Raw genomic sequence first — 57,671 nt, 5'->3', positions numbered from 1 at the left:
TATCGCTGACGGACGATGGCTATAAATTGGTCTTTTCGCGCCTGGGTGAGCGCCTGCGCGTGGCGGGCACGTGCGAGCTGAACGGCTACACGCGCGAACTCAATCCCGTGCGCTGCGCCGCCATCACGCGCCGGGTACAAGCGCTGTTTCCCCATGCCTGCGATTACGGCGCCCCCGTCTACTGGGCCGGCCTGCGCCCCCTCACGCCGTCGAACGTGCCCTACATCGGCGCCACGCGCTACCGCCAGCTGTTCCTCAACACGGGCCACGGCACCCTGGGCTGGACCATGGGCTGCGGCGCGGGCAGGGCGATCGCCGACCTGGTGTCGGGACGGCGGCCCGACGTCGATTTTGCATTTTGCGGCGAAGCCCCCCGGCATGAGGCCGCTTTGGTTCAACTAAGGAGAGCACCACGATGAGAGATGACGCCACCCCCAGCCAATCACCCGGCGGCCTGACCCTGGCCGGCACCACCTATCAGTCGCGCCTGCTGGTGGGCACCGGGAAATACAAGGATTTCGAGGAAACGCGCCTGGCCATCGAGGAGAGCGGCGCCGAGATCGTCACCGTCACGATCCGCAGGGTCAACATCGGCCAGGAGAAGGGCGAGCCCAACCTGCTCGACTTCATTCCACCGTCGAAATACACGATTCTGCCCAACACGGGCGGCTGCTACAACGCGCGCGACGCCGTCTACACCTTGCAACTGGCGCGCGAACTGCTGGGCGGGCACCCGCTGTGCAAGCTGGAAGTGCTCGGTGATGAAAAGACCCTGTTTCCGAACATGCCGGAAACCCTGAAAGCGGCAGGGGAGCTGGTGCGCGACGGCTTCCAGGTGATGGTGTATTGCAGTGACGACCCCATCCAGGCGCGCATGCTGGAAGACCTTGGTTGCATCGCCGTCATGCCGCTGGCGTCCCTGATCGGCTCGGGCATGGGCATTCTGAATCCGTGGAATCTATCCTTGATCATCGAGCAAGCCCGCGTGCCCGTGCTGGTCGACGCCGGCGTGGGCACGGCGTCGGACGCGGCCATCGCCATGGAACTCGGCTGTGACGGCATCCTGATGAATACCGCCATCGCGGCGGCGCGCGAGCCGATCCGCATGGCGCGCGCCATGAAATTGGCAGTGCAGGGCGGACGCGAGGCTTACCTGGCCGGACGCATGCCTCGGAGAGCAGGCGCCATGAGCGCTGCGCCCTCGTCGCCGATGGCCGGGCTGATCGCCTGAGCCAGATTTGTAGCAAGGTAGTTGATTATCGTTTCAAGCGTTTATAAAAACCACAATACCTGGAGATGACATGAAACACACACTCGTAGCGGCGGCCGTCCTGGCCGCACTCTTTGCCGGCGGCGCCAGCGCCCAATCGTCCGTCACCGTGTACGGCTTGCTCGACGCGGGCCTGACGTCCGAACACGGCGGCGCGGAAGGCTCCGTCACCAAGCTGGCCACCGGCGTGCAGTCGGGCAGCCGCATCGGCTTCAAGGGCACGGAAGACCTGGGCAACAATCTGAAGGCTAATTTCTTGCTGGAAAATGGCCTCGACCTCGATACTGGTGCGTACCGTCAGGGCGCCTTGTTCGGGCGCAAGGCCTACGTGGGCTTGTCCGGCAGCTTCGGCGCCGTGAATATCGGCTTGCAGCACAACCCGCTGTTCACCGCACTGGACAATATCGATCCCTTCGAGACGGGTCTGACGGGCGCCTCGCTCAACCTGATGAGTGTGGCCAGCCTGCGCACGAAAAACTCCATCATGTACGAAACGCCGAAGGTGAACGGCTTGTCGGCCGCCATCATGGTTGGCCTCGGCGAAAAGCCGGACAGCGCCAGCCTGGGCCGCACCATCGACTTTTCCATCGACTACGCCAACGGTCCGGTGGTGCTGACCCTGGCGCACGACAACCGCAAGGATAGTGAGCTGAACACAGCCAAGGTGACTTTGCTGGGCGGTACCTACGACTTCGGCCCCGCCAAACTGCACGCCGCGTATGAAACGGACAAGGACGATGCGGGCGCGGATTTCCGCAACGTCATGCTGGGCGTGTCCGCGCCGGTCAGCGCGGCGGGCAGCGTGATGGCGTCGTACATCAAGAAGGATGACCGCACCAGCGCGCGCCGCGGCGGACGCCAGCTGGCCATCGGCTACACGTATGCCTTGTCCAAGCGCACCAATCTGTACACGTCGTACGGGCGCATCAGCAACGATGGCGCGGGCACCAACTTCGTTGGCGACGCTTCCAGTGGCGGCAGCGTGCCCTTGCCTGGGCATAACTCCAGCGCCTTCACGGCGGGCATGCGCCTGAAGTTCTAAGGCACAGCGCAGCAGGTATCGATGGCGGGCTATCTGTTGCGGATAGCCCGCCATTGTTGTTTCAGGAGTGGGGCAAAGTCACGGATTCCGGATTCAGGAATGAAACAGTCCAATTTTTCATGAATTTTCATTGACAGCGCATTTCGCAACCGTTAAATTGAATACGTATTTCAAATATCGGAACAAAATATACCGATTTTTCATAAAACTGTAAGGAGACTGAGCCATGACTGATTTGTCCGACCAAAAAGCCGCCGCCGCAGTGGCCACCCCCACCGGGCCGCAAAAGATGACGCCTTCCGAAGCGTTCGTGGAAACCCTGGCCGCCAATGGCGTGACCGACATGTTCGGCATCATGGGCTCGGCCTTCATGGACCCGATGGATATCTTTGCCCCGGCCGGCATCCGGCTGATTCCCGTCGTGCACGAGCAGGGCGCCGGCCACATGGCCGACGGCTATGCCCGCGTTTCGGGCCGCCATGGCGTGGTCATCGGCCAGAACGGCCCCGGCATCAGCAATTGCGTCACGGCCATCGCCGCCGCCTACTGGGCGCACACCCCGGTCGTCATCATCACGCCGGAAACGGGCACCATGAGCATGGGCCTGGGCGGCTTCCAGGAAGCGAACCAGCTGCCGATGTTCGAGGAATTTACCAAGTACCAGGGCCATGTGACCAATCCGGCCCGCATGGCGGAATTTACGGGCCGCTGCTTTGACCGCGCCATGTCGGAAATGGGCCCGACGCAATTGAACATCCCGCGCGACTATTTTTATGGCGAAATCAAGGCGGAAATCCCGAAGCCGAACCGCCTGGACCGTGGCGCCGGCGGCGAGCACAGCCTCAATGAGGCAGCCGAACTGCTGGCCAAGGCCAAGTTCCCCGTCATCATCTCGGGCGGCGGCGTCGTCATGGGCGAAGCGATCGAAGAGTGCAAGGCGCTGGCCGAACGCCTCGGTGCGCCCGTCGTGAACAGCTATCTGCACAACGACTCGTTTCCCGCCAGCCACCCGCTGTGGTGCGGTCCGCTCGGTTATCAAGGCTCGAAAGCGGCGATGAAACTGATCGCCCAGGCCGACGTCGTCGTGGCCCTCGGTTCGCGCCTGGGACCGTTCGGCACCTTGCCGCAGCACGGCATGGATTACTGGCCGAAAAACGCCAGGATCATCCAGATCGACGCGGACAACAAGATGCTCGGTTTGGTGAAAAAGATTTCGGTGGGCATCTGCGGCGACGCCAAGGCGGCCGCCAAGGCGATTCTTGCCCGTCTGGACGGCAAGACGCTCGATTGCGACGCCACGCGCGACGCGCGCAAGGCCACCATCGAGGCGGAAAAAGCCGCGTGGGAAGACGAACTGGACAACTGGACGCACGAAAAAGATGCGTACAGCCTGGACATGATCGAAGAGCAAAAGAAAGAGCCGGGCAATTATCTGCACCCGCGCCAGGTCTTGCGCGAGCTGGAAAAAGCCATGCCGGAAGACGTGATGGTATCGACCGACATCGGCAACATCAACTCGGTGGCGAACAGCTATCTGCGCTTTGAAAAGCCGCGCAGCTTCTTTGCGGCGATGAGCTTTGGCAACTGCGGCTACGCCTTCCCGACCATCATCGGCGCCAAGGTGGCCGCGCCGCACCGTCCGGCCGTGTCGTATGCGGGCGACGGCGCCTGGGGCATGAGCCTGATGGAAACCATGACCTGCGTGCGCCACAACATTCCCGTGACGGCCGTGGTGTTCCACAACCGCCAGTGGGGCGCGGAAAAGAAAAACCAGGTCGATTTCTACAACCGCCGCTTCGTCGCCGGTGAGCTCGACAACCAGAGTTTTGCCGAGATCGCGCGGGCCATGGGCGCCGAAGGCATCACGGTCGACAAGCTGGAAGACGTGGGGCCGGCCCTGAAGAAAGCGATAGCCATGCAGATGAATGAAGGCAAGACGACCATCATCGAAATCATGTGCACGCGCGAACTGGGCGACCCGTTCCGCCGCGATGCGCTGAGTAAACCAATCCGTCATCTGGATAAATATAAAGATTACGTTTGATGTAGCGGGTGTTGTTGGATTACGCCCTCTGGGCTAATCCAACCTACCCAACCTACGCGTGGCGCTGGCGTAATCCGACACCACCCTGACCGATCCTTGTATGACCCCGGCTTGCCGGGTTTTATGTGCCGGAACTATCTGCATGCTTCCATGGTTCCGGCACTTTTTTTACCGAATTGGAGTACCCATGAAAGCCCTGCACCGCATCATCGCCCAAGCCCGCGTCGTGCCGAAAAACATCGTGTTGTGCGAGGGCGACGATGCGCGCGTGCTGCAGGCGGCGGCGCGCGCAGCCGCCGAAGGCCTGGCGCATATCACCCTCGTCGGCCAGCCGGCCGCCATCCTGGCGCTGGCGCGCGAACACGCGCTGGATCTCGATGCCGTGCGCCTGGTCGACCCGGCCACGTCCGAGGAGTCGGAGCACTATGCCCAGCAATTGTTTGTGCTGCGCCAGGCCAAGGGCATGACGGTGGAGCAGGCGCGCATCGCCGTGCAAGACCCGCTGTGCTACGCCAACCTGATGGTGCGCCTGGGCGACGCGGACGGCTGCGTGGCGGGGGCCGTGCACACGACGGCCGACGTGGTGCGCAGCGCCATCCAGATCATCGGCGTCGATCCGGCCTTCAAGCTCGTGTCGAGCTTTTTCCTGATGATGCTGTGCGAACCGTTCCACAGCCTGAAGGGCGGTTTTATCTTTTCCGACTGCGCCCTCGTCGTTGACCCTAAGGCCGAGGAACTGGCCGACATCGCCATGGCCGCCGCCGACAGCGCGCAAGCCTTGCTGATGGAAGAGCCGAGGGTCGCCATGCTGTCGTTTTCCACCAGCGGCAGCGCCCATCACGCGGCCGTCGACAAGGTGCATGCGGCCACGGACCGGGTCAAGGCCCAGCGTCCGCTGCTGGCCATCGATGGCGACGTGCAGCTCGACGCGGCCATCGTGGCCGAGATTTCCCAAAGAAAAGTCAAGGATTCCGTGGTGAATGGTCGCGCGAATGTGCTGGTATTTCCGAACCTCGATGCGGGCAACATCGGCTATAAGCTGGCCGAGCGCATGGGCGGCGCCGTCGCCATCGGCCCGCTGCTGCAAGGCTTGAACAAGCCGGCCAACGATTTGTCGCGCGGCTGCAGCGCCGACGATGTCTACAACGTGATTGCGGTCACGGCCGTGCAGGCCCAGGGTGGACGCTGAGTTGTTCAGCTTGCCCGTGCTGGCGCTGCTGGGCGTGGTGGCGGCGGGCACGTATTTCCAGACCGTCACGGGCTTTGGCCTGGGCATGATCGTCATGGGCGTGGCCAGCGGCCTCGGCCTGGCGCCGGTGCCCGTGCTGGCGGCCCTCGTCAGCTTGTTGTCACTGGCCAATTGCCTGGTGGCCTTGCCGGGCGCCTTGCACCACCTGGACTGGCGTGCCATCCGCGCGGCCAGCATCGGCTTGCTGCCGGCCATGGCGGCCGGCGTATTGCTATTGGGATATTTGGATCAGGCGTATGCGCCCGTCCTGAAACTGTTATTGGGCGCGGCCATCGTGTATGGCGGCGTCAGCATTCTGCTGCAGGCGCCGCCGGGACCGGGCGCGGCCGACAAACGCAGTTTCTTCATCAGCGGCGTGTGCGGTGGCCTGTTCTCGGGCCTGTTTTCGCTGGCTGGCCCGCCCCTCGTGTACCAGTTTTACCGCCAGGAAATGAGTTTAACCACCATCCGCTACAGCCTGATCTTTTTGTTCGCCATCAGCGCGGGCGGACGTTCGCTGATGGCGGGCAGCCAGGGCCAGCTGGACGCGAAAGTGTTACTTTTGTGCATGCTGGCCTTGCCTGTCGGCGTGCTGGCCACCATGGCCGGCAAGCGCTACCCGCCGCCGATCGCCCAGCGCGGCATGCGCCGCATAGCGTTCGCCGTGCTGACCTTGATTGGCATCTCGCTGATGGTAGCCGCCGCGCCGCAACTGTTCGCGTAGCCGGCGCCTTGCTTCAGGGCCGTACCGCGGCGTTGGCGAAAAAGCGGTAGCCGGCGTTGCGCGCCGTATTGATGGGCAGGGACAGCCCGGTGGCTTGCTCGGTCTTGCGGCGCAGGCGGCGGATCTGCGTGTCGAGGCGGCGCTGGTCGTAGTCGAGGAAGTCCTCTCCCAGCGACTGGACGATCTGCTGGCGGCTGACGATGCGTTCCGGTTCAGTCATCAGCACCTGCAGCACGATCGCATCCTGCTGCGACAGGGCGATGGCGTCGCAACCGGGCGGCAACAGCCGGCGCGGTCCCAGTTCGAGTACCCAGCCTGGCGTGGCGGCCGGTTCGCCCAGGCGGCGACGCAAGCTGACCAGGGTCGCCGCCAGTTCATCGAGATCGGTATGTTTTGGCAGGTAATAGTCTGCGCCGCAATTGAGCCCGCTGACCTTGTCCTGCGTGGCGCCGCGCGCGGTAAAAACGACAATGCCGATCTGCTGGTTCTGAACGCGTAGCGAGCGCACCAGTTCCATGCCATCGCCATCGGGCAGGCCCAGGTCGACGACGGCAATGTGGTGTCGCGCAGGCGCGTAGCAGGCATGAAAACCGGCCAGGTCAGCGACGGCGCTGACGCGATAGCCGCAATCGCCGAGAAATTCAGTCAGTTCTTGCCGCAGGACGGCTTCATCTTCAAGCAGGATAAGGTTCAGCATGGCGCAAGGATAACCGATCAGCCATGTGGCGTGAAGGCGGCTAGTCAATGCCTTGATCTGCCTGTGATAAGCTGCGCCGCCATGACTATCCTGCTTGCCATTTTCCTCGTCTTTTCCAGTATCTGCCCGCTGGCCGCATGGGCCGCGTCGCCACCGGCCCCGCTGGTGCTGCCTGAAAGCGCGCAAACGGTGTCTGCCAGCGGTCACATGCTGATGTTGCGCGACCCGGGCGGTGTGTTGGGACCGGGCTCGGTACTGACGGCGCCCGGCTGGCGTGTGTTGCCTGGCGCCGTCAGTGCTGGCTACACGGACGACGCGGTCTGGCTGCGGCTGGACGTGGCGCGTGCCGCGCATGCACCCGACGAGTGGGTGTTGCGTTTCAGCAATGCCGTACTCGACGATGTGCGCCTGTACCGGCAGGATCTTGCGGGGCACTGGACCCTGCAGGCGGCCGGGGCGGACGTGGCACGCGGTGCCTGGCCTGTCGATGCGCGCCAGGTGGTGTTTCCATTTCGTCTGCAGGATGACGCGACCGAACGCTGGCTGGTGCGCCTGCACAGCAAGAAAGCCATGTCGACCGAGCTGACGATGTGGCCGCGCGCGAGGTTTGATGAATCGTCGCGCCGCGAGTATCTGTATTACGGCTTGCAATTCGGCAGCTACCTGCTGCTGATCCTGTTTCACGTATTCTTCTGGCGCATGACGCGCGAAGTCCACAGTGGCTGGTACTTGCTGTACGTGTTGACGAATGCGACTACCGAAGCATTGACGATCGCCATTCCGCAGCAAATCTTCAGCATGCCGAACTGGCTGTCGGACCCGATGCTGGGCGTGTCGATGGCCATGTCCATCGCCATCGGTGCCCGTTTTTCCACCTTGCAGCTGGAGTTGCCAACCTTGTTCCCCCGCTTCAGCCGTGGTGTTGTCGGCGTCACCGTCGCCGCCGCCTTGGCGGGGGCGGTACTGGTATTGCTCGGTGATTACGCGGCCGGCGTGCTCGTGGTGCAGGGGGCTGCCTTGCCGCTGATCGCCGTGTTCGTCACTCTGGCCACATGGCTGGCATTGCGCGGCCACCGCCCGGCGCGCGCCTTCTTGTTGATCTTCGGCATCTTTTACGCGGGCGTCCTGGTCAGCTTCTTGCGCAACATGGCCGTGCTGCCGCCGAATTTCTGGACCAACCATGCGGCCTCCCTGGGCGCGTTTGTCCACATGATGCTGATGAGTTTGCGGCTGAACCGGCGCTATGCGGAACTGCGCCGCGCCAAGGACTGGGCGCAGGCCGAAGCCGTGCGGGCCGTGCGTGCACTCAACGAAAGGTTGGAAGGGCTGGTGGCGCTGCGCACGGACGCGCTGCAACAGGAAATCGGACGGCGCACGGTGCTGGAAGCGGACCTGCGCGGGGCGCTGGCGGTGGAAACGCGCACGCGCGAAGAACAGCAGGATTTCGTCGCCATGGTTTCGCACGAATTCCATACGCCGCTGGCCATCATCAATACGACGGCCCAGCAGATTGCCCGCAATCCCGACGCGGCATGGGACAAGACCTTGCAGCGCTGCCAGAACTTGCGCGAGGCCAGCGGCCGCATGACGGCGCTTGTCGACGAGTACCTGAGCGCTGACCGCATGGAAACGAGCGCCGCCACCTTCCGCGCCCAGTCTTGCGATCCACGCTTGCTGCTCGAGGCGGTGCTGGCCGAATGGCCGGAGGGCAGGGTGGCCGCGACCTTGTCTGACTTGCCGGAGCGCCTGCAATGCGACCCGGGTCTGCTGCGCGTGGCCTTGCGCAATCTGCTCAGCAACGCGGACCGGCATGCGCCGCAGGTGCTGGCCATACGCGTGCACGCTGCGCTGCACGGCGACGGCGGCTTGCAGATCACCGTCAGCAATCCCGGCGATCCCTTGCCCGCCGACGAGATTCCACGCCTGTTCCAGAAGTATTTCCGTGGTCGCATTGCCCAGCACAAGCCTGGCGCGGGGCTGGGCCTGTATCTGGTGCAGCGCATTGTGTCCCTGCATGGCGGCAAGGTCACGCTCGACAGCGCTGGACTGGATGGCGTTATCAGTTTCTCATTGCACATCCCTGCCTAGCGGGTCCTGCATTCCCGACTGAATCAGTCGGGAATCGCTCAGATTTGCTCACTTATAAATCCTGAATCTTTGTTACATTCCCCTTAGGAAATTTCTGTAGCTTTTTGCCACATATATGTAGCGGAAGGCAACAGAGACGGGAGCGTGGCATGCGCTGCCTGCGCGTCACGCGCAGGCATGGACGACATCGCCTGTGCGCTCCCTGTACAACTTCGACAAGGATAGATAGCATGCATCGCCACGGATCACTGAATCACATTTACAGGCTCGTCTGGAGCCATGTCCTGAACGCCTGGGTTGCCGTTGCCGAGACCTCGCGCGGGCGTGGCAAGGGCGGGCGCCGCAAGCTGGCCGCCGCTGCTGCTGCCATGGCGGCGCTGGCGCTGGGCGGACCCGCCTGCGCCGGGCCTGCAGGTGGCCAGGTGGTGGCCGGCACGGCAACCATCACCCAGTCCGGCGCCACGACGACGATTCACCAAACGAGCCAGCAGGCGTCGCTGAACTGGGCCAGCTTCAATGTGGGCAGCAAGGAAACCGTCAATTTCGTCCAGCCGTCGTCGAATGCACTGGCGGTCAACCGCATTCTCGACAGCAATGGCTCGCAGATACTCGGGAGACTGAACGCCAATGGCCAGGTTTATTTGATCAACCCGAACGGCATCCTGTTCGGCCGCACGGCCCAGGTCAATGTGGGCGGCCTCGTCGCCTCGACCCTGGATGTGGACAATGCCAGCCTGGGCGGCAACAAGCATGTCTTCAACGGCAAGGGGCCGGGTAGCGTCGTCAATGAAGGCGCGATCCGCGCGGCCGACGGCGGTTATGTGGCCCTGATTTCCGCCCGTATCAGTAACAGCGGCAGCATCGCTGCGCATGCTGGCAGCGTACTGATGGGCGCTGGCAGCCAGGTCACGCTGGACCTGGGCGGTCCCGTCAAGCTGCAGGTGACGCAGGGCGCGCTCGATACCCTGATCGAGAATGGTGGCGCCATCCGCGCCGACGGCGGCCAGGTCTACCTGACGGCCAAGGCGGCCGGCCAGCTGGCTTCCAGCGTCATCAACAATACGGGCGTGATCGAGGCGCATACCCTGACCACGGGCGAAAAAGGCCAGATCGTGCTGCTCGGTGACGTGCAGCAGGGTAGCGTCCACGTGGCCGGCGTGCTCGATGCCAGCGCCCCTCGGAGTGGTGACGGTGGCTTCATCGAAACGAGCGCAAACCATGTCGCCATCGGCGCTGCGCAAGTCACCACGGCCGCGCCGCGCGGCAAAACCGGCACCTGGCTAATCGATCCGAACGACTTTACAGTGGCGGCCAGCGGCGGCAACATGACGGGGGCGGCGGTGTCCAGCGCCCTGGCCAGCAACAATTTCTCCATCATGACGACCAGCATGGGGACGACGGGCGGCAACGGCGACATCTACGTGAATGACGCGATCAACTGGTCGGCCAACAAGCTGACCTTGACTGCCGAGCGCAACATTAACATCAATGCGAACCTGAACGCGACGGGCACGGGCCAGCTCGCATACCAGTACGGGCAAGCCACGGCCGATGGCGCTGGCAGCGCCTATAGTGTTTCGCTTGGCGTCGCCGTGAACATTCCGCATGCGGACACATTTACTTGGCAAAAGGGTAGCGGCGGACGCGTGAACAATCTGGTGCTGGACAATGGCAAGGTGCGTTATGGCAATGGCGTGGAAAATTCGTTCACGGATGATGGCCTGCTGAAAGGCCCGGCCTATTTCGATAACTCCACCGAGGGCCGTAACGGCTGGTACCAGCTTACCTATAACGCGAGGCCATTCGAGTTTGCCATCGCCGCAGGCGGGGATGGCAGCAACTCCTGGAATGGCAATGGGGAAGTGCTGGCCTCCAATTTGAATGGGGGCGCGGCGGGGATGGGCTCGGCCGGCAGCTATTTGAATGCGCTCAGTAATCGTTCCCTCAATATCGCCGGCTATCAAGAGGGAGTGGGCACCGTGGTGACGACGGGCACGCTGACCTTCCAGACCTTGCGGCAATCTGCCGGCGTGGCGCACAGCTACACGCTCAAGGCTGGCGAGGCTTTCATTAACATGGATAGCCGGGTCACCAATCAGAGCGCTGCGCCGCTGAACAATGTGCGCATGTGGCTGGGTACCGGCGACGATTTCATCGGTACGTCGGACCGCAATTTCAAGACCAAGGGCGCTATCAGCGGCGGCGCGTTCGTGCCCTTGACTGACGCGAATGCGCCATCGAATGCCATTATGGTCAGTGAAATCAGCGGCGGCAGCAATGGCTCGGCCGTGCTGTTTTATTCGACGACAGCTGGCGTGAACACCGTCCATAGCGACTGCTGCCAGTTTTCCAACGTGGTGTTCAAGGATCCGAAAAGCTCGCTGATCGCCTCAGGGCAGACCGATGGCAGCTATGCCATGTTCATGCGCGTGCCCGACCTGGCTCCCGGGCAGTCAGGCGGCCTGTCGGTTTATTATGCGGCGGCACCCATTTCCCAATTATCGTCGGCCATCGTCTCGGTCGGCGACGCCGCCGGCAACACTCCGAAGCCGGTGTATTTGCGCCTGACGCCCGGCAGCAGCGTATATGGCAACATGCCGATCTTTAATTATGCGCTGTATGACGCACTGGTGGACGGGCGACTGGTCACGGATGCCGGCGTTAGCGGCACCATTTCCTGGCTGGGTGCACCTTCAGCCACCTCCTCGACCGGCCTCTACACAATCACCTATGGCACCGGCCTGAGCTTGGGCAAGGCTGGCTATACCTTGACGCCGGGTGGTCCTGTCTACTGGACGGTGACGCCCCGTCCGTTGAACGTGGCCGTGACGAAGACCTACGATGGCAGCGCCACGTTCAATGCCGGCTTCGTGCTGTCGGGACTGGTCAATGGCGACAGCGCGCCTACGGTCGCCGGTTCGGCCAGTGTCGGCAGCCGTAACGTCGGCCGTTACAGCAGCTTTGACTCCAGCACCTTGAGCCTGTCTAACAGTAATTATGTGCTGAACGCCAGCGGCGTCAGTGCCAGCATCGACCCTCGCCCCATCATGGTGGCCGCCGACGCGAAGAGCAAGGTCTACGGCAATGTCGACCCTGGCCTGACATACCAGGTGACGCAAGGTGTGCTGGTCGCTGGCGACAGCCTGAACGGCGTCCTGCGCCGTACTGCCGGTGAAAACGTGGGCAGCTACACGATCGATGCCTCGGCCCTGGCCAACGGCAACTATGTGGTGACGGCGCAAAACGGCGCATTGAGCATAGCCGCGCGCCCGATCACGGTGACGGCCGATGCGAAAAGCAAGGTCTACGGCAATGTCGACCCGGGCCTGACTTACCAGGTGACGCAAGGTGTGCTGGTCGCTGGCGACAGCCTGAACGGCGTCCTGCGCCGTACTGCCGGTGAAAACGTGGGCAGCTACACGATCGATGCCTCGGCCCTGGCCAACGGCAACTATGTGGTGACGGCGCAAAACGGCGCCTTGAGCATAGCCGCGCGCCCGATCACGGTGACGGCCGATGCGAAAAGCAAGGTCTACGGCAATGTCGATCCGGGCCTGACTTACCAGGTGACGCAAGGTGTGCTGGTCGCTGGCGACAGCCTGAACGGCGTCCTGCGCCGTACTGCCGGTGAAAACGTGGGCAGCTACACGATCGATGCCTCGGCCCTGGCCAACGGCAACTATGTGGTGACGGCGCAAAACGGCGCCTTGAGCATAGCCGCGCGCCCGATCACGGTGACGGCCGATGCGAAAAGCAAGGTCTACGGCAATGTCGATCCGGGCCTGACTTACCAGGTGACGCAAGGTGTGCTGGTCGCTGGCGACAGCCTGAACGGCGTCCTGCGCCGTACTGCCGGTGAAAACGTGGGCAGCTACACGATCGATGCCTCGGCCCTGGCCAACGGCAACTATGTGGTGACGGCGCAAAACGGCGCCTTGAGCATAGCCGCGCGCCCGATCACGGTGACGGCCGATGCGAAAAGCAAGGTCTACGGCAATGTCGATCCGGGCCTGACTTACCAGGTGACGCAAGGTGTGCTGGTCGCTGGCGACAGCCTGAACGGCGTCCTGCGCCGTACTGCCGGTGAAAACGTGGGCAGCTACACGATCGATGCCTCGGCCCTGGCCAACGGCAACTATGTGGTGACGGCGCAAAACGGCGCCTTGAGCATAGCCGCGCGCCCGATCACGGTGACGGCCGATGCGAAAAGCAAGGTCTACGGCAATGTCGATCCGGGCCTGACTTACCAGGTGACGCAAGGTGTGCTGGTCGCTGGCGACAGCCTGAACGGCGTCCTGCGCCGTACTGCCGGTGAAAACGTGGGCAGCTACACGATCGATGCCTCGGCCCTGGCCAACGGCAACTATGTGGTGACGGCGCAAAACGGCGCCTTGAGCATAGCCGCGCGCCCGATCACGGTGACGGCCGATGCGAAAAGCAAGGTCTACGGTAATGTCGACCCGGGCCTGACTTACCAGGTGACGCAAGGTGCGCTGGTCGCTGGCGACAGTCTGAACGGCGTCCTGCGCCGTACTGCCGGTGAAAACGTGGGCAGCTACACGATTGATGCCTCGGCCTTGGCCAACGGCAACTATGTGGTGACGGCGCAAAACGGCGCCTTGAGCATCGATGCCGATCCAGGACTGGAAAATGCGATTCGCCTGGCGCGGCGCCAGGTCACCACGGGCACCAATGATGTGGCGGCGGGCACGGCGGCAAACGCCGGGGCACTGGCCGTAGCGGGTGTCGCGGCATATGCTGCGCCCGGCGCCGGCAGCGTGCCTGATAGCGGCGTCAACCTGATTGGCGGACTGGCGCTAGTGCCGGTGACTGATGCGGCGCACGCCACGCCAGCGCAGGGGGGCAGTGGCACGCCTGGCTTTACGCGCATCTTTGTCGTCAACGGTGGCATTAATGTACTGGCTGCCGCCCCGGTAGCAGGAGATGTAGCGCAATGATTGTACTGATTCAACAAACAAAAAAATCGATGAAAAAACAACAACCACCTCGGCGCAACACTATTGCCATGGCGCTGGGCGTCGCCTTATTACATTTTTCGCCCGCCGCACAGGCGCAGGTTCCGCCTGACGCGGGCCAGACCTTGCAGCAACTCCAGCCGCCGATCGCAGCACCGCGCGAAAGTCAGCCTTTGAAGATACAGGCGCCGCTGGGTTCCGCGCCCATCGCGCCGGGAGGGGCGGCCGTCGTCTTGCATGCGGTCAAGCTGAGCGGCAATTCCGTGTTCAGCGAAGAAACGCTGCGCGCGGCGCTGGGCGACGTCACGGGCAAGACCTTCGATCTGGCCGGCTTGCGCGGCCTGGGCGAGCGCATCACGGAGGTTTACCAGGCGGGCGGCTACCCGTTCGCCCGCGCCATCCTGCCGCCGCAAGACTTGGCGAACGGTGACTTGCGCATCGAGGTGATCGAGGGACGTTATGGCGTGGTGCAGGCGGAGGGCGACGACAGCGCGCTGGCGCGGCAGGCGACGGCCTTCCTCGATGGATTGCTTCCGGGCAGCGTGATCGCCAGCGCACCGCTGGAGCGTGCCGCCCTGTTGCTCGACGATTTGCCTGGTATCCAGTCTGCCGCCACCGTCCGTCCCGGCGAGCAGGCGGGGACGGGTGACTTGATTGTCCAGATCTCCCGTGACCAACGCGTGCGCGGCGATATCGGCCTGGACAATGCCGGCAGCCGCTACACGGGCAAAAACCGCGTGCGCGCGAATGTCGACATCAACAGCCCCTTCCTGTTGGGGGACCAGATTACCGTGCGGGCGCTGCTCAGCGAGGAAGAGCTGTGGCTGGGTTCGCTTGGCTACAGCCTGCCCCTGGGCGCATCCGGTTTGCGCGGCAATGTCGGCTACTCGCATACCAGCTATGTGCTGGCGAAGGAATTTGCCAGCCTGCATGCCAACGGCACGGCCAAGGTCGCCAGCGCCGGACTCAGCTATCCCATCCTGCGCTCGCAACGGGCCAACCTGACGCTGATTGCCACCTACCAAGCCAAGGACTTGCAGGATAACCGCGACAGCACGCGGACCTATGAAAGCAAGTCTAGCCGGTCTCTCCCGCTGGCCCTGCAATTCGATTACCGCGATGGTTACGATGGCATGACCTACGGCAGCCTGAGCTGGACGCCGGGCAGGCTGAAGCTCGATACGGGCTTGAGCGCTGTCGATTACTACAAGACCAGGGGCAGTTTCCGTAAGGTCAACCTCGACGTGGTGCGCCTGCAATCCTTGCCCGCCGGCTTGAGCCTGATGGCCCACCTGAGCTGGCAGCAGGCGGACAAAAACCTGGACTCGTCCGAGAAGCTGAGCCTGGGCGGTGCCAGTGGCGTGCGCGCGTATCCATCGGGCGAAGCCACTGGCGACGAAGGCGGCCTGGCGCAGCTGGAACTGCGCTATGGCGCGGGTGATTTTGCGCCGTATGCCTTCATGGATGCGGGCCGCATCACGGTCAACGCCAAGCCGGCGCCCGCCAGCGATAACCGGCGCAGCCTGCGCGGCAGCGGCCTGGGCTTGCGCTACCAGCGGCAGGCATGGAGTGCGGACGTGGCCCTGGCCTGGCGCACCACAGGCGGCCGTTCACTGTCGGAAACGAACAGCGATCCCAAACCGCGCGTCTGGCTCAACCTCGAGTACCGCTTCTAAACGGCAAGCTGCAAGGCGCACGATTGAAATGTGCGCCTTGCAAAATATGCAAACAGCCTTTATATTCCCTGTTCTTTCTCGAACCTCTTCCTTATTGGAGCCAAAAGTGCCTCGCTTCTTCGCCATCACCTGCTAACGCTGACGAAATGCTCTTGCAGCATCGTTCGGCGCGTTGACGCCCCCGATTGCTGCGGCACTGTTTTTGCTCCTTCCGCACACGTATCCAGGACCACCGTCCTGATCGTCCACGCCCGAACACGTCGTCAGCACCCCTGACCCTGTATGGACACGCCCCGGTGAACGCGGCGTGGGACGCTATGTTTTTACAATCTTTGCCCTTATTCAAATACCCGCGCACGCCGCACCTGGAAGGCTCGCGCCTGCAGGACGGCGACGACGGCTCGGACCAGATGCCGCTGAAAAAGCTGGCCGGCCAGTACGTCGTCATCGAGGAAAAAATCGATGGCGCCAACTCCGCCGTGTCGTTCAGCGATGCGGGCGAGGTGCTGCTGCAGTCGCGCGGCCACTACCTGGCGGGCGGCGGCAGCGAACGCCAGTTCAACCTGCTCAAACCGTGGGCCCATGCGCACGAACACGCCTTGCTGGGCTTGCTGGAAGAGCAGTTTGTGCTGTTTGGCGAATGGTCTTACAGCAAGCATTCCGTGTTTTACGACCGGCTGCCCCATTACTTCAACGAATTCGACGTGTATTGCCGGCGCAGTCAGATGTTTTTGTCGACGGCGCGCCGCCACGCCATGCTGGCCGGCTCGCCCGTGCTGTCGGTCCCCGTGCTGTATGCGGGCCTGATGCCCACGACGCCGAAACAGTTGTGGCAGCTGCTGCGCCATTCGCTGGCCAAGTCCCGCCTGTGGCGCGACGCCTTTGAAAACGTGGTGGCGCGCGAACGCCTGCCGCTTGACCTGTGCTGGAAGCAGACGGACAAGTCCGACCACGCGGAAGGGCTGTACCTGAAAGTGGAAGACGACGAGCAAGTGCTGGCCCGCTACAAGCTGGTGCGGCATGACTTTACGCAAACCATCCTCGACAGCGGTTCGCACCACAGCACGCGGCCATTGATCCCCAACCAGCTGGCCGACGGCGTGGACCTGTACGCGCCGCAGCCGCTGGTCACGTGGGAGAGCCTGGGCTTGCACACCTGCCGCTCGCTCGACGACCTGGCAGCATTCTCAAGGAGTACACAATGATGCACTGGAAAACCCTGCGGCAATTGGTGCCGCAAGCGGGCCAGTCGCCCGACTTCAGCGCCTGCCTGGCTGCTTTCCCGCAGCTGGAACTGGCGAAAACGACGCCGCAAAACCCCGTGTATCACGCGGAAGGCGATGTGTGGACGCATACCATGATGGTGGTGGAATCCCTGCTGGGCATGCCTGAGTATCAGCAAGCCACGAGGGCGGAGCAGGAAATCGTCTTCCTGGCCGCCTTGCTGCACGACGTGGCCAAGTGCAGCACCACGGTGATCGACCCGGTCACGGGCGCCATCGGCCAGCCCGGCCATTCGCGCAAGGGCGCGCTCGATGCGCGCATCGCCCTGTGGGATGGCGACGTGCCGTTTGCCGTGCGCGAGGAAATCTGCCGCCTGATCAATGTGCATCAGGTGCCGTTCTTTGCGCTGGAACAATCGCGGCGCGGCGTCACGCCCGAGTTCACCGTGCGCGAACTGTCGTGGCAGGTCGATATCCGCTTGCTGGCTATGCTGGCCGAGGCCGACATCCGCGGCCGCATCTGCCCGGACCCGCAGCGCATCCTTGACGCAATCGAGCTGTTCCGCGAACTGGCGCGCGAGGAGGGCTGCTATGGCCAGCGGCGCGCCTTTGTCGACGACCACACGCGCGTGAAATACTTTCGCGGCGCCGAGGCGCATCCCGATTATTCCCTGTTCCAGGAGCCGGGTTCGCACGTGATCGTCATGTCGGGCTTGCCCGCATCGGGCAAGAATACGTGGGTGGACAAGCACCATCCGCGCCTGCCCGTCGTGTCGTTTGACGATGCGCGGACGGCCTTGGGCTTGAAGCACGGCAAGAACGAAGGGCAGGTGGGCGACTACGCGGAAGAGCGCGCGCGCGAGCTGTTGCGCAAGGGCGAACCGTTCGTGTGGAACGCCACGCATCTGTCCCGGCTGATGCGCGAGAAGACGCTGAACCTGCTGTATAAATACCATGCGCAGGTGGAACTCGTGTACCTGGAGCAGCCGCGCAAGGAATTACTGCGGCGCAACGGCCAGCGCGACACTTCGCTCAGCAACAAGAAGCTGCAGGGCATGCTGTGGAACTGGGAAATCCCGCTGCCGATGGAGGCGCACACGGTGCGCTACGAAGTGGCTTGAGGCACTAGCGTTTCTGTCCACCCAGCAACTGCGCGATCTCGCTGAACAGCTCATTGTTCAGCGAGGCGGGCAGGGTGGTGGCCAGGCTGCGGCTGTAGTAGGCGCCCAGGTCCAGGCCCAGTCCCAGCCCGCAGATTTCCACGGCGCCCTGCGCTTCGCGGCGCGCCACCACCTGTTTCAGATGCTGGGCCAGGTAAAACTCGTCGTTGGCCAGATTCGTGGCCGTATCCATCGGGCAACCATCTGACACGACGAGCAGGATGCGCCGCCGCTCCGGGCGCGCCAGCATGCGCGTGCAAGCCCAATCCACCGCTTCGCCATCGACGCCTTCGCGGTACAGATCTGCCTTTAACAGGGCGGCGATATCGGGCCGCGCGCGGCGCCAGCTGGTATCGCCATCCTTGAAGACCATGTGCACGAGTTCGTTCAAACGGCCCGGGTTGGCGGGCGAGCGGGCGCGCATCCAGTCGCGCCTGACTCTTCCCCCATTCCACGCGCCCGTCGTAAAGCCCAGCAATTCCGTGGTGATGCCCGCCTGGTCCAGCGCGCGCAGCAGAATGTCGAGCAGCACGGCCACCGATTCCGCGTGCGTCTTCATGGAGCCGGAGCAATCGACAAGAAAGGTGACCAGGCAATCGGCTTGCGGCAAAAACTGTTCCTTGCGAAACAGCCTGCGTTCGGACGGCGAGCTGATCAGCTGCGCCAGGCGGCGGCCGTCGATGTATCCCTCTTCCTCGCCGAACGACCAGCCGTCGCGTTGGGGCACGGCCAGCAATTGCGTGAAGCGCCGTGCCAGGCGCGCCGTGTTGATGCCCAGGCTGGCGATGCGACCATCCATGCGTTCGCGGTAGTCGAGCAGCAGGGCGCGGCGCACCAGTTCGCCCGCCTTGTCTTCGCGGTCATACGCCGTGCAGTAAACCTTGTAGCCGCCGTCGCCATCGCTGAAGGCGCGGCTGTCGCCCAGCGGGGCGGCATCGGGAAGGTGGTCATTGTCGCTGTCGAAATCGAGCAGCAGCTTGAACGCCGCCTGCGCCTTGGCGTCGCCCCCGTCGTCCTGGCTGCCGTCGCGCGCCGTTTGCGCCTGTTTCAGCATGGCGTCGACGGCATGGGCGATGGCCAGCGCGTGGCGCGCAAAGGCGGTCTGGTCGGCGCGGTGGCGGCGCAAGCCCGCCAGGTCGCCGCTCAGCTGTGACGACACGGACCAGCGCGTGGCCTCGATAAAATCTTCCGTCTTTTCCAGCACGGGCCTGGCCGTCAGGCGCGACCAGCACATCTGGAACACTGTATACAAGAGCAAGCCCGACGCGCCTTCGGCCAGGCCGGAATCGTAGAACGCGTGCGACCATGCCGTAAAACGGTGGCGCAGGTTGGCGATGACGCCGGCATGTTGATCGGGCGCCAGCGTTTCCACCCTTAACTGCTCCAGCAATTCGAACACCAGGCGCGCCACGGGTTCGGGCGGGCACAGCGTTTTGTGCAGGGCCGCATCCGTATGCAGCAGGCGCAGGGCCACGCTGTCGGCCGCGCCGCGCAGCGAGGGCAAATCTTGCAGCGCCGCATCGGGCTGCAGATGGGCCGCGTGGATGGGCAGGGGGCGGTGACCGTCGTGCAGGCGCCGGCCCCGGTAGCGTATCGAGGAAGAACCACTGAGGGCGCGGATGGCGCCCGCGCACAGCTCATCCGTTTCCTGCTGCGCGCGCGTGTAGGCGGCAGGCGCGGTCGCGTCCGTACTCATGCCTGGCTCGCCAGCAATTCCTCATTGAAACAGCGCTGGTAATACTCGGCCACCATGGGCCGTTCGGCCTCGTCGCATTTGTTGAGGAAGGACAGGCGAAACGCCAGCGCCGGGTCGCGGAAGATCTGGCAATTCTCGGCCCAGGTAATCACCGTGCGCGGCGACATCAGGCACGCCAGGTCGCCCGCCGCATAGCCTTGGCGCGTGAGGCTGGCCACGGCCACCATGGAGGCCGCCAACTGGCGGCCCGCCGCGTCGTTCATGGCAGGGACACGCGCCAGCACGATTGCTGTTTCTTCGTCCTGCGGCAAATAGTTCAAGGTGGCAACGATGTTCCAGCGGTCGATCTGCGCGTGATTGAGCACCTGCGTGCCGTGGTACATGCCGTTCAGGTTGCCCAGGCCCACCGTGTTCGAGGTGGCGAACAAACGGAAGTGGGGATGCGGCGTGATGACGCGGTTCTGGTCGAGCAAAGTAAACTTGCCGTCGCGTTCCAGAATGCGCTGGATGACGAACATCACGTCGGGGCGGCCCGCGTCGTACTCGTCGAAGATCAGGGCCACGGGACGCTGCAATGACCAGGGCACGATGCCTTCCTGGAATTCGGTCACTTGCTGCTGCTCGCGCAGCACGATGGCATCCTTGCCGACCAGGTCCAGGCGGCTGATGTGGCCGTCCAGGTTGACGCGCACGCAAGGCCAGTTCAGGCGCGCCGCCACTTGCTCGATGTGCGTGGACTTGCCCGTGCCGTGCAAGCCTTGCACCATCACGCGGCGGTTATGCGTGAAACCGGCCAAAATCGCCAGGGTCACGTCCTTGTTGAAGCGGTAGGCGGGATCGATGTCGGGCACGTGCGGGTCGCGCTCCGTGAAGACGGGCACGAGCAGGTCGCTGTCGATATGGAACAGGCCGCGCACGGACTGCATGGTTTGCGCCGCTGCGGCGGGGGGATGTTGGCGTGAATCTGGCACCTTGTTCTCCTGGTCTAGCCGCAGCATGGGTGCCGCAGCGGTTATGAATTACCTGCCTGCAGTGCGTCGTCGTCCCCGCCCGTCGTCGGCATGGTTTCCGATTCGATGGCGGCCAGGGCTTGCGCGGCGCGTTGCAATGCTGGCAAGAAATGTAAAGCCTTGTCGTGCGTCAAACGGATGATGGGCGCCTGGATCGCCACGGCCAGGTTCGAGCGGCCGTTCGGGTTCGGCACCAGCACGGCCACGCACAGCAGGCCGGGCAGGAATTCCTCGTCGTCCAGCGCATAGCCGTTGCGGCGCACCAGTTCCAGTTCGCGTTCCAGCTTGACGGGGTCCGTTTCCGTCTTGTCCGTAAAGCGCGTCAATTCCATGTGGCCCAGCAGGCGGCGCCGTTGCACGGGCGTCATCTGCGCCAGGAACAGCTTGCCGCTCGACGAGCAGTGGGCCGGCACCCGTGAACCGGGATGCAGGTAGAAGCGCAGCGGGGCCGCCGTTTCCACCCGGTCCAGGTACACCACTTCGCTGCCGCTGAAGGCCGTCAGGTTGCAGCTTTCGCCCACTTCCTCGACCAACTGGCGCAAGACCATGCGGCGGGCGCCATGGAACGTGTTGTTAATTAGCAAGTTCGACGCCAGGCGGCGCAGGCGCACGCCCGTGCTGTAGTGGCGGCCATCGCTTTCGCGCTGCAGCACGCCCACGCTTTCCAGCTGTTGCAGCATGCGGTGCAGGGTGGGTTTCGGCAGCCCCGTTTCTTCCACCAGCGCTTGCAGCGACAGCAACTGGTCTTTTTCGGCAATCACTTCCAGCAAGGCAAACAAACGCATCGTGGGCGTGTCGCCTTCCAGTTTTTCCGGCTCAAGTTTTGGGGATGAAATCATGTCCATGGTGGCCTCGGTGTGGTGTCTGTCGTGTTATTTCATTTTCGAACTCAAATTGTACCGTTTCCTCGAAATTCTGTTTGACTTTTGATTGCCGAGCGCTTAAATTGAATTGTATATCAAATTTCGGAACAAAATATACCGTTTTTTGATAATTTCAGTGCAGTTCATTACCACAGACCAGGAGACACCCATGAATGACATGACCGAGCAAAAAGCCGCCGCCGCAGCGGCCACCCCCACGGGCCCGCAAAAGATGACGCCTTCCGAAGCGTTCGTGGAAACCCTGGCCGCCAATGGCGTGACCGACATGTTCGGCATCATGGGCTCGGCCTTCATGGATCCGATGGACATCTTTGCCCCGGCCGGCATCCGGCTGATTCCCGTCGTGCACGAACAGGGCGCCGGCCACATGGCCGACGGCTATGCCCGCGTTTCGGGCCGCCATGGCGTGGTCATCGGCCAGAACGGCCCCGGCATCAGCAATTGCGTCACGGCCATCGCCGCCGCCTACTGGGCGCACACCCCTGTCGTCATCATCACGCCGGAAACGGGCACGATGAGCATGGGCCTGGGCGGCTTCCAGGAAGCCAATCAATTGCCGATGTTCGAGGAATTTACCAAGTACCAGGGCCACGTCACCAATCCGGCCCGCATGGCGGAATTCACGGGCCGCTGCTTTGACCGCGCCATGTCGGAAATGGGGCCGACGCAATTGAACATCCCGCGCGACTATTTTTATGGCGAAATCAAGGCGGAAATCCCAAAACCGAACCGCCTGGACCGTGGCGCCGGCGGCGAACACAGCCTCAATGAGGCGGCCGAACTGCTGGCCAAGGCCAAGTTCCCCGTCATCATCTCGGGCGGCGGCGTCGTCATGGGCGAAGCGATCGAAGAGTGCAAGGCGCTGGCCGAACGCCTCGGTGCGCCAGTGGTGAACAGCTATCTGCACAACGACTCGTTTCCCGCCAGCCACCCGCTGTGGTGCGGTCCGCTCGGTTATCAAGGCTCGAAGGCGGCGATGAAACTGATCGCCCAGGCCGACGTCGTCGTGGCCCTCGGTTCGCGCCTGGGACCGTTCGGCACCTTGCCGCAGCACGGCATGGATTACTGGCCGAAAAACGCCAGGATCATCCAGATCGACGCCGACAACAAGATGCTCGGTTTGGTGAAAAAGATTTCGGTGGGCATCTGCGGCGACGCCAAGGCGGCCGCCAAAGCGATTCTTTCTCGCCTGGACGGCAAGACGCTCGACTGCGACGCCACGCGCGACGCGCGCAAGGCCACCATCGAGGCGGAAAAAGCCGCGTGGGAAGATGAACTGGACAACTGGACGCACGAAAAAGATGCGTACAGCCTGGACATGATCGAAGAGCAAAAGAAAGAGCCGGGCAACTATCTGCACCCGCGCCAGGTCTTGCGCGAGCTGGAAAAAGCCATGCCGGAAGACGTGATGGTGTCGACCGACATCGGCAACATCAACTCGGTGGCGAACAGCTATCTGCGCTTCGAGAAGCCGCGCAGCTTCTTTGCGGCGATGAGCTTTGGCAACTGCGGCTACGCCTTCCCGACCATCATCGGCGCCAAGGTGGCCGCGCCGCACCGTCCGGCCGTGTCGTATGCGGGCGACGGCGCCTGGGGCATGAGCCTGATGGAAACCATGACCTGCGTGCGCCACAACATTCCCGTGACGGCCGTGGTGTTCCACAACCGCCAGTGGGGCGCGGAAAAGAAAAACCAGGTCGATTTCTACAACCGCCGCTTCGTCGCCGGTGAACTCGACAACCAGAGCTTTGCCGAGATTGCGCGCGCCATGGGCGCCGAAGGCATCACGGTCGACAAGCTGGAAGACGTGGGGCCGGCCCTGAAGAAAGCGATAGCCATGCAGATGAATGAAGGCAAGACGACCATCATCGAAATCATGTGCACGCGCGAACTGGGCGACCCGTTCCGCCGCGATGCGCTGAGTAAGCCGGTGCGTCATCTGGATAAATATAAAGATTACGTTTGATGTAGCGGGTGTTGTTGGATTACGCCCTGGCGGGCTAATCCAACCTACCCAACCTACGCGACTGTGTAGGTCGGATTAGCCGGGCGAAAGCCCGGCGTAATCCGACAAAGCCTTGTGACCAAATTCTCACAGATTGTCACCAAAACATCACAGTTTCATTAAAGAATACAAGGCGTCCCGTTTTTTGAATTATTTGATTTGACAAGGCCATGCTTAAGGCTTAAATTCAATAAAAGACAAAAAACGGAACGTAGCGTATCAAAAACGATTTACGGAGACCACCATGAACCACCCTGTACCGCACACCGACGCCGTCACCACCGCTGTTACTACGGATTTCCTGCAAGCGTTCGGCGATGCCTGGAACCGCCACGATATCGAGGCACTGATGGCCGCCATGGCCGACGACTGCGAATTTCACGCCGTGGCCGGTCCTGACTTGCTGGGCAAGAGCTTCATCGGCCGCGACGCCGTGCGCGCCGGCTTCGAACTGGCCTGGCAAACCTTCCCCGACGCCGCCTGGCTCAACCCCGAACACTTCGTCAGCGGCGAGCGCGGCGTGACGGAGTCGACCTTTGCCGGCACCAAGGCGGACGGTACGCGCATCGAGGCGCGCATGGTCGACATCTTCACTTTCCGCGACGGCAAGATCGCCGTGAAGAACGCCTTCCGCAAGGATCGCCCACCTGTCGTCAAAGCTTAAGCCAGTACGTTCACCAGGAATGATCATGAACAAACCTGTCGACACCCCATCTGACGTACTGGGCAACAGCACCGCCGCCCGCACGCCCTACGATCCCGCCTTCGATCCGCTGGTGGCCCAGCGTCCCGGCCACGGCAATGCCTACGCGCCCACCTACTGGATCGGCACGGCCGGCGAGCCGCCCGCCGACGACGGCCCCATCACGCATGACATCGACGTCGACGTGGCCATCATCGGCTCGGGTTTTACCGGTCTCTCCTGCGCCATCTTCCTGGCCCAGGAACACGGCATCAAGGCCACCGTGCTGGAAGCGAACCGGGTCAGCTGGGGCTGCAGCACGCGCAACGGCGGCCAGGCGCAATGCACGACGGGCCGCCTGAAACGCTCGCAGTGGATAGACCGCTATGGCATGGACACGGCCCTGAAATTGCACGCGGAAGTGTGCGATGCGATGGAAACATTCAAGAAGATCACGGCCGACATCGATTGCGAGCCGCAGCCGGGAGGCCACCTGTACATCGCGCACAAGGCGAAAGCCATGCCTGCGCTGGAAAAAGAAGCCAAGCTCATGCGCGAGGTCTTCAAGTATGACGCGCGCATCCTCGACGCCGACACCGTCAAGCGCGAATTTGTCGACGACAAGGAAGCGGCCGGCGCGCTGCACGAGCCGGAAGGCATCGGCATCCACGCGGGCAAGCTGGCGTTCGGCTACCTGCGCAAGGCGCGCGCGCTGGGCGCCAAGGTGCATCCGTCCAGCCCCGTGATGGGCTGGGAAACGCGCAATGGCGTGCATTATCTGCAAACGCCGGGCGGCGTGGTGCGTGCCCGTGCCGTGGCCGTGGCCACGGGCGGCTACACCTCGCCCCATCTGCATGCGCAAGTGAAAAACCGCTTGCTGCCTATCCTGTCGAACTCGCTCGTCACGCGCCCGTTGACCCCGGCGGAAATCGAGGCGTGCAATTTCCGCACCCACCAGGTGATCACGGATACGCGCATTTTGCGCCACTACTACCGCTTGATGCCGGACAACCGCGTGCAGATCGGCAGCCGCAGCGCCATCACGGGCGCCGACGCGCCGGACGACAAATACAAACAGTTTTTGATCAACGATCTGCACCGCAAGTTCCCCGCGCTGACCGGGATCGGCATCGATTATTCGTGGTGGGGCTGGGTCGACGTCAGCCACGACATGATGCCGCGCATCGTGCAACCGGACCCGAAGCAATCGATCTTCTATTCGCTCGGTTACGGCGGCAACGGCGTCATGTACTCGGCGCAGGCGGGGCGGCGCATGGCGGAACGCATCGCGGGCAAGGCCAGCGACACGGGCTTGCCGATCTTCAATTCGAAACTGCCGTACCCGAACATGATGGAACTGGTCGAGTCGCAAGCGTTCGCCCCGTTCCGCCGCCTGGGCCAGCGCTTCCTGTACCGCTGGTATCACTTGAAGGATGAGGTGTTTTAAATAGTAATAGCAGTAGCCGTACTAAGCCGCCGCATGGTTGACAAAGAGCAAACAGCGGCGTCTCCCGAAAGGGATGAGATTGCCCGAACGTTCACACATAACAATAACTTGGAGTGAGACATGAACACATACACGAGCAAAACCCCGAGCAAAACGGTATTTTCAACGCTGCGCCGCGCCGTCCTCGGCACCCTGGTGCTGGGCGTGGCGGTAGCATCAAGCGGCACGGCCTTCGCGCAAGGCAAGGAAGTGACGATTGCCTATCAGGAAATTAACGGTCCCTTCCTGGTGGCCATCGCCAGCGGCGAAGTGGAAAAAACCACCGGCTATAAAATCAACTGGCGCAAGTTCGATTCGGGCGCCAAGGTAGCCACCGGCATGGCGTCCGGCGACGTGCAGATCGGCGTCATCGGTTCCAGCCCGCTGACGGCGGCCGTCAGCCGCGGCGTCGATCTGCAGCTGTTCTGGATCATCGACGACATCAATGAAGCCGAAGCGATGGTGGCCCGCAACGGCGCCGGCATCAGCAAGCCGACCGACTTGCGCGGCAAGAAGATCGCCGTGCCGTTTGTTTCCACCACGCACTTCCACACCATGTTCGCGCTGGAAACGTGGGGCATCAAGCCATCCGAAGTGAAATTGCTCAACATGCAGCCGAACCAGATTGCCGCCGCCTGGGAACGCGGTGACATCGATGCCGCCTTCGTGTGGGACCCGGCCTTGAGCAAACTCAAGCAAAACGGCAAGGTGCTGGTGACCTCCGGCGAACTGAGCAAAAAGGGCAAGGCCACGTTTGACGGCATGGCCGTCGAGCGCGCCTGGGGCGAAGCGAACGCCGACTTCATGGCCAAGTTCGTCAAGGTGATGGCCGCTTTTGATGCCGACTACCGCGCCAATCCGAAGGCATGGACCATTGACTCTCCGCAAGTCAAAGCCAACGTCAAGCATTCGGGCGCGGCTGCCAAGGACGTGGCCGCTTCCGTGGCCCTGTACGCCTATCCATCGCTGCAGGAGCAGGCCTCGCCGGCCTGGCTCGGTGGCGGCGCGAAGGGCGGCGTGGCGCAAGCCTTGCTGGCCACGGCGCAATTTTTGAAGACGGAAGGCAAGATCGATACGCTGGCCCCTGACTACGCCAAATATGTGACACCCAGGTATGCACAGGCCGCCGGCCTGCTGAAGTAAACGTTGTGCCATGGCGCGTCTGCGGGCGCGCTGACTGAACAGAATGCGTTGAACTGAAGTACTACCTATGCGGGGACATCATGGAAAATCTGTACGTCAAGGATGTCAGCGTGATTTATCCGGGCAAGACGGCCGGTGAACGCGTACATGCCTTAAATAATGTCAATCTCACCATCAATAGCGGCGACTTCGTCGTCGCGCTCGGTGCTTCCGGTTGCGGCAAGACAACCTTGCTGAGCCTGATGGCGGGCTTTATTGCCCCGTCCAAGGGCGAAATCATGCTCGGGGAGAATAAAGTGGAAGGACCGGGCGCCGACCGTGGCGTGGTGTTCCAGAAACACGCCTTGCTGCCGTGGCTGAATGTGATGGAAAACGTGGAATTCGGCCTGAAGCTGCAAGGCGTGGCGAAAGCCGTGCGGCGCGAACAGGCGGCGAAGAACCTGGCGCTGGTGGGCTTGAAGGACTTTCACGACAATATGATTTATCAGTTGTCAGGCGGCATGCAGCAAAGGGTGGGCATCGCCCGTGCCCTGACCAGCAATCCCGCCATGCTGCTGATGGATGAACCGATGGCGGCGCTCGACGCGCTGACGCGCGAAACCATCCAGGAATTGCTGCTCGATATCTGGGCCAAGTCCAGCACCATGTTCTTCTTCATCACCCACAGCGTCGACGAGGCGCTGTTCCTGGCGAACCGGCTGATCGTCATGTCGCCCCGTCCGGGCCGCATCACGCACACGTATGAACTCGATTTCAACAAGCGCTTCCTCGAATGCCGCGATGCGCGCGCCGTGAAATCGAGCCCGGACTTCATCAAGATGCGCGAAACGGTGCTCAACATCATTTATGGCGACGAGCGCGCAGTCAACAAAGAGCTGGAGGTGTCCCATGCATAGCCCATCCGTCGTGGGATTTCCTCCCGCCACCGCCAAGCGCGCCGGCTTTTTTGGCCGCCTGTTCGCCCCCCGCTGCGCCATGCCAGGCGAAGCGTTCGGCGCGCCGGGGCAGGGCAATTCCAGCCGCATTGCCAGCGTCACCGTCATCGTCGTGCTGTTGCTGTGGTTTGGCGTGACGGCCAGCGGCATGGTGAAACCCTTGTTTTTACCTTCGCCGCAAGCCGTGTACGAGAAATTCATCATGGCGGCCACCACCGGCTTCGGCGGCGCCACCCTGTGGGAACACACGGTCGCCAGCCTGGTGCGCGTGTTCGGCGCCTTCGGCCTGGCTTGCGTGCTGGCCATTCCCATCGGCGTGATGATGGGCGTCAATCGCGTGGCGCGCGGCATCTTCGATCCCTTGATCGAGTTCTACCGTCCGTTGCCGCCGCTCGCTTACTTGCCACTGGTCATCATCTGGTTCGGCATCGGCGAATTCTCGAAGGTCTACCTGATCTTCCTGGCCATCTTCGCGCCAATGGCGATCGCGGCCCGTGCCGGCGTCAGTTCGGTGTCGCTGGAGCAGATCCACGCGGCCTATTCGATGGGTGCCACCCGCTTCCAGGTCATCGTGCACGTGATTCTGCGTGCCGCGATTCCGGAAATCCTCACCGGCATGCGCATCGGCATCGGCGTGGGCTGGACCACCTTGGTGGCGGGCGAGATGGTGGCGGCCACGCGCGGCCTCGGCTACATGGTGCTGAGCGCCTCCGAGTTCCTCGCCAGCGATGTGGTCATCATGGGCATTATCGTGATCGGCTTCTTTGCTTTCCTGTTTGATTTGATGATGCGCTACCTCGAACGTACCCTCGTGCCATGGAAGGGCAAGGTGTAAGACGTTCCCGGGAGTGGCGCGCACGCCACAAGTGTTGCCGCCGCTCCCTTTTTTTCAACCAGCAATAACTCAGCCATACCCCGTACTTACTCTCCAGCGCGCTTGCCTCTTGGCTGCCGCGCCGGGCCGCTGCATTTCCAGATTGACTTATGGCATGCAGCCAACCAGACTGATTTGATGATGTATCGATGCTGCTTGACGGTGTTGCCCAAATAAAACAAAGCCGCGCGGCAGAAACAGGCCGCAGCAGGCGAGGGCGCACCGAGCTTCAGATATTACTAGGAGACACACATGATTAGCGACAACCATAACAACACGGGCTTGCAGCACTCGCTGAAGCAACGCCACATGAGCATGATCGCCATCGGCGGCGTGATCGGCGCCGGCCTCTTTGTCGGCAGCGGCGTCATCGCCAAGGCCGCCGGCCCGGCCGCCATCCTTTCCTTCCTGCTCACGGGCGGCCTGGTCGTCCTGATCATGCGCATGCTGGGCGAGCTGGCCTCGTCCCTGCCCGTGGTCGGTTCCTTTTACGAATATGCGCGCCTGGCCTTCGACGACAAGCCGAAGGTCTCGAAATTCCTCGGCTTTATGAGCGGCTGGATGTACTGGTATTTCTGGGTCGTCGTCGTGGCGCTGGAAGCCATCGCCGGGGCCAAGCTGGTCAATTTCTGGTTGCCCGAGGTGCCATCGTGGTCCATCAGTCTGGTCTTGCTCGTGTCGATGACGGTGCTCAACCTGTTCTCGGTGAAAGCGTTTGGCGAGTTCGAATTCTGGTTCGCCTCGATCAAGGTGGTCGCCATCGTCGTCTTCCTGTTTGTGGGCGCCCTGTTCATCACGGGCAGCTTGCCCAACAGCATCCCGAGCCTGGGCTTTTTGACCAGCAACGGCGGCTTCATGCCGCACGGCTGGGGTCCTGTATTGAGCGGCGCCGTCGCCGCCACGGCCTTTTATTCGGGCGCCGAAATCGTCACCATTGCCGCCGCCGAAACGTCGGACCCGGCCAAGGCCATCGCCCGCGCCACCAACTCCGTCATCACGCGCGTGCTGATGTTTTATGTGGGCTCCATGTTTGTCGTGGTCTGCATCGTGCCCTGGGATTCGCCGGCCATCGCCACGCCCTTCGTCAGCGCCCTGAAAGTGATGAACATCCCGTACGCGGCCCACATCATGAACGCCATCATCCTGACGGCCGTGCTGTCGGCCCTCAATTCCAGCCTGTACGCCTCGTCGCGCATGATCTTTGCATTGACGCGCCGCGGCGATGCGCCCACGGGCCTGGTCAAGCTGAGCAAGAACGGCGTGCCGATTCGCGCCATCCTGTTCAGCACTCTGTTCGCCTATTTCGCCATTGCCGTCTCGTACGTGTCGGCCGACCTGGTGTTCCCCTTCATCGTCAATTCCTACGGCATCCTGATCCTGTTTGTCTACCTGCTCATTGCGATATCTCAATTGCGCCTGCGCCGCCGCCTGGAACGTGAGTGCCCGGAACGCATCAAAGTGCGCATGTGGCTTTTCCCCTACCTGACGTATTTCACCATCATCGCCATGCTGGTGATCCTCGGCGCCATGAGCGTGTCGTCCGATACGGAGCAGCGCGTGTCGTTCTGGTTCGGCCTGCTGAGCGTGGCCATCATGAGCGTCATGTACTACATCAAGAAACTGGTCAACGATGACCGCAACGGAGATGCCTCCGCCGACACCAAAGTGGAGCTCAAACATGTCTGATACGACCGTGTTGCCAGCAAGCCGGCGCCGCTTCCTGCGCACCACGGCCACCCTGGGCGCCGCCGCCGTGGCGGGGCCAGCCTTGGCGGAGTCCGTCACTTTGCCGTTTGAAAACGGCGAGCGAGAACTGGTGGCCTTCCCGCAAAAGCGCCCGCTGATCTTGCTGACCAGCCGTCCGCCCCAGCTGGAAACGCCGTTCAGCGTCTTCAATGAAGGCGCGATTACTCCCAACGACGCGTTTTTTGTGCGCTATCACTGGAGCGGCTTGCCTACCAGCATCGATGGCGACAGCTACCGGCTGCGCATCGCCGGCCTGGTGAAAACACCGCTGGAACTGTCGCTGGCCGAGCTGAAAAAACTGGCCGTGCCCGTCGACGTGGTAGCCGTGACGCAATGCTCGGGCAACAGCCGCGGCTTCTTCGCCCCGCGCGCGAATGGCGGGCAGCTGGGCAATGGTGCCATGGGCAATGCCCGCTGGACCGGTATCCCCCTGAAAACCGTGCTGGAAAAGGCCGGCATCAGCGCCGGCGCCGTGCAAGTGGCCTTCAATGGCCTGGAAACGCCGCCCGTGGGCGACGGTCCCGACTTTCAGAAAGCCTTGTCCGTCGAGCACATCATGGCGGGCGACGTGCTGCTGGCCTGGGCCATGAATGGCGAAGACATTCCCTTCCTCAACGGCTACCCGCTGCGCCTGATCGTGCCCGGCTATTACGGCACTTACTGGGTCAAGCACCTGAGCGACATCACCGTGCTGGACAAACCCTTCGACGGCTTCTGGATGAGCACGGGCTACCGCATCCCCGACAATGGTTCCGGCTTCATCGAGCCGGGTACACCGGTGGGCAAGACGACCCCCATCAGCCGCCTCAACGTGCGCTCCTTTATTACCAGCGTGCAAGATGGCGCGCAAGTGAAGGCCGGGCGCGACCTGGCCTTGCGCGGCATCGCCTTCGATGGCGGGCAGGGCATCAGCGAAGTGGCGATTTCAGCCGATGGTGGCCACAGCTGGCAGGAAGCCAGGCTGGGCAAGGACCTGGGGCGCTTCTCTTTCCGGGAGTGGAGCATGGTCCTGAAGGCGCCGCGCAAGGGCAAGCATGTGCTGATGGTGCGCGCCGTCAACCGCATCGGCCAGAGCCAACCGATGAAAGCCCTGTGGAATCCCATGGGTTATATGCGCAACGTGGTGGAAACCACGCGCATCCAGGCAGTGTAAGGAGAACCATATGAAGATCTTGTTTGCCGCGCTGGCACTGTCGGCGGCGGGCAGCGCCTGCGCGCTGGAAATCCATTTGCCACCGGAAACGGCGACTTACAAAGCCAGCGAATTGCCCGGCTACCAGCTGGTGCAGCGCAACTGCATGACGTGCCACGCGGCCCAGTATGCATCGAGCCAGCCGCCTGCCTCGCCGCGCGCCTACTGGGAAGCCACCGTCAAGAAGATGAAAAAGCCGTTCGGCGCCCAGTTTGACGACGCGGACATGCCCGCCATGGTCGACTACCTGGTGAAAACCTATGGAGCGGAGCGGGGCGCCGCCGCACCTGCCGCGGCCATGGCCAGGCCAGCCGCAGCGGCTGTCCCTGCCGCCAGCGGCAAGGATGTCAAAACCTTGCTGGCGGCGAATGGCTGCATGGCATGCCACGCCCTCGACCAGAAGGTGGTCGGTCCGGGCTTTGCGGAAGTGGCCGCCAGATACAAGGGCAAGGATGGTGTCGCGGCCGTGGCGGCGAACATCCGCAGTGGCGGCGCCGGCAAATGGGGCCCCGTGCCCATGCCGCCATTCAGCCAGCTTAGCGAAGCCGATGCGGCGACCCTGGCGAAATACGTGCTGTTCAGGTAGCGCCTGGCCAGAGCAGTACAGTAGCGCACTCCCTCTCTTCTTCCTCTCCACCGGCATGCGACACCTCAACCCTTGGCTGAGGTGTTGCATGCCTGCCACGCCAGTGTTCCTCGCGGAAATTTAACCCGCCGCCCATCCCCGTTCCGCACCGTCAGAAATAATATTTATATCAATATTCACATATTAAAAATTTATTTTTACAAGTATGTGACATACCAATACGCCAAAAGAAAGTGTGTCATCGGAGTCGTATCCGCGTATGGAAAAAATAACATTGTTTTGTGTTGAAGTAATGCCAATGCCTTGCCTAATTTCCAGTTGTGGTGCGTGCGAGGAATAGCATATTGATAGTGGTGGTATTGCAATATTGTTGCGTTGAGACAACGAATTTTTCAGTTGAAACGCACATTTTCACGGGAGTTTTCGCATTTCAGGGCTATCGCCATTAAGGTCGCACCAATGTGGTGAACGAGGTCATCCGATAGGTATTTTCTCGCCTGACGAAGGGCTAAAATGGATTAATGTTGCTGAGCAGAACTTGATTTTTCAGTTGCCATTGAATTTAACATTAATATTAAAAAGATACTGCCATTTCAGCTCTTGTATTCCCCCGTTGGTGCAGCCAAAAGCGGTGTGCCTGGCGCGGGCGCGCCGCCAGAAAGGATAACCTTGAACACCAAATTACTCCCCCTGACCTTGTTACTGGCGATCCAGGCCGCCTGGGCCGTCGATCCCCCCAGCGCCGGCAGCCAGCTGCAGCAGATTCCTGTCGCGCCGCAATTGCCGAAGGCGCCGCCGGCCATCCGCGTGCAGCAGGGCAATGTGCCGGCCACCACGGTGGGCGATACCACGCGCATCACGGTGCGGCGCCTGCAGGTGACGGCGCCGCCCGTCTTTGCCGAGAGCGAACTGCTCGCGGCCACGGGTTTCGTGCCCGGCAGCGAGCTGACCCTGGGCGAGCTGCGCGCCATGGCCAGCAAGATTGCCAGCTATTACCAGCAGCGTGGCTATTTCCTCGCGCAGGCGTATCTGCCCGCGCAAGATATCCACGATGGCGTGGTCGTTATCGATGTGCTGCCGGGCCGGTATGGCCAGGTGCAGTTGCGCAACCAGAGCACGTTGTCCGACGGCCTGGCGGGCACGATATTGGCCGGTCTCGACGGGCAAGTGATTGCCACGCCGCCGCTGGAGCGGCGCTTGCTGCTGCTGTCGGACTTGCCGGGCGTGCAGGTCAGCTCGACCCTGGCGCCGGGCGCGTCCCTGGGCGCATCCGACCTCATCGTCGAGGTGCAGCCGGGATCGCGTTTCAACGGCAGCATCGACGTCGATAACCAGGGCAACCGCTACACGGGCCGCAACCGCATCGGCGCCACCTTGAACATCAATGAACTGGCCGGCATCGGCGACGTGGCCAGCGTGCGCGCGTTTACCTCGGCCGACGGCTTGAACTACGGCCGCCTGGCGTACCAGGGCCAGGCCGGGTTGCTGCGCCTGGGCGGCGCCTACACGTATATGGATTACAAGCTGGGCAAGGAATTTGCCGTGCTCGACGCCAAGGGCACGGCGAAGATCGCCAGCGCGTATGGCAGTTATCCGCTGATCCGCTCGCGCGGCAGCAACCTGTATGCGCAGGTTAGCTACGACGACAAGACGTTCCAGGACCGCACGGAATCGACGGGCACGGTCAACGACAAGACGGCCAGCGTGTGGATGCTGAACCTGAACGGCGACGCCAAGGATGGCTGGGGCGGCGGTGGCGCGAGCACCTATTCGGTGACTTACACGACGGGCAAGATCGACATCGGGACGCCGCTCGCCTTGCTGATCGACCGGCTGACGGTGAAGAGCAACGGCCACTTCAACAAGCTCGCCTTCAACGCGGCGCGCGTGCAAAGCCTGGGCGGCGAGACGAGCTTGTTCGGCAGCCTCAGCGGCCAGGCCGCGTCGAAAAATCTCGATGTCTCGGAAAAGATGGGCATCGGCGGCGTGGGCGGCGTGCGCGCCTACCCGGGCGGCGAGGCGTACGGCGACCAGGGCTATGTGCTGAATCTGGAATTGCGGCACAACTTGCCGGCGTTCACTGCGGTGGCTGGTCAGCTGCAGCTGATTGGCTTTGCCGACACGGGCACCGTCAAGCTCAACCGCGACGCGTGGAGCGCCGGCGAGAACCGCCGCACCCTGAGCGGCGCCGGCGTGGGCGTGACGTGGACGGGCGCCAATGCGCTCGTGCTGAAGGCGTATTACGCGTACAAGCTGGGCAATGCCAAGGCGACCTCGGCACCGGATGCGGCTGGCCGTTTCTGGCTGCAAGCCGTCAAGTATTTCTAAATTAATGCAAGTTAACTAATAAGTTAAAAAATCAGGACTCCGCCATGAACCGCATCTACCGCTCCATCTGGAACCAGGCCACCGGCGCCTACGCCGCCGTGTCCGAAAACGTCAAATCGGCCGGCAAGCGCTCGATGCCCGGATGCAGCGGGGGCGGGGCGCATTTCGCCTTGACCAGCATGGCGGCGGCGCTGATGATGGGCTACGGCAGTCTTGCGCTGGCCGGGCCGGCGGGCGGCACGGTGGTGGCGGGGCAGGCAACGATCAACGGCACGCCCGGTGCCACGGTGATCAGGCAGGGCAGCCAGAACGCCGTCATCAACTGGGCCAGTTTCAATGTCGGCAAGGGCGAGTCGGTGCAGTTTCAGCAGCCCAACAGCAATGCGGTGGCGCTGAACCGCGTGCTGGGCAGCGATGGCACGACCATCCTCGGCAACTTGTCGGCCAATGGCAAGGTGTTTATTGTCAACCCGAACGGCGTGCTGTTCGGCCAGGGCGCGTCCGTGAACACGGCGGGCCTGGTGGCGTCCACGCTCGATATCAACAACGCCGACTTCATGGCCGGCAAGTACCAGTTTTCCGGCAATGGCACGGGTAAAGTCCTGAACCAGGGTTCGATCAGCGCGCCGGGCGGCTATGTGGCCTTGCTGGGCGCCAACGTGTCGAACGAAGGCACGATCCAGGCACGCCTGGGCTCGGTGGCGCTGGCGGCGGGCCGCGCCATCACGCTGGACGTGGCGGGCGACGGCTTGCTCAATGTCGCCGTCAACGCGGGCGCCGTGGGCGCCTTGGTCAACAATGGCGGCCTGATCCGCGCCGATGGCGGCAGCGTGGTCTTGACGGCGCAGGCGGCGGGCGACCTGCTGAGAACCGTCGTCAACAACACGGGCGTGATCGAGGCGCACACGATCGATACGCGCGGCGGTACGATCAAATTGCTGGGCGACATGCAGAGCGGCACGGTGAACGCGGGCGGCACGCTGGACGCCAGCGCGCCCCTGACGGGCAATGGCGGCTTTGTCGACACCTCGGCCGCGCACGTCAAGATCGATGATGCGCTGAAGGTGAGCACGGTGTCGAACAAGGGCTTGTCGGGCACGTGGCTGATCGACCCGACCGACTTCAATATCGCCGTCTCCGGCGGCGACATGACGGGCACCTTCCTGAGCAACTCCTTGAAATCGGGCAACGTGCATATCCAGAGCGTATCGGGTGCAGGCGGTACGCAAGGCAACATCAACGTCAACGATAACGTCAATTGGTCGGCCAACAAGCTGACCCTGACGGCGCAAAACAATATCAATATCAACAAGGCCATGCGCGGCTCGGGCACGGCCAGCCTGGCGCTGGAATACGGCCAGAGTGGCGCCGCCGCCAGCAATCCGGCCACCTACAACGTCAAGGCGGAAGTCGATTTGCCATCGGGTAATAACTTCAGCACCAAGCTGGGCAGCGATGGCGGCGTGACCGTGTATCAGGTGATCAACAGCCTGGGCGCCTTCAACAGCAGCAGCGGCAGCGATGTGCAGGGCATGCGGGGCAATTTGTCCGGCAACTATGTCCTGGGCAGCAATGTCGATGCCAGTGTCACGGGCAGCTGGGACAGCGGCAAGGGATTTGTGCCGATCGGCAGCGCCGGCACGCCGTTCACTGGCAAGTTTGACGGCCTGGGCCATGAACTGTATGGCTTGACCATCAACCGCGCCGAGACGCCGGCGGCCATGTTCGGCAATATTGGCCTCGTCGGCAGCGTGCGCAACTTGAGCTTGAACAATGTCAATATCACGGGTTCGCAAGCCGTGTCCGGCGCTACCTACACGGATGTAGGCGCGCTGGCTGGCTACAATGCTGGCACGATCAACAATGTGAGCAGCAGCGGCGCCGTGCACGGCGCCGGTTACGTCAATATGGGCGGACTGGTGGGCACCAATGCGGGCACGGTCAGCAACAGCCGTGCTGCAGGGACGGTCGCCGCCACGAATATCAGGGTTGGCTATGGATACGGCGCCGCTGCAGGCCTGGTCGGCGTGAATGCCGCTGGTGGTTTGATCAAGAGCAGTTCCAGTTCGGCCGCTACCAGCTCGAGCAGTTATTTAGCCGGCGGTCTGGCCGTCTACAACCGCGGCACGATCAGCGACAGCTATGCCACGGGCGCCGTCAGTGTCGGTGGCGCGGGCGGCAGCTATGGCGGCGGCCTGGCCGCTATCAACGATACTACCGGCGTGGTGATGAACAGCTATGCCACGGGCAATGTCACGGGGACTTCTGGCCTGGGTGGCTTGCTGGGGCGGATAGAGTCCGGCGGCACGGTCGATAACAGCTATGCCACCGGCAATGTGACGGGCAGTGGCAATAACATCGGCGGCCTGGTCGGCTTGTCGTATGGCCCGATACGCAATAGCTATGCCACCGGCAATGTGACTGGCAATTCCACCGTTGGCGGCGTGGTTGGTTATAACCTGTTTACAATGACGAATGTCTATTATTCGGGCAAGCTCACGGCGGGTGGCGCCAGCGTCGGCATGATCGTCGGCGATAACAACGGCGGCACGGTGACGAATGCCTATTTCGACAAGAGCTTGAATAGCATGATCGCCGCCATCGGCGTGACTGGCAACGGGGCCACCTCGAACGCGCTGGGCCTGACCAGCGCGCAAATGTTGCAAGGTAGTAATTTCGCGGGATTTAATTTCACCGGCACGGCCGGCGCGACGGGCAACAACTGGGTCCTCGTCAGCGGCGATGGATCGATCAATGGCGCCAGCGCCGGCACGCGCCCCATGCTGGCGTCGGAATGGTCGAACACCATCAATTCCACGCACCAGCTGCAATTGATGGCAATGAACAAGGCCGCCAGCTACACGCTGGGCAGCAGCTTCAGCGCAGCCAGCACGGCCGCGAACGGCAACGACGTGTGGGGCAGCACGGGCTTCATCCCGGTCGGTACGGCGGGGTCGGCCTTCACGGGTAGCCTCGACGGCACCGGGCATATTGTTTCCAGCCTGAATATTATCAAGCCGGGCGTGGCGGGCGTGGGCTTGTTTGGCGTCGTCGGCAGCGGCGGCGTGATCGCCAATGTGGGCTTGTCTGGCGGCACGGTCGCTGGCGGCGACAATACGGGCGCCCTGGTGGGCACGAATGGCGGCAGCGTCAGCGGCAGCTTTGCCACCAGCGCCGTTACTGGCGCCAACAATGTCGGCGGCCTGGTGGGGACGAACACGGGCACGGTCAAGGACAGTTATGCCAGTGGTGCGGTGACTGGCAGCAGCGGCGCGGGCGGCTTGGTGGGCAGCAACAGCGGCAGTGTCGCGACCAGTTATGCGAACGGCAGCGTGAGCGGCGCCGGTGGCGGCCTGGTAGGCACTGGCGCGGGCAGCGTCACGGGCAGTTACTGGGATAGCACGGCCAGCGGCAAGATATCGAGCGCTGGTGGCACGGGCGTGACGACGGCGCAGTTGAAGAATTTGTCGAATTACACGGGCGCGGGCTGGGAACTGGGCCAGATGTGGGTCGCCTACGATGGCCAGAGCGCGCCTTTCCTGCGTTCGTTCATGAAGCAGGTCGCCGTGCGCGTTTCCTACGACAGCAAGGTGTATGACGGCGTGGTCTATGCCGGTGGCAGCAATAGCGTCACGTATTCGAACACGGTGGCGGGCGCCAGCCTGCTCGGTACGCTCGCCTATGCAGGCAATGCCGCTGGCGCCGTCAATGCTGGCACCTACAGCGTGTCGGCCAGCGGCCTGTATGCCACGGGCGGGCAGTCCGGCTATGCGGTCAGCTATATCGATGGCGGCCTGGTGATCACGCAGCGCCAGCTCAGCCTGAACGGCGCCGGTGCCGGCAACAAGGTATATGACGGCAACACCACCGCCATCATCAGCGGCGGCACGTTGGCAGGCCTGTTGGCCGGTGATCTTGGTAATGTCAATCTGCTCTCTTTGCTGGGGACCTATGCCAGCAAGAATGTCGGCAATGGCATCACCGTGAATGCGACTGCCACCCTCGGCGGTAGCGCGGCCGGCAACTATATCTTGGCGCCGTTGACTGGCGTGAGTGGCAACATCACGCCGGCGACGATTAGCAGCATCAGCGGCATCCTGGCCGGCAGCAAGGTCTACGACGGCTTGACTGGCGCTGCGCTCGACACCAGCGCGGCTGTATTCGCCGGCAAGATCGGCAGTGATGCGCTGACGTTGAGCGGCACGGGCACTTTTGACAACAAGAATGCCGGCACCGGAAAAACAGTCAGCATCAGCGGTCTGTTCCTGGGTGGCGCCGATGCGGGCAACTATATCCTTGCCGGCACGACGGGTAGCGCGCTGGCCGATATCACGGCCAAGGCCCTGACCATCACGGGTGTCACCACCAGCAACCGCGTGTATGACGGCACGCTCAATGCGGCCCTGTCTGGCGGTACCCTGAGTGGCCTGGTGGGCGGGGAAACCCTGGGCCTGTCCGGCTTGTCGGGGGTGTTTGGCGACAAGAACGTGGGCACGGGCAAGAGCGTGACCGTGAGCGGCGCCACCCTGGCCGATGGCACTGGGCTGGCCAGCAACTATACGGTCAGCAATCCGGGCGCCCTGACGGCCGATATCAGCAAGGCAACCATCAGCAGCGTGACGAACATCACGGCAAACAGCAAGGTGTATGACGCGAACACCAAGGCCACCATCAATGCGGGCGGCGCCACGTTCAATGGCATGTTCAGCGGCGACAGCCTGTCGTTCAGCGCGACGACGGCCGCGTTTGCCGACAAGAACGTCGGCAGCGGCAAGACGGTGGCCGTGAGCGGCATCGCCCTGGCCGGCACGGATGCGGGCAATTACAACCTGACGCTCAGCACCGGCAGCGGCAGCGGCGATATCACGCCGAAGGCGCTGACGATCACCGGCATGTCAGCGGTCAATAAAGTCTACGACGGCAACACCAAGGCGACCTTGTCGGGCGGTTCGATCAGCGGCCTGGTCGGTTCGGAAACGCTGGGCGTGACGGGACTGGTGGCCACTTTCGACGACAAGAACGCAGGCGCCGGCAAAACCGTCACCGCCAGCGGCTCGACCCTGGTCAATGGCGGCAATGGCGGCCTCGCCAGCAACTATACGATCAGCAACCCAAGCGGACTGAGCGCAAACATTACGCCCAAGGCACTGACGGTGACGGGCATGACGGCCGACAACAAAGTCTATGACGGCCTGCTCGACGCGACCCTGTCCGGTGGAAGCCTGTCGGGTCTGGTCAGCGGTGAAACGCTGCTGCTGTCCGGCGCGACGGGCGTGTTCAGCGACAAAAACGCAGGCAGCAACAAAACCATCGTCGTCAGCGGCAGCAGCCTGGCTGATGGCACGGGGCTGGCCAGCAATTACACGGTCAGCAACCCGACCACCGTGAAGGCCGGCATCACGCAAAAGGCCTTGACGGTGAGCGGCGTGCAAGCCAGCGACAAGACCTACGACGGCAATACCAAGGCCAGCCTGTCCGGCGGCACTCTGGATGGCCTGGTGGGCGGTGAAACGCTGGGATTGACGGGGCAGGTGGGCAGTTTCAGTGACCAGAACGCGGGCACGGGCAAGGCCGTCGCGGTGACGGGCGCGACCTTGGTCGATGGCACGGGGCTGGCCAGCAATTATTCGGTCAGCAACGCCACTGGCGTGACGGCCACTATTGCGCAAAAGGCGTTGACCGTCAGCGGCGTGAGCGCGAGCAGCCGCGTGTATGACGGCACGCTCGATGCGGCCCTGTCGGGCGGCACCTTGAGCGGCTTGGTCGGCATGGAAACGCTGAGCTTGAATCTGGCGAACCAGACAGGCACCTTCAGTGACAAGAACGCGGGCACCAACAAGGTGGTCAATGTCACGGGCGCGACGGTCACGGACGGCACTGGCCTGGCCAGCAACTACGCCTTCAGCAATGCCAGCGGAGTGCGGGCCGATATCACGCCGAAAACGTTGACGGTGACGGGCGTGACGGCGGCGAGCCGGGACTATGACGGCACGCAGCAGGCCGCGCTGTCGGGCGGCGCCTTGAGCGGCTTGGTCGGCATGGAAACGCTGAGCTTGAATCTGGCGAACCAGACAGGCGCCTTCAGCGACAAGAACGCGGGTACCAACAAAGTGGTCAATGTCACGGGCGCGACGGTCACGGACGGCACTGGTCTGGCCAGCAACTATGCCTTCAGCAATGCCAGCGGGGTGCGGGCCGATATCACGCCGAAAGCGTTGACGGTGACGGGCGTGACGGCGGCGAGCCGGGACTATGACGGCACGCGGCAGGCCGCGCTGTCGGGCGGCGCCTTGAGCGGCTTGGTCGGCATGGAAACGCTGAGCTTGAATCTGGCGAACCAGACAGGCGCCTTCAGCGACAAGAACGCGGGCAGCAACAAGGTGGTCAATGTTACGGGCGCGACGGTCACGGACGGCACTGGTCTGGTCAGCAACTATGCCTTCAGCAATGCCAGCGGGGTGCGGGCAGATATCGGCAAGGCGTCCATCAGCGCCATTTCCGGTATCGTGGCGGCGAACAAGGTGTATGACGGTGGCACGGCGGCCAGCCTGAACCTGGCGGGCGCCAGTTTCAATGGCATGGTGGCCGGCGACGCCCTGAGCCTGGGCGGCGGACCCGTGCTTGGCGCGTTCAGCGACAAGAATGCGGCGATCGGCAAGACCGTGACCATCAGCGGTTTGGGCCTGGCCGGTGCCGATGCGGGCAACTATGTACTGGCCAGCAGCCAGGCCAGCACCACGGCCACGATTACGCCAGCCGCCCTGACGGTCAGCGCCAGCGGCGTCAACAAGGTGTATGACGCCACCACGCATGCCGCCGTCTCCTTGCGCGACAATCGCATCGGCAATGATCAGCTGAGTATTGCCAGCGATGGCGCCAGTTTCAGCGACAAGAATGCGGGCGTCGGCAAGACGGTGACGGTGGCAGGCATAAGCCTGGGCGGCACGGATGCGGGCAATTACGTGGTCAACACCAGCGCCAGCACCACGGCCACGATTTCGCAGGCGGCGCTGACGGTCAAAGTCGATAACACTGAAAAAGACCAGGGACGCGTCAACCCCGACTTCAGCGCCGGTTACAGCGGCCTGCTCGGTGGCGACACGGTGGCCGCCGAAGTGAGCGGCAAGCTGACGTTCAGCACGCCGGCGACGACGGCATCCGCGGCCGGCAATTATCTGGTATCGGCATCGGGCCAGGCGTCGAACAACTACGCCTTGAACTATGTGGAAGGCGTGCTGAAGGTCAAGCCGACGGAAGCGCTGCAAAGCGCGGTCGCCAGCGTGATCGCGGCCGTTGCCGTGGCGCCATCGCAGGGCAATATGGTGCAGGCCGACATGATCGTCAGTGGCGAGACGGCACCAGGCAAGCCCGCCGCCACGCAGGAGGCGCCGCGCGAGGGAGAGAAGGGTAACGCAGGCAGCGCGCCGGTGGTACAACTGGCCGGCAACGTCGTCAGCAACGTCCTGCCAGGCTTGCGCCTGAGCGTGGTCGATTCCGGCCTGCGCTTGCCGGCCGAAGCAGGCGGCAACACGCGCCAGGAAAGCCAGTAAAGCCCGCTGCGTCACCGCATGATGGCGTCGGAGTGCCGCTTCGTGTTTCGAAGCGGCATTTTTTATGCCGTCGCGTCATCGCATCACTCTTATAATGGCTGCACCATCCTTGTTTTCCGTCAGAAGAGCAGCGCTGAACAGAAAGTACCATCGCATGACATCCAATTTCATCGGCGTGGCCGGTTTGCCACGCGCTGGCTCCACCTTGCTGTGCCAGTTGCTGGCGCAGCATCCCGACCTGCATTGCGAAGGCAATAGCTCCCCCCTGTGCAATACCTTGCTGGGCATGCGGCGCATGGTCAGCGACGACGCGTTTTTCCTGTCACAGCTCGACAGTACTTTCGACGCCAGTTATGGCCATCTGAAAACAGCCATGCAGGGCTTCCTACGCGGCTGGTATCAGGATTGCGGCAAGCAGGGTGTGGTGGACAAGAACCGCGCCTGGCTGCATTGCGTGGAGATGCTGCTGCAACTGGCGCCGGAAGCGAAAATCATCGTCTGCGTGCGCGAACTGGGCCAGGTCTATGGTTCCATCGAAGCGCAGCACCAGCGCACCATCCTGCTCGATTTTGTCGACCACCTGGCCGATTTCGACCGTCTGGGCCGTGCCGACATGCTGTTTGCCAAGGACCGCACCATAGGCGCGCCCCTGAGCTCCCTGCACGCCGTGCTGGACCTGCCGCTCGAGGTGCAGAAAAAGCTGTATTTCGTGCGTTTCGAAGACTTGATGGTGCGGCCGGTGGAATGCCTGTCGCACCTGTATGCGTGGCTGGGCCTGGCGCCGTTCCAGATCGATCCGCACGATCTTGCCGTGGGGATACAGGAAAGCGACAGCCATTACCGCATGAAATACACGCACCGCCAGCAGGCGACGATCAGCGCGCCGAAGCCGCATGCGATTCCCCCGCGCATCCAGGCGCAGATCGAAAGCGCGTATGGCTGGTTCTATGAACTGTATTATCCGCAACACCAACGCGCGGCAACGCCATCGGCCTGACAATACCTGCGGCAGTGCTGATACCACTTGCCACGGCGCTGCCGGCGCGGTATTGCCGGCAGGTGCCGCAAACTTCGCTTTTCTCTCTCTCCCTCACTCTGCGCCTGGCGTACCGTGGCCGTACCGCCTGAAGTCACTGGTATTGTAAAAAACACCGCTATATAAAACCACTTGACTACCAATTTTCGGCGTCGCATTCTCTGTGCAGAAAGCCGATGCTTCGCTGTGCTTTCTTTACGTACAACATAAAAAGCTACTTCGATAGTTTTCGTATAACGTTCAGGAGACAATGTGAAGACACGGCAATCAAGCCGGCTGGCTACGCCATTCATGGCTGGCTTGCTGGGCAGCGCGCTGCTCGCTTGCGGCGGCAATTCCACCACCACCGAACCCCCATCGACCCTGCTGGCCGCCACCGCCGCCAGCGATAATTGCACGGCCTGGAGCGCCGCTGCCATCTACACGGCAGGGCAGTGCGCCGTGTACGACGGCAAGGTGTACCGGGCCAAATGGTGGGTGCAGGGCACGGCGCCGGGCAACGACCAGTGGGGACCGTGGAGCCTGGATTCCACCACACCGACACCGACACCGACACCGACACCGACGCCCACGCCAGGCGTGCCCACCAAAGCCCAGGCCGAGGCGAACGAGGCGGCGCTGACGAACAACGATTTCTTCCGCAAGGTCAAGGCCTCGATCCGCACCCTGGGCAATACAGCCGTCGAAGCCGTCCAGCCTGGCCTGGCCGGCAATCCGCTCAACGTCAAGCGCGTGGAACGCCTGCTGCCGGCGGCGAAGTGGGATTACTATTTTGCCGCGCGCGACGCCAGCTATACGTATCAGCGCTTCCTGCAAGCGGTGGCCAAGTTCCCCGCCGTGTGCGACGACTACGGCGACGGGCGCAACGCGGACGCCATCTGCCGCCACAGCCTGGCCACCATGTTTGCCCACTTCGGCCAGGAAACGGGCGACCATAACGCCAGCAGCCCCTTGCCGCAATGGCGCCAGGGCTTGAAATATTTGCGAGAGCTGGGCTGCGATGAAACGGGCGCCGGCTGCGGCTACAACATCGAGTGCGCGGATCCCGTCTTCAACAAGGTGTGGACCTGCGGCAAGAACGCCGATGGCAGCTTCAAGAAGTACTTTGGACGCGGCGCCAAGCAGCTGTCGTACAACTACAACTACGGTCCGTTTTCGCAAGCGATGCATGACGGTGACCAGTCCGTGCTGCTGAAGAACCCGGACCTCGTCGCGTCGACCTGGCTGAACCTGGCCTCGGCCACGTTCTTCTTTGTCTATCCGCAACCGCCGAAACCATCGATGCTGCACGTGCTCGACGGCACGTGGGTGCCGAACGCGGCCGATACGGCGGCCGGTGCGGGCAATAACTTTGCCACCACCATCATGATCATCAATGCCGAATGCGGGCAGGGCACGGAAAAGCAGGCCGCGCAAAACCGCATCGATTACTACAAGCAATTTGCCGCCGACATGGGCTGGGATTATTCCGGCGAACAATTGTCGTGCGCCAACATGCAGCGCTTCACCCCGGCCAGTTCCGCTTCCTACAACATCTACTGGGAAAAGAACTGGAGCGCCGGTGGCGAGAACCAATGCCAGCTGGTCAGCTATCAGACGCCGTACAGCGCCTTGCTGGCCGGGAACTACGTGAAATGCGTGGAAGCCAACTGGAATGTGAAGTTGCAGTAGCAGCCAAGAAGGAAAAGCCAGCCAGGGATAACAGTTGACAAGAGCCCCTTGAGGGGCCTGCAACAAGCTCACAATGTACAACCTGTATAACCATAACGGAGACAGACACCTCATGAAATCGAATGCATTATTGATGGCCCTGCTCAGCGGCGTGCTCGTCGCTTGCGGCGGCGGCCAGGAAGGCACGACCGCCACCCCGAACACCTTGCTCGCCGCCGTCGAGGCGTGCGCCGTCTGGGATGCCGCCACCGCCTACACGGGCGGCCAGTGCGTCATATACCAGGGCGTCAGCTACAAGGCGAAGTGGTGGACGCAGGGCAATGTCCCCAGCGCCACCGACCAGTGGGGACCTTGGGCCGTGATCGATACGCCGACACCGACGCCGACACCGACGCCGACGCCGACCCCGACGCCGACCCCGACCCCGACCCCGACCCCGACCCCGACCCCGACCCCGACCCCGACCCCGACCCCGACCCCGACCCCGACCCCGACCCCGACCCCGACCCCGACCCCGACACCGACGCCAACGCCCACGCCTACCCCCACGGCTTGCCGTCCCGACGGCTTGATCTCGGCCGTGCCGAATGTGCCGTATTGCAAGGTGTATGACGCGAACGGGCGCGAAGTGCTGGGCAATGGCTTGAACCGGCGCATCGTCGGCTATTTCGCCAGCTGGCGCACGGGCGCCGATGGCAGCCCGACTTACCTGGTGAATAACTTGCCGTGGGATAAGATCACCCACCTGAACTATGCGTTCGCCTCCGTCGATCCGGCCACCTCGAAAATCGCCATCGGCAGCGGCGCGGCCAATCCCGATACGGGCCTGACCTGGCCCAGCGTGCCGGCGGCGGCCATGGACCCGTCGCTGCCGTACAAGGGCCACTTCAACTTGCTGGCGCAATACAAGAAGAAGTATCCAGGCGTGAAACTGATGATTTCCGTGGGCGGCTGGGCCGGCAGCGGCGGCTTTTACACGGCCACGACAAATGCGGACGGCAGCATCAACACGGCCGGCATCAACACCCTGGCCGACTCCATGGTGGCCTTCGTGCGCCAGTACAACTTCTTCGATGGCGTCGATGTCGATTACGAACATCCGACCACCAACAATGAAGCGGGCAATCCGAACGACTTCGCCGCCTCGAAACCGCGTCTGGCCGGCCTGATGACGAGCTACAACGTGCTGCTGAAAGTACTGCGCCAGAAGCTCGACGAAGCGGCCGTGCAGGACAATAAATACTATCTGCTCACCATCGCCGGCTCCGCTTCGGGCTGGGTCTTGCGTGGCGAGGAAAACATGTCGGGATTGAAATATCTCGATTACGCCAGCCTGATGAGCTACGACTTGCACGGCGCGTGGAACCAGTATGTGGGACCGAACGCGGCGCTGTTTGACGATGGCAATGATGGTGAATTGCGTGCCGGTAACGCCTACCAGTACCAGAACATCGGCTACCTGAACACGGACTGGGCCTACCGCTACTACCGGGGCGCCATGCAGGCGGGCCGCATCAATATCGGCGTGCCGTTCTACACGCGGGGCTGGAAGGATGTGACGGGCGGCACCAACGGCCTGTGGGGCACGACGGCGCTGACCAATTCCACAGTCACCTGCGCGGGCGTGAAAACCTGCGGCATGGGCGCCACCGGCATCGATAACGTGTGGTACGACCTCGACTCCCAAGGCAAACCCACGCCCGGCGGCGGCAACCCCATCTGGCATGCGTTGAACTTGCAAAACGGCATAGTTCCAAGCTACCTCGATGCGTATAAAGTCACGGACAAGGCGCTGGTGGGCACGTATGTGCCGTACTACAGCAGCACCATGGTGGCGCCGTGGCTGTGGAATGCGACGAAAAAAGTGTTCATTTCCACGGAAACCACGCAGTCGATCGCGGCCAAGGCCCAGTACATCGTCAACAACAATATCGGTGGCGTGATGATCTGGGAAATGGCGGGCGACTATGCCTGGGATGCCACGCGCAACGGCGGCAAGGGCGAGTACTTCATGGGCACCACCCTGACGGACGTGCTGTACCAGGCCTTCCGCACGGCTGGCGCGTACGGCAACAAGCGCGCCGAAATCGCCATGCCGGCCACGGCGGCCAACGTCAGCATCACCCTGGGCGGCTGGAAGCTGGGCGACAACAACTTCCCCATCAATCCCGTGATGACGGTGAAGAACAACACGGCGTCGACTTTGCCGGGCGGCACTGTGGTGGAGTTCGATTACCCTGTTTCCGCGCCATCGGACATGAGCGACCAGTCCGGCTTCGGCTTGACGGTGATCAATGCCGGCTACACGGGGCCGAACAATATCGGCGGCTTCACGAAGAACTACAACCGGGCTCGCTTCGCGATTCCCGCCTGGCAATCGCTGGCGCCGGGCGGCTCCGTGGCGCTGACCTTGAATTACCGTTTGCCGATCTCGGGACCGGCCAACTACACGGTCACCGTGGGCGGCACCAAGTATGCGCTGACGCAGGAATACCCGGAACTGCCGGTGGCCTTGCCCTAAGTTGCATCCGGCAGGGTAAACAGGAAAGGGCGGAACCGAGGTTCCGCCCTTTTTAATTGCGACCGTTAAACTGGCTTAAAACCAAGTTTCCACCTGGAAACCATACGAGGTGCCGCTGGTATTGTTGTTGTAGATCGGGCCGCCGTTGTTCGACGCGTTGACCGAGGCGGTGGCCGCATCGTTCCATTTGCCGTAGGTGACAAAAGCGCGCAGTTCAGGACGCGACCACAGGCCTGGGCCGGCCGAGATCGTCGGGGCGATGGTCAGCTTGGTCAGGCGCTTGGCCGGCAGGCCGCCCGCTTGCGTCACACGGTCCGTGCCCAGTTCGCCCACCAGCTTGAAGTTGTTGGTGAATGCGTACACAGGACGCACGCCGACCGAGGTCCAGGTCGAGGAACCGGTGGCGTTCGACTCGTCTTTTTGCCACAGGGCGACGAATTCCATGCCGAAATTGGCCATCGGCTGGATCGCCATGTCATTGAAGATACGCGTGCGTTTCACGTCCGAACCGAAATTGGTGTCGCCCGACGCGCCGAACTGCGCGCCCTTGCCAGTGCCGGGACCGACGCCGTACTGCACGCCGAAGGTATTACCGCCGCCGAAGACTTTCGCTTGACGGTGGAAGGCCGACAACTGCCAGCCATTGTGCTTTTGGCCAAATGCGTCGTTGTCCTTGCCTTCGCCGATGATGTAGGTCGCGGCCAGGTCCAGCGTGCCGTTTTCATTGACGGGAATCTCGCCGTAGATGAAGTTCTGGCGCACGGCCGACTTGGTGCTGACGACGCCGGTCTTCGACACGGTGTTGATGTCGTTGTCCTTGAAGAAGGCGTACGAGAATTTACCGGGGCCCGCAGGAATGCGGTCCAGGCCGGCGCCCGTGCCGTTCATGTTGATGTACTGCAAGTCCAGCATGTGAATATCAGGACGGTAGTAGAAGCGTTTACCGATCCAGGCCGTACCGCCGTTCAGGAAATCGAGTCCCTGCGCTTCGACATAGGCCTTGACGATGCCCAGCTTGTTGTCGCCGAAATCGGAGTTTGGCGCGTAGGCGTTGACCCAGATGGTGGCCAGGTAGTTCACGCCGCCGGACTTGGCGACGGACTTGGTGTAGCCGAATTCCGTGTAGGCGTCGCACTCATTGCCCAGACGGTATTTCATGGTATTGCCGCCCAGACCGAAGCAGCCTTGCGAACCGCCGTCGCCGGAGGTATTGCTGCCGGCGCCGGCGCGCAGGTAGCCGTGGAAGCCTTCGGCATCGCTTGGATACATGGGATCGGCCATGGCGGAAGCGCTGGCGATGGCCAGGAGCAGGGCAGGTAAGGTTTTCAATGCAGTGCGATTCATGCGGTCTCCAGAAGAATGTAGGTGGTAGCGCTGGCGCCCGGAGGACGGCCAGCGCACACGGTCTAATGCCGAAAACCAAGTCTAGCAGCGCTTTTTTAACCAGGCCGATACAAAACGTGCAAGTGACGATACTTTCTTTCAAAGTGTTGTTTTTACTTAATATCGATACTCTGGTGCATAGCGGCGCTGCAAAAGAGTATCGAATTGCGGTTTTGGAGTATCAGAAAGTATCAAAGTCCGGTGCTACATTGTGGTCGTGGTGCCAAGTACCTGGGCATTGCCAACGACAAAAAACACTGGAGACACACAATGAAACGTTCCGCCATTGCCGCGCTGTGCGCCGGCGCCTTCTGCTTCGCCTCGTCCGCGATTGCCGCCACCGACCTGGTCATCGCCACCGTCAACAACGGCCACATGATCGAAATGCAAAAGCTCAGCAAGTTCTTCGAGCAAGCCAATCCCGATATCAAGCTCAAATGGGTGACCCTGGAAGAGGGCGTCTTGCGCCAGCGCATGACCACCGATATCGCCACCAAGGGCGGCCAGTTCGACGTGATGACCATCGGCCTGTATGAAACGCCCATCTGGGGCAAGAAAAACTGGCTGATCCCCATCAAGCCGGACGCCAGATACGATATCGACGACCTGCTGCCCGCCATCCGCGAAGGCCTGTCCGGCGACGGCAAGCTGTACGCGTCGCCGTTCTATGGCGAAAGCTCGATGATCATGTACCGCAGCGACCTGGTCAAAAAAGCGGGCGTGACGATCGAGGACCGTCCCACCTGGAACCAGTTGCGCGACGTGGCGGCCAAGCTGCACGATCCGGCCAACGGCGTGTACGGCATCTGCCTGCGCGGCAAGCCGGGCTGGGGCGACAACATGGCCCTGATCACCACCATGGCCAATTCCTACGGCGGCCAGCTGTTCGACATGCAATGGAAGCCGCAATTTACCAGCAAGCCGTGGAAGGACGCGGTCACCATGTACGTCGACCTGATGAAGAAATACGGCCCGCCGGGCGCGGCCGCCAACAGCTTCAATGAAAACCTGGCGCTGTTCAACCAGGGCAAGTGCGGCATCTGGATCGACGCGACGATCGCCGCCTCCTTCATCACGGACCCCAAGCAAAGCAAGGTGGCCGACAAGGTGGCGTTTGCCCAGTCGCCCATCGGCGTGACGGAGCGGGGCGCCAACTGGCTGTGGATCTGGTCGCTGGCCATCCCGTCGAGCTCGAAGCACCCGAACGAGGCGCAGCGCTTCATCAACTGGGCCACCTCGCCCGACTACGTGAAACTGGTGGCCAAGGAAACGAGCTGGGCCAACGTGCCGACGGGTACGCGCAAGTCGACGTATGCGAGCCCCGAGTTCCAGAAAGTGGCGAAATTTGCCGCCGCCGAAGGCAAGGCCCTGGCCACCACGCGCGCCGTGCAAAGCACCATGCTGCCGTCGCCGTACGTGGGCGTGCAATTCGCGTCCATCCCCGAATTCCAGGTGATCGGCGTGGCGGCCGGTCAGCAGATGGCGGCGGCGCTGCTGGGCAAGGTGACGGTGGACCAGGCGCTGGAATTGTCGCAGCAGACGGCGGAGAGGGAAATGCGTAAAGGCGGCTATTACAAGTAAGACCTTTCTTGCCGTCTGGTTTGTAAAACAGGTGTTGCTGTTGTAACCCCAGCCGCGAAAGCTGGGGTCGGTCCTTCGGATCGGAATGCGTCCCATTGGGCCGCATTCCCCCTCAGGGTCCGACCCCGGTATTTCCGCCTTGCGGGTTTAAAAGATACCTCACGTCCCAAGAGAACATTATGAAACGCATTATCCCCCGGACTTTGCTGACGCCGGCCGTGGTCGCCGTCTCCGTCATTTCCGTCGTTCCGCTGCTGATTACCCTGTTTTACGCGTTCGTGCGCTATTCCATGCTCGATCCGAGCGGCCATCCTTTCCATGGCCTGGCCAATTTCCACTTTTTCTTTACCGATGCCTCGTTCCTGCCGGCCTTGCAGAACACGTTTACGTTGCTGTTTTCCGTGATGCTGATCACGGTGGTGCTGGGCACGGCGCTGGGCTTGCTGATCAATGAAGCGTTCCCCGGGCGCGCCATCGTGCGCGTGCTCCTGATTTCGCCGTTTCTCGTCATGCCGGCCGTGAATGCCCTGATGTGGAAAAACATGCTGCTCAATCCGATCTACGGCCTGTTCGCGCAGATCAGTCTGTTTTTTGGCGCCACGCCCGTCGACTGGCTGTCGGCCCACCCGCTGTTTTCCATCATCATGATGGTCTCATGGCAATGGCTGCCGTTTGCCTGCCTGATCTTCATGACGGCCCTGCAATCGATGGACCGCGAACAGCTGGAAGCGGCGCGCATGGATGGCGCCACCTATCTGCAGCAGTTGCGCTATCTCTACATTCCCCACCTGGGCCGCGCCGTTTCGGTGGTGCTGATGATCGAGATGATTTTCCTGTTGTCGATTTTTGCGGAAATCTTCACCACCACGGGCGGCGGTCCCGGTTTCGACACGACCACCATCACCTTCATGATTTATCAGCAGGCACTGCTGCCGTATGACGTGGGAGCGGCCTCGGCCGGCGCCCTGTTCGCCGTGCTCATTGCCAACATCGCCGCCTTCTTCCTGATGCGCGTCATCGGCAAGAATTTGTCGAAATAAGGAGACCTTGATGCATAGCAAATTCAATCTGTATGGCCGCACGGCCGCCGCCTGGCTGTGCGCGCTGCTGCTGTTCTTTCCCATCTTCTGGCTGGGCCTGATGGCCTTCAAGACGGAAGGGCAAGCCATTTCCACGCCGCCGCTGCTGTTCTTCACGCCGACCCTGGACAGCTTCCGCGAAGTGCTGGCGCGCGACAATTACTTCGGCTACGCGTGGAACTCGCTGTTTACCAGCGTGGTATCGACGGCCATCGGCCTGTTGATCGCCATCCCGGCCGCGTATTCGATGGCCTTCTTTCCCACGGGCGGCACCATCGGTTTGCTGAAATTCATGCTCAGCTCGCGCTACATGCCCGGCGTGGGCGCGCTGATGCCGATCTATATCTGCTACCAGTACTTCGGCCTGCTCGATACGCGCATCGGCCTGACCATCATGTTCATGCTGATGAATTTGCCCATCATGATCTGGCTGCTGTACACGAGCATGAAGGAGCTGCCGCGCGAAATCCTGGAAGCGTCGCGCATGGATGGCGCCACCGTGTGGGATGAATTCCGCCACGTCGTGCTGCCCCTGTCCGTGGGCGGCATCGCTTCCACGGCCTTGGTTTGCATGGTGTGGTCGTGGAATGAATCGTTCTGGTCGCTGAACCTGGGCGCCTCCAACGCGGGCACCCTGGCCTGGCTCATCGCCTCGTATTCCAGCCCGGAAGGCCTGTTCTGGGCCAAATTGTCGGCCGCTTCGCTGATGGCGATCGCGCCCATCATGGCGCTGGGCTGGTTCTGCCAGAAACAATTGGTCCAAGGTATGACCTTTGGCGCTGTTAAGTAAACACTATTGGATGACATCATGGCTTACCTTCAACTGAGCAATATCGAAAAATTCTTTGGCGAGCACCGCGCCATCAAGGGCATCGACCTGGACATCCAACAGGGCGAGTTCGTCGTCTTCGTCGGGCCGTCCGGCTGCGGAAAATCCACCCTGCTGCGCCTGATCGCGGGCCTGGAACCGATCGACGGCGGCAAGCTGTCGCTCGACGGGCGCGACATCACCAACGTGCCGTCGTCCAAGCGCGACCTGGCGATGGTGTTCCAGTCGTATGCGCTGTATCCGCACATGACGGTGTTCCAGAACATGTCGTTCGCCTTGAAACTGGCCGGCGTCGATCCGGCCATCATCCGCGAAAAAGTCGACAAGGCGGCCGCCATCCTCGACCTGGGGAAATACCTGGAGCGCACGCCCAAGGAATTGTCGGGCGGCCAGCGCCAGCGGGTGGCCATCGGCCGCGCCATCGTGCGCGACCCGAAAGTGTTCTTGTTCGACGAGCCGCTGTCGAACCTGGACGCGGCCCTGCGCGTGCAGACGCGCATCGAGATCGCCAAGCTGCACCGTGAGCTGGGCGCCACCACGATTTATGTGACGCACGACCAGGTCGAAGCGATGACCCTGGCCGACCGCGTGGTGGTGCTGCGCGACGGCCAGATCGAACAGCATGGCTCGCCATTGGAACTGTATGACCGTCCCGCCAACCGTTTTGTGGCGCAATTCATCGGCACGCCCAGCATGAACGTGGTGCCCGCCGACGCGGCGCCGCAGTTGCTGGCGCAGGCGGGCAGCGCGGCGCAGGCGGACGGCTTTGTCGGCATCCGCCCCGAGCACGTGCACCTGGGCGCGGCGCAGCAGGGCAGCGTGCCCGTCACCGTCGACCTGGTCGAATCCTTGGGCGTGGAAACCCTGACCTATGTGCGCTTGCCGAACAATGTGCAGCTGGTGTCGCGCGGCGCGGAACGCAGCAGCCTGCAGCCGGGCCAGCAGACGCATTTGACGTTCGAGCCGGGCTTCGTCCACTATTTTGACCGCGCCGGCAAGACTTACGCGGCGGCGAAAGGAGCGCTGTAATGGAAGCCATCGCATTGAACCAGGCGAACCTGGCGCAGTTGCCCGGCAACGTAGCCGTGCCCGCGTATGCGCGCGAGGCGCTCGTGGCCAGCATCGTACATATCGGCGTGGGCGGCTTCTTCCGCGCCCACCAGGCCGTGTACCTCGATGACTTGCTGGCCTTGCCCGGAAATGAGCAATGGGGCTATTGCGGCGTGGGCTTGCTGGCGCATGACGCGGCCATGCGCGACGCCATGCGGGCGCAGGACGGGCTGTACACGGTGGTCGAACGAAGCGCGGCCGGCGATACCGCGCGCATCATCGGCAGCGTCGGCGAGTATCTGTATGCGCCCGACGAGCCGCAAGCCGTGCTGGATAAGCTGGCCGACCCCGGCACGCGCATCGTCGCGCTGACCATCACCGAGGGCGGCTACTATGTGAATCAGGGCACGGGCGAATTTGACGCGGATCATGCCGATATCGTGCATGAACTGGCGCATCCCGAGGCGCCGCGCTGCTCGTTCGGCTACCTGGCCGCCGCCCTGGCCCTGCGCCACCAGCGGGGACTGGCGCCGTTTACCATCATGTCCTGCGATAACCTGCAAAACAATGGCGATGTGACGCGCAAGATGCTGCTGGCCTTTGTCGCCCTGCGCGACGCAGCACTGGCGCGCTGGCTGGCCACGCATGGCAGCTTCCCCAACAGCATGGTCGACCGCATCACGCCGGCCACCACCGATGAACACCGGGCGCTGCTGCGTGACAGCTTCGGCATCGTCGACGCCTGGCCCGTCGTATGCGAACCGTTCCGCCAGTGGGTCATCGAAGACGAGTTCCCGCATGGCCGCCCGGCCTGGGAAAAGGTGGGCGCGCAGATGACGCACGACGTGCTGCCGTATGAAAAGATGAAGCTGCGTCTCTTGAATGCCAGCCATCAGGCCCTGTGCTACATCGGCATGCAGCTCGGCTACACGTTTGCGCATGAAGCGATGGATGATCCTGGCATCCGCCTGCTGGTGCGGCGCATGATGGATGATGAAGTCACGCCTTTGCTCGATAGCGTGGAAGGAATCGATCTGGAACGGTACAAGGCCACCCTGATCGAGCGCTTTTCGAATCCGGCCGTGCGCGACCAACTGGCGCGCATCGGCACGGAAGGCTCGGCGCGTATTCCGAAATTCGTGCTGCCATCCGTGCGCGAAGCGCTGGCGCAAGGCGGTGCCATCAAGCTGCTGGCGTTTACCGTAGCGTGCTGGTTCCGCTACCTGGAAGGCCACGACGAAGCGGGGCGCGCAATGCCGCTGAACGATCCGTACGCGGCGCGCCTGCGCGCTCTGGCGCTGCAGGGCGGGGCGGACGCCGCGCCGTTGCTGTCCATGCGCGAGCTGTTTGGCGACCTGTCCGACACACCCGCGTTCACGCAGGCGGTGGGCGAAGCGCTGGCCAGCCTGTATGGGCTGGGCGCGCGCGCGGCGCTGGAACAGATCGTCGCCTGACGGGGAGGGCGCGCCATGCCACGCAAAGCCGATGCCGGATTGCCGCAGATGGAGCTGGAACAGCAGCGCGACGCCACGCCCGGCTTCGAGCCGAAAGGCAGTTTCGGTTTCATCCGCTACCTGGAGCACGGCTTTCCGAATGCGCTGGTGCGCTGGCATTACCACGACGAGTACGAGCTGCACCTGATCGTCGCGACGAGCGGCAAGGTCTTTGTCGGCGACTACATCGGCCAGTTTGCGCCCGGCCACTTGGTGCTGACGGGGCCGCGCGTGCCGCACAACTGGGTCTCGCTCGACATGCCGCCGGAAGGCGTGGCCCTGCGCGACATGGTGATCCAGTTCGGCCATGCGCCGCTGGCGTCGATGGCGGCCGCCATTCCCGAATTGAAGGGAATCTTTCCGCTGCTACAGCGCGCCCTGCATGGCGTGGAATTTTTCGGCGTCAGCGAACAGTCGCTGCGGCGCTTCCGGCGCATCCGCGACAGCAGCGGCCTGCCGCGCTTCATCGAGTTTCTGACCCTGCTGGGCGAGCTGGCGCAGACCAGCGACTACCAGCTGCTGTCGACGGTGCCGATGCAGTCGAGCGACGACGACGTGGCCCTGGCGCGCATCAGTTCCGCCATCAACTTCATCGTGCACAATTACAGCAGCCAGTTCTCGCTGAAACAGCTGGCCGAGCAGGTGGACATGCCCGAGCGGACGTTTTCGCGCTTCTTTCGCAGCGCCACGGGCAACAGCTTCACGGACTTCGTCAACCGCCTGCGCATCAACAAGGCGTGCCAGCTGTTGATGGAGACGGAGCGCTATGTCAGCAACATCTGCTACGAGGCGGGTTTTAACAACGTGGCCAATTTCAACCGGCGCTTCCTGGAATTGAAGGGCATGACGCCGAAGGAGTTTCGCCAGCAGGCGCTGGGCCGTTTTGGCGCCTGAGGTTTTTTTTGAGGTACATTCGATGGCACGGGCGTGGACCGCCTGGGAGAGACGAGCATGGAACATGTATGGCACAAGGACGGCGAGCGCAAGGCGCCCGAACTGGAGCGCGAAAGCTACGATGGCATCATCAATTACCTGGAACATGGCTATCCCAGCTCGCGCGTGCGCTGGCACTGCCATGAAGAATACGAGCTGCACCTGATCGTCGCCACCAGCGGGCGCTTGTTCGTGGGCGACTATATCGGCGAATTCTCGCCCGGCCACCTGGTGCTGACGGGGCCGCGCCTGCCGCACAACTGGATTTCCAACGTGATGCCGGAGGGGGGCGTGGCCCTGCGTGACATGATCGTGCAGTTCGCCCACGCGCCGCTGGCCGGCGCCGCGCGCGTCATCCCCGAACTGCGCGAGCTGCTGCCGCTGCTGGAGCGCTCCAGCTATGGCGTGGAGTTTTTCGATATGGGCCACGAGGCCGAGCAGCACCTGGCGCGCATCCGCGCCACGCATGGCGCCGAGCGCTTCGCCGCATTCGTGCAACTGATGAGCAAGCTGGCGCGCACGGCCAACTACCGTTTGCTGTCGAGCGCCTCGCTGCGCTCCTACGATGATGACGCCACCCTGGCCAAGGTGAATTCCGTCCTCAACTACATCACCGATAATTACCGCGAGCCGATTTCGGCGGAAATGCTGGCCGAGCAGGTGGGCATGTCGCTGAGTAAATTCTCGCGTTTCTTCCGCAAGGCGACGGGCAACAGTTTTACCGATTTCATCAGCCGTTTGCGCATCAACAAGGCGTGCCAGTTGCTGATGGACACCGACCAATACGTGTCGAACGTCTGCTACGACGTGGGTTTCCAGAACGTGGCCAACTTCAACCGCCGCTTCCTGCAGGTGAAGGGCGTCACGCCCAAGGAATTCCGGCGTCAGGCCGATGGCCGCTTTGGCGGCATCGGCGGGCCTGTTGCGGATACGCCACTGGCGTGACGGCTGTCACGGGCTTGTCACTTTGAACAGTTACTCTCCTCGGCTTCAATCCCACTTTAGCCGAGGAATGCATGAACGCTGCTGTAACGTCGACCCCGAAACTGACCCTGCTGGCCATCGCCGCCAGTCTGTGCCTGTCCGCCTGCGGCGGCAGCGATAGTACGCCGGCGGAACCTTCCAAGCCCGTGGCGCAGACGGGCGTGTTCCTCGACGGTGCGGTGGAAGGCCTCGATTACGTGGCCGGCAGCGCGGCCAAGGCCAGCACCAATGCCAAGGGCGAATTTACTTGCAACCCGGGCGAGACGGTGGCCTTCAGCGTGGGCGGCCTGGCCCTCGGTTCGGCGCCATGCGGCGCCGTCGTCACGCCGCTGGCGCTGGCCGCCAGCACGAATGTGGCGGACGACAAGGTCGTCAACCGCCTGCTGGCGCTGCAGCTGCTCGACGACGACAGCGATCCCTCGAACGGCATCAAGCTGACGGCCGAAGTGAAAGCTGCGCTGGCCGGCAAGACGCTGGACTTTGCCGCCGCGCCGGCCGTCTTCAACACGGCGCTGGCCGCGCACCTGGCGGCGGTAGGCGGGAAATTCGCCGGCCGCACGGTCGATGCCGAGCGCCGCGCGCTCGTGCGCGAGCATTTCGAAGACACCCTGGCCTCGAAAGCGGGCGCGCCCGTCAACGAAGCGCTGACGCAGGCCAATCCGGTCGGCGAAGTGAAAGTCACCGTGACGCGCTACCAGATCCAGGCTGCCGGCAAATACTATGTGCCGTACGAAGGCGCGAATGCCAGGATCAAGGGCGAATTCCCGAACGGCTTCCTGCCGTCGTATGGTTCGGGCCTGGCCTACAAGGGCAAGAATGCGGCCGGCGACCTGGAATTCTATGGCTTGACGGACCGTGGCCCGAAC

The 57,671-nt window shown here is 62.6% G+C and carries 38 protein-coding genes (2 of these 38 only partly in view); 33 read left to right on the top strand and 5 right to left on the bottom strand.

Annotated elements, in window-relative coordinates; all coding sequences use genetic code 11:
- The 6 genes from KY494_RS07815 to KY494_RS07790 all read left to right on the top strand — a co-directional run.
- A protein-coding gene (locus KY494_RS07815) for a D-amino acid dehydrogenase (RefSeq protein ID WP_219890510.1) crosses the window boundary here: on the top strand, nucleotides 1-419 show its end. Its footprint begins 886 nt before the window's first position; only the last 419 of its 1,305 coding nucleotides appear in the window; the start codon falls outside the window, past its left edge; its stop codon occupies nucleotides 417-419.
- Nucleotides 416-1,231: a thiazole synthase gene (locus KY494_RS07810; RefSeq protein ID WP_219890509.1), complete on the top strand. Its 816-nt coding sequence runs from the start codon at nucleotides 416-418 to the stop codon at nucleotides 1,229-1,231. The genes KY494_RS07815 and KY494_RS07810 overlap by 4 nt, the downstream gene beginning before the upstream one ends.
- Nucleotides 1,232-1,301: 70 nt before the next feature.
- Entirely contained in the window at nucleotides 1,302-2,312 is a 1,011-nt protein-coding gene (locus KY494_RS07805) for a porin (protein ID WP_219890508.1), read from the top strand.
- 226 nt (nucleotides 2,313-2,538) lie between these two features.
- On the top strand, nucleotides 2,539-4,356 hold the full coding sequence (xsc, locus tag KY494_RS07800) for a sulfoacetaldehyde acetyltransferase (protein WP_219890507.1): 1,818 nt from the start codon (nucleotides 2,539-2,541) through the stop codon (nucleotides 4,354-4,356).
- Nucleotides 4,357-4,543: 187 nt separating this feature from the next.
- Nucleotides 4,544-5,545, top strand: a complete 1,002-nt coding sequence (gene pta, locus KY494_RS07795) for a phosphate acetyltransferase (protein ID WP_219890506.1) — start codon at nucleotides 4,544-4,546, stop codon at nucleotides 5,543-5,545.
- A complete protein-coding gene (locus KY494_RS07790) occupies nucleotides 5,535-6,308 on the top strand; it encodes a sulfite exporter TauE/SafE family protein (protein WP_219890505.1) in 774 nt (257 codons plus the stop codon). Before pta ends, KY494_RS07790 begins: the two co-directional genes overlap by 11 nt.
- Nucleotides 6,309-6,321: 13 nt before the next feature.
- Here KY494_RS07790 and KY494_RS07785 read toward each other — a convergent pair whose 3' ends face one another.
- Nucleotides 6,322-7,005, bottom strand: coding sequence for a response regulator transcription factor (locus KY494_RS07785; protein WP_219890504.1), 684 nt, complete (start codon nucleotides 7,003-7,005; stop codon nucleotides 6,322-6,324).
- 81 nt (nucleotides 7,006-7,086) lie between these two features.
- Between KY494_RS07785 and KY494_RS07780 the strand changes: the two genes are divergently transcribed.
- The 5 genes from KY494_RS07780 to KY494_RS07760 all read left to right on the top strand — a co-directional run bounded on the left by KY494_RS07780 (nucleotide 7,087) and on the right by KY494_RS07760 (nucleotide 18,089).
- Entirely contained in the window at nucleotides 7,087-9,093 is a 2,007-nt protein-coding gene (locus tag KY494_RS07780) for a sensor histidine kinase (RefSeq protein ID WP_219890503.1), read from the top strand.
- 230 nt (nucleotides 9,094-9,323) lie between these two features.
- Nucleotides 9,324-14,051, top strand: a complete 4,728-nt coding sequence (locus KY494_RS07775; RefSeq protein ID WP_219890502.1) for an MBG domain-containing protein — start codon at nucleotides 9,324-9,326, stop codon at nucleotides 14,049-14,051.
- 29 nt (nucleotides 14,052-14,080) lie between these two features.
- Nucleotides 14,081-15,745 carry a ShlB/FhaC/HecB family hemolysin secretion/activation protein gene (locus KY494_RS07770; protein WP_219890501.1) on the top strand — a complete coding sequence of 555 codons (1,665 nt, stop codon included), beginning with the start codon at nucleotides 14,081-14,083 and terminating at the stop codon, nucleotides 15,743-15,745.
- A 317-nt stretch (nucleotides 15,746-16,062) separates the two neighbouring features.
- Nucleotides 16,063-16,950: an RNA ligase family protein gene (locus KY494_RS07765; protein WP_219890500.1), complete on the top strand. Its 888-nt coding sequence runs from the start codon at nucleotides 16,063-16,065 to the stop codon at nucleotides 16,948-16,950.
- Nucleotides 16,947-18,089: an AAA family ATPase gene (locus KY494_RS07760; protein WP_375143463.1), complete on the top strand. Its 1,143-nt coding sequence runs from the start codon at nucleotides 16,947-16,949 to the stop codon at nucleotides 18,087-18,089. Before KY494_RS07765 ends, KY494_RS07760 begins: the two co-directional genes overlap by 4 nt.
- Nucleotides 18,090-18,093: 4 nt before the next feature.
- Here KY494_RS07760 and KY494_RS07755 read toward each other — a convergent pair whose 3' ends face one another.
- From KY494_RS07755 to KY494_RS07745, 3 genes are all read right to left on the bottom strand, one after another.
- On the bottom strand, nucleotides 18,094-19,824 hold the full coding sequence (locus tag KY494_RS07755) for a cobalt chelatase (protein WP_219890499.1): 1,731 nt from the start codon (nucleotides 19,822-19,824) through the stop codon (nucleotides 18,094-18,096).
- Nucleotides 19,821-20,750 carry an AAA family ATPase gene (locus KY494_RS07750; RefSeq protein ID WP_219135751.1) on the bottom strand — a complete coding sequence of 310 codons (930 nt, stop codon included), beginning with the start codon at nucleotides 20,748-20,750 and terminating at the stop codon, nucleotides 19,821-19,823. The genes KY494_RS07755 and KY494_RS07750 overlap by 4 nt, the downstream gene beginning before the upstream one ends.
- Nucleotides 20,751-20,836: 86 nt before the next feature.
- The gene (locus tag KY494_RS07745; RefSeq protein ID WP_369811606.1) at nucleotides 20,837-21,673 is read right to left on the bottom strand and encodes an IclR family transcriptional regulator; all 837 of its coding nucleotides are present in this window, start codon (nucleotides 21,671-21,673) and stop codon (nucleotides 20,837-20,839) included.
- Nucleotides 21,674-21,875: 202 nt separating this feature from the next.
- Here KY494_RS07745 and xsc (KY494_RS07740) point away from each other — a divergent pair, with 202 nt between their 5' ends.
- The 14 genes from xsc (KY494_RS07740) to KY494_RS07675 all read left to right on the top strand — a co-directional run bounded on the left by xsc (KY494_RS07740) (nucleotide 21,876) and on the right by KY494_RS07675 (nucleotide 47,473).
- Nucleotides 21,876-23,684 carry a sulfoacetaldehyde acetyltransferase gene (xsc, locus tag KY494_RS07740; protein WP_219891520.1) on the top strand — a complete coding sequence of 603 codons (1,809 nt, stop codon included), beginning with the start codon at nucleotides 21,876-21,878 and terminating at the stop codon, nucleotides 23,682-23,684.
- 283 nt (nucleotides 23,685-23,967) lie between these two features.
- Entirely contained in the window at nucleotides 23,968-24,387 is a 420-nt protein-coding gene (locus KY494_RS07735) for a nuclear transport factor 2 family protein (protein ID WP_219135581.1), read from the top strand.
- Between the two features lie 25 nt (nucleotides 24,388-24,412).
- Entirely contained in the window at nucleotides 24,413-25,852 is a 1,440-nt protein-coding gene (locus tag KY494_RS07730) for an FAD-binding oxidoreductase (protein ID WP_219135580.1), read from the top strand.
- Nucleotides 25,853-25,972: 120 nt separating this feature from the next.
- A complete protein-coding gene (gene tauA, locus KY494_RS07725; protein ID WP_219890498.1) occupies nucleotides 25,973-27,034 on the top strand; it encodes a taurine ABC transporter substrate-binding protein in 1,062 nt (353 codons plus the stop codon).
- A gap of 80 nt (nucleotides 27,035-27,114) precedes the next feature.
- Entirely contained in the window at nucleotides 27,115-27,930 is an 816-nt protein-coding gene (locus tag KY494_RS07720) for a taurine ABC transporter ATP-binding protein (protein ID WP_219890497.1), read from the top strand.
- Between the two features lie 79 nt (nucleotides 27,931-28,009).
- A complete protein-coding gene (locus KY494_RS07715; protein ID WP_243136601.1) occupies nucleotides 28,010-28,804 on the top strand; it encodes an ABC transporter permease subunit in 795 nt (264 codons plus the stop codon).
- 291 nt (nucleotides 28,805-29,095) lie between these two features.
- Entirely contained in the window at nucleotides 29,096-30,529 is a 1,434-nt protein-coding gene (locus tag KY494_RS07710; protein WP_219890496.1) for an amino acid permease, read from the top strand.
- Entirely contained in the window at nucleotides 30,522-31,742 is a 1,221-nt protein-coding gene (locus KY494_RS07705) for a molybdopterin-dependent oxidoreductase (protein WP_219890495.1), read from the top strand. The genes KY494_RS07710 and KY494_RS07705 overlap by 8 nt, the downstream gene beginning before the upstream one ends.
- Nucleotides 31,743-31,752: 10 nt before the next feature.
- On the top strand, nucleotides 31,753-32,367 hold the full coding sequence (locus KY494_RS07700; RefSeq protein WP_219890494.1) for a c-type cytochrome: 615 nt from the start codon (nucleotides 31,753-31,755) through the stop codon (nucleotides 32,365-32,367).
- A 669-nt stretch (nucleotides 32,368-33,036) separates the two neighbouring features.
- Nucleotides 33,037-34,695: a ShlB/FhaC/HecB family hemolysin secretion/activation protein gene (locus KY494_RS07695; RefSeq protein WP_219890493.1), complete on the top strand. Its 1,659-nt coding sequence runs from the start codon at nucleotides 33,037-33,039 to the stop codon at nucleotides 34,693-34,695.
- Nucleotides 34,696-34,739: 44 nt separating this feature from the next.
- Nucleotides 34,740-42,245 carry a YDG domain-containing protein gene (locus KY494_RS07690; RefSeq protein WP_219890492.1) on the top strand — a complete coding sequence of 2,502 codons (7,506 nt, stop codon included), beginning with the start codon at nucleotides 34,740-34,742 and terminating at the stop codon, nucleotides 42,243-42,245.
- A gap of 154 nt (nucleotides 42,246-42,399) precedes the next feature.
- A complete protein-coding gene (locus KY494_RS07685; RefSeq protein ID WP_219890491.1) occupies nucleotides 42,400-43,242 on the top strand; it encodes a sulfotransferase in 843 nt (280 codons plus the stop codon).
- A gap of 291 nt (nucleotides 43,243-43,533) precedes the next feature.
- Nucleotides 43,534-44,952 carry a glycoside hydrolase family 19 protein gene (locus KY494_RS07680; RefSeq protein ID WP_308836421.1) on the top strand — a complete coding sequence of 473 codons (1,419 nt, stop codon included), beginning with the start codon at nucleotides 43,534-43,536 and terminating at the stop codon, nucleotides 44,950-44,952.
- 112 nt (nucleotides 44,953-45,064) lie between these two features.
- Nucleotides 45,065-47,473: a chitinase C-terminal domain-containing protein gene (locus KY494_RS07675; protein WP_219890490.1), complete on the top strand. Its 2,409-nt coding sequence runs from the start codon at nucleotides 45,065-45,067 to the stop codon at nucleotides 47,471-47,473.
- 75 nt (nucleotides 47,474-47,548) lie between these two features.
- On the opposite strand, the gene KY494_RS07670 is transcribed toward KY494_RS07675, so the two are convergent.
- The gene (locus tag KY494_RS07670; protein ID WP_219890489.1) at nucleotides 47,549-48,817 is read right to left on the bottom strand and encodes a carbohydrate porin; all 1,269 of its coding nucleotides are present in this window, start codon (nucleotides 48,815-48,817) and stop codon (nucleotides 47,549-47,551) included.
- A 309-nt stretch (nucleotides 48,818-49,126) separates the two neighbouring features.
- Here KY494_RS07670 and KY494_RS07665 point away from each other — a divergent pair, with 309 nt between their 5' ends.
- The 8 genes from KY494_RS07665 to KY494_RS07630 all read left to right on the top strand — a co-directional run.
- A complete protein-coding gene (locus tag KY494_RS07665; protein ID WP_219134729.1) occupies nucleotides 49,127-50,437 on the top strand; it encodes a sugar ABC transporter substrate-binding protein in 1,311 nt (436 codons plus the stop codon).
- A 179-nt stretch (nucleotides 50,438-50,616) separates the two neighbouring features.
- Entirely contained in the window at nucleotides 50,617-51,477 is an 861-nt protein-coding gene (locus KY494_RS07660) for a carbohydrate ABC transporter permease (RefSeq protein WP_219890488.1), read from the top strand.
- A gap of 10 nt (nucleotides 51,478-51,487) precedes the next feature.
- The gene (locus KY494_RS07655; protein ID WP_071078291.1) at nucleotides 51,488-52,306 is read left to right on the top strand and encodes a carbohydrate ABC transporter permease; all 819 of its coding nucleotides are present in this window, start codon (nucleotides 51,488-51,490) and stop codon (nucleotides 52,304-52,306) included.
- 18 nt (nucleotides 52,307-52,324) lie between these two features.
- On the top strand, nucleotides 52,325-53,374 hold the full coding sequence (locus tag KY494_RS07650; protein ID WP_219890487.1) for an ABC transporter ATP-binding protein: 1,050 nt from the start codon (nucleotides 52,325-52,327) through the stop codon (nucleotides 53,372-53,374).
- Nucleotides 53,374-54,849: a mannitol dehydrogenase family protein gene (locus tag KY494_RS07645; RefSeq protein WP_219890486.1), complete on the top strand. Its 1,476-nt coding sequence runs from the start codon at nucleotides 53,374-53,376 to the stop codon at nucleotides 54,847-54,849. Before KY494_RS07650 ends, KY494_RS07645 begins: the two co-directional genes overlap by 1 nt.
- 15 nt (nucleotides 54,850-54,864) lie before the next feature.
- Nucleotides 54,865-55,782, top strand: a complete 918-nt coding sequence (locus KY494_RS07640) for an AraC family transcriptional regulator (RefSeq protein ID WP_219134733.1) — start codon at nucleotides 54,865-54,867, stop codon at nucleotides 55,780-55,782.
- A 57-nt stretch (nucleotides 55,783-55,839) separates the two neighbouring features.
- Nucleotides 55,840-56,766, top strand: a complete 927-nt coding sequence (locus KY494_RS07635) for an AraC family transcriptional regulator (RefSeq protein WP_219134734.1) — start codon at nucleotides 55,840-55,842, stop codon at nucleotides 56,764-56,766.
- A gap of 71 nt (nucleotides 56,767-56,837) precedes the next feature.
- Nucleotides 56,838-57,671, top strand: the start of a protein-coding gene (locus tag KY494_RS07630) for an esterase-like activity of phytase family protein (protein WP_219890485.1). The gene runs 1,221 nt beyond the window's last position; only the first 834 of its 2,055 coding nucleotides appear in the window; it begins with the start codon at nucleotides 56,838-56,840; the stop codon falls past the right edge of the window.

The sequence above is a fragment of the Janthinobacterium sp. PAMC25594 genome, assembly GCF_019443505.1.
Lineage (GTDB): Bacteria > Pseudomonadota > Gammaproteobacteria > Burkholderiales > Burkholderiaceae_D > Janthinobacterium.
The sequence above is the reverse complement of the archived record's forward strand: the minus strand, read 5'-3'. Positions and strand labels throughout refer to the sequence as shown.

Excerpts from the sequence above, each read along its gene's own strand:
- KY494_RS07810 (WP_219890509.1), top strand. The coding sequence starts at position 416 with ATGAGAGATGACGCCACCCCCAGCCAATCACCCGGCGGCCTGACCCTG.
- KY494_RS07805 (WP_219890508.1), top strand. The coding sequence starts at position 1,302 with ATGAAACACACACTCGTAGCGGCGGCCGTCCTGGCCGCACTCTTTGCC.
- xsc (WP_219890507.1), top strand. The coding sequence starts at position 2,539 with ATGACTGATTTGTCCGACCAAAAAGCCGCCGCCGCAGTGGCCACCCCC.
- pta (WP_219890506.1), top strand. The coding sequence starts at position 4,544 with ATGAAAGCCCTGCACCGCATCATCGCCCAAGCCCGCGTCGTGCCGAAA.
- KY494_RS07785 (WP_219890504.1), bottom strand. The coding sequence starts at position 7,005 with ATGCTGAACCTTATCCTGCTTGAAGATGAAGCCGTCCTGCGGCAAGAA.
- KY494_RS07780 (WP_219890503.1), top strand. The coding sequence starts at position 7,087 with ATGACTATCCTGCTTGCCATTTTCCTCGTCTTTTCCAGTATCTGCCCG.
- KY494_RS07775 (WP_219890502.1), top strand. The coding sequence starts at position 9,324 with ATGCATCGCCACGGATCACTGAATCACATTTACAGGCTCGTCTGGAGC.
- KY494_RS07770 (WP_219890501.1), top strand. The coding sequence starts at position 14,081 with ATGAAAAAACAACAACCACCTCGGCGCAACACTATTGCCATGGCGCTG.
- KY494_RS07765 (WP_219890500.1), top strand. The coding sequence starts at position 16,063 with ATGTTTTTACAATCTTTGCCCTTATTCAAATACCCGCGCACGCCGCAC.
- KY494_RS07760 (WP_375143463.1), top strand. The coding sequence starts at position 16,947 with ATGATGCACTGGAAAACCCTGCGGCAATTGGTGCCGCAAGCGGGCCAG.
- KY494_RS07755 (WP_219890499.1), bottom strand. The coding sequence starts at position 19,824 with ATGAGTACGGACGCGACCGCGCCTGCCGCCTACACGCGCGCGCAGCAG.
- KY494_RS07750 (WP_219135751.1), bottom strand. The coding sequence starts at position 20,750 with ATGCAGTCCGTGCGCGGCCTGTTCCATATCGACAGCGACCTGCTCGTG.
- KY494_RS07745 (WP_369811606.1), bottom strand. The coding sequence starts at position 21,673 with ATGATTTCATCCCCAAAACTTGAGCCGGAAAAACTGGAAGGCGACACG.
- xsc (WP_219891520.1), top strand. The coding sequence starts at position 21,876 with ATGACCGAGCAAAAAGCCGCCGCCGCAGCGGCCACCCCCACGGGCCCG.
- KY494_RS07735 (WP_219135581.1), top strand. The coding sequence starts at position 23,968 with ATGAACCACCCTGTACCGCACACCGACGCCGTCACCACCGCTGTTACT.
- KY494_RS07730 (WP_219135580.1), top strand. The coding sequence starts at position 24,413 with ATGAACAAACCTGTCGACACCCCATCTGACGTACTGGGCAACAGCACC.
- tauA (WP_219890498.1), top strand. The coding sequence starts at position 25,973 with ATGAACACATACACGAGCAAAACCCCGAGCAAAACGGTATTTTCAACG.
- KY494_RS07720 (WP_219890497.1), top strand. The coding sequence starts at position 27,115 with ATGGAAAATCTGTACGTCAAGGATGTCAGCGTGATTTATCCGGGCAAG.
- KY494_RS07715 (WP_243136601.1), top strand. The coding sequence starts at position 28,010 with ATGCCAGGCGAAGCGTTCGGCGCGCCGGGGCAGGGCAATTCCAGCCGC.
- KY494_RS07710 (WP_219890496.1), top strand. The coding sequence starts at position 29,096 with ATGATTAGCGACAACCATAACAACACGGGCTTGCAGCACTCGCTGAAG.
- KY494_RS07705 (WP_219890495.1), top strand. The coding sequence starts at position 30,522 with ATGTCTGATACGACCGTGTTGCCAGCAAGCCGGCGCCGCTTCCTGCGC.
- KY494_RS07700 (WP_219890494.1), top strand. The coding sequence starts at position 31,753 with ATGAAGATCTTGTTTGCCGCGCTGGCACTGTCGGCGGCGGGCAGCGCC.
- KY494_RS07690 (WP_219890492.1), top strand. The coding sequence starts at position 34,740 with ATGAACCGCATCTACCGCTCCATCTGGAACCAGGCCACCGGCGCCTAC.
- KY494_RS07685 (WP_219890491.1), top strand. The coding sequence starts at position 42,400 with ATGACATCCAATTTCATCGGCGTGGCCGGTTTGCCACGCGCTGGCTCC.
- KY494_RS07675 (WP_219890490.1), top strand. The coding sequence starts at position 45,065 with ATGAAATCGAATGCATTATTGATGGCCCTGCTCAGCGGCGTGCTCGTC.
- KY494_RS07670 (WP_219890489.1), bottom strand. The coding sequence starts at position 48,817 with ATGAATCGCACTGCATTGAAAACCTTACCTGCCCTGCTCCTGGCCATC.
- KY494_RS07665 (WP_219134729.1), top strand. The coding sequence starts at position 49,127 with ATGAAACGTTCCGCCATTGCCGCGCTGTGCGCCGGCGCCTTCTGCTTC.
- KY494_RS07660 (WP_219890488.1), top strand. The coding sequence starts at position 50,617 with ATGAAACGCATTATCCCCCGGACTTTGCTGACGCCGGCCGTGGTCGCC.
- KY494_RS07655 (WP_071078291.1), top strand. The coding sequence starts at position 51,488 with ATGCATAGCAAATTCAATCTGTATGGCCGCACGGCCGCCGCCTGGCTG.
- KY494_RS07650 (WP_219890487.1), top strand. The coding sequence starts at position 52,325 with ATGGCTTACCTTCAACTGAGCAATATCGAAAAATTCTTTGGCGAGCAC.
- KY494_RS07645 (WP_219890486.1), top strand. The coding sequence starts at position 53,374 with ATGGAAGCCATCGCATTGAACCAGGCGAACCTGGCGCAGTTGCCCGGC.
- KY494_RS07640 (WP_219134733.1), top strand. The coding sequence starts at position 54,865 with ATGCCACGCAAAGCCGATGCCGGATTGCCGCAGATGGAGCTGGAACAG.
- KY494_RS07635 (WP_219134734.1), top strand. The coding sequence starts at position 55,840 with ATGGAACATGTATGGCACAAGGACGGCGAGCGCAAGGCGCCCGAACTG.